General features: G+C 61.6%; 51 protein-coding genes (1 of these 51 running past the window's edge). 22 read left to right on the top strand and 29 right to left on the bottom strand.

The window, feature by feature from the left end:
• The 6 genes from QZY44_RS08490 to QZY44_RS08465 all read right to left on the bottom strand — a co-directional run.
• Nucleotides 1-286, bottom strand: partial view of a thiazole synthase gene (locus tag QZY44_RS08490; protein ID WP_295445000.1) — the beginning only. It extends 512 nt beyond the left edge of the window; only the first 286 of its 798 coding nucleotides appear in the window; the start codon lies at nt 284-286; its stop codon lies off the left edge, out of view.
• 153 nt (nt 287-439) lie between these two features.
• Nucleotides 440-1,036, bottom strand: a complete 597-nt coding sequence (locus QZY44_RS08485; protein WP_295444997.1) for a DUF3365 domain-containing protein — start codon at nt 1,034-1,036, stop codon at nt 440-442.
• Nucleotides 1,037-1,061: 25 nt separating this feature from the next.
• Complete coding sequence (folC, locus tag QZY44_RS08480; protein ID WP_295444994.1) at nt 1,062-2,381, bottom strand: bifunctional tetrahydrofolate synthase/dihydrofolate synthase; 1,320 nt, start codon at nt 2,379-2,381, stop codon at nt 1,062-1,064.
• Nucleotides 2,382-2,600: 219 nt separating this feature from the next.
• Nucleotides 2,601-3,035, bottom strand: coding sequence for a NifB/NifX family molybdenum-iron cluster-binding protein (locus tag QZY44_RS08475; protein WP_295444991.1), 435 nt, complete (start codon nt 3,033-3,035; stop codon nt 2,601-2,603).
• Between the two features lie 28 nt (nt 3,036-3,063).
• Nucleotides 3,064-3,342 carry a NifB/NifX family molybdenum-iron cluster-binding protein gene (locus tag QZY44_RS08470; protein WP_295444989.1) on the bottom strand — a complete coding sequence of 93 codons (279 nt, stop codon included), beginning with the start codon at nt 3,340-3,342 and terminating at the stop codon, nt 3,064-3,066.
• Nucleotides 3,343-3,497: 155 nt separating this feature from the next.
• Nucleotides 3,498-3,851 carry a DUF134 domain-containing protein gene (locus QZY44_RS08465; protein ID WP_295444986.1) on the bottom strand — a complete coding sequence of 118 codons (354 nt, stop codon included), beginning with the start codon at nt 3,849-3,851 and terminating at the stop codon, nt 3,498-3,500.
• A gap of 342 nt (nt 3,852-4,193) precedes the next feature.
• Between QZY44_RS08465 and QZY44_RS08460 the strand changes: the two genes are divergently transcribed.
• The 5 genes from QZY44_RS08460 (at nt 4,194) to QZY44_RS08440 (ending at nt 11,583) form a co-directional block, all read left to right on the top strand.
• Nucleotides 4,194-5,894 carry a SulP family inorganic anion transporter gene (locus QZY44_RS08460; protein ID WP_295444982.1) on the top strand — a complete coding sequence of 567 codons (1,701 nt, stop codon included), beginning with the start codon at nt 4,194-4,196 and terminating at the stop codon, nt 5,892-5,894.
• Nucleotides 5,895-6,692: 798 nt separating this feature from the next.
• A complete protein-coding gene (gene sat, locus QZY44_RS08455; RefSeq protein ID WP_295444979.1) occupies nt 6,693-7,868 on the top strand; it encodes a sulfate adenylyltransferase in 1,176 nt (391 codons plus the stop codon).
• A 41-nt stretch (nt 7,869-7,909) separates the two neighbouring features.
• Entirely contained in the window at nt 7,910-8,386 is a 477-nt protein-coding gene (aprB, locus tag QZY44_RS08450; protein WP_295444976.1) for an adenylyl-sulfate reductase subunit beta, read from the top strand.
• Nucleotides 8,387-8,485: 99 nt separating this feature from the next.
• On the top strand, nt 8,486-10,519 hold the full coding sequence (gene aprA / locus QZY44_RS08445) for an adenylyl-sulfate reductase subunit alpha (RefSeq protein ID WP_295444973.1): 2,034 nt from the start codon (nt 8,486-8,488) through the stop codon (nt 10,517-10,519).
• Between the two features lie 161 nt (nt 10,520-10,680).
• Nucleotides 10,681-11,583, top strand: a complete 903-nt coding sequence (locus QZY44_RS08440; protein WP_295444970.1) for a YkgJ family cysteine cluster protein — start codon at nt 10,681-10,683, stop codon at nt 11,581-11,583.
• A 612-nt stretch (nt 11,584-12,195) separates the two neighbouring features.
• On the opposite strand, the gene QZY44_RS08435 is transcribed toward QZY44_RS08440, so the two are convergent.
• The 7 genes from QZY44_RS08435 to QZY44_RS08405 all read right to left on the bottom strand — a co-directional run bounded on the left by QZY44_RS08435 (nt 12,196) and on the right by QZY44_RS08405 (nt 21,140).
• Nucleotides 12,196-13,656: an FAD-dependent oxidoreductase gene (locus tag QZY44_RS08435; protein ID WP_295444965.1), complete on the bottom strand. Its 1,461-nt coding sequence runs from the start codon at nt 13,654-13,656 to the stop codon at nt 12,196-12,198.
• 67 nt (nt 13,657-13,723) lie between these two features.
• Nucleotides 13,724-14,626, bottom strand: coding sequence for a CoB--CoM heterodisulfide reductase iron-sulfur subunit B family protein (locus QZY44_RS08430; RefSeq protein WP_295444962.1), 903 nt, complete (start codon nt 14,624-14,626; stop codon nt 13,724-13,726).
• A 10-nt stretch (nt 14,627-14,636) separates the two neighbouring features.
• Complete coding sequence (locus tag QZY44_RS08425; protein ID WP_295444959.1) at nt 14,637-15,281, bottom strand: 4Fe-4S dicluster domain-containing protein; 645 nt, start codon at nt 15,279-15,281, stop codon at nt 14,637-14,639.
• The gene (locus QZY44_RS08420) at nt 15,281-17,536 is read right to left on the bottom strand and encodes an FAD-dependent oxidoreductase (RefSeq protein ID WP_295444956.1); all 2,256 of its coding nucleotides are present in this window, start codon (nt 17,534-17,536) and stop codon (nt 15,281-15,283) included. Before QZY44_RS08420 ends, QZY44_RS08425 begins: the two co-directional genes overlap by 1 nt.
• A gap of 1 nt (nt 17,537) precedes the next feature.
• The gene (locus QZY44_RS08415; RefSeq protein WP_295444953.1) at nt 17,538-18,818 is read right to left on the bottom strand and encodes an FAD-dependent oxidoreductase; all 1,281 of its coding nucleotides are present in this window, start codon (nt 18,816-18,818) and stop codon (nt 17,538-17,540) included.
• A 264-nt stretch (nt 18,819-19,082) separates the two neighbouring features.
• The gene (locus QZY44_RS08410) at nt 19,083-20,420 is read right to left on the bottom strand and encodes an ATP-binding protein (RefSeq protein ID WP_295444951.1); all 1,338 of its coding nucleotides are present in this window, start codon (nt 20,418-20,420) and stop codon (nt 19,083-19,085) included.
• Between the two features lie 3 nt (nt 20,421-20,423).
• On the bottom strand, nt 20,424-21,140 hold the full coding sequence (locus tag QZY44_RS08405; protein WP_295444949.1) for a response regulator transcription factor: 717 nt from the start codon (nt 21,138-21,140) through the stop codon (nt 20,424-20,426).
• Between the two features lie 483 nt (nt 21,141-21,623).
• On the opposite strand from QZY44_RS08405, the gene QZY44_RS08400 reads away from it, so the two are divergent.
• On the top strand, nt 21,624-22,274 hold the full coding sequence (locus tag QZY44_RS08400; protein WP_295444947.1) for an EF-hand domain-containing protein: 651 nt from the start codon (nt 21,624-21,626) through the stop codon (nt 22,272-22,274).
• A 191-nt stretch (nt 22,275-22,465) separates the two neighbouring features.
• On the opposite strand, the gene QZY44_RS08395 is transcribed toward QZY44_RS08400, so the two are convergent.
• The gene (locus QZY44_RS08395) at nt 22,466-23,938 is read right to left on the bottom strand and encodes an outer membrane protein transport protein (protein WP_295444944.1); all 1,473 of its coding nucleotides are present in this window, start codon (nt 23,936-23,938) and stop codon (nt 22,466-22,468) included.
• Nucleotides 23,939-24,145: 207 nt separating this feature from the next.
• Between QZY44_RS08395 and QZY44_RS08390 the strand changes: the two genes are divergently transcribed.
• The 3 genes from QZY44_RS08390 (at nt 24,146) to QZY44_RS08380 (ending at nt 26,275) form a co-directional block, all read left to right on the top strand.
• Entirely contained in the window at nt 24,146-24,703 is a 558-nt protein-coding gene (locus QZY44_RS08390) for a sigma-70 family RNA polymerase sigma factor (RefSeq protein ID WP_295444942.1), read from the top strand.
• Nucleotides 24,704-24,968: 265 nt separating this feature from the next.
• On the top strand, nt 24,969-26,021 hold the full coding sequence (locus QZY44_RS08385) for a permease (protein WP_295444940.1): 1,053 nt from the start codon (nt 24,969-24,971) through the stop codon (nt 26,019-26,021).
• A gap of 11 nt (nt 26,022-26,032) precedes the next feature.
• Nucleotides 26,033-26,275 carry a thioredoxin family protein gene (locus tag QZY44_RS08380; RefSeq protein WP_295444937.1) on the top strand — a complete coding sequence of 81 codons (243 nt, stop codon included), beginning with the start codon at nt 26,033-26,035 and terminating at the stop codon, nt 26,273-26,275.
• Nucleotides 26,276-26,288: 13 nt separating this feature from the next.
• Here the strand turns inward: QZY44_RS08380 and QZY44_RS08375 are convergent, their stop codons facing one another.
• Together QZY44_RS08375 and QZY44_RS08370 are read right to left on the bottom strand one after the other, a co-directional pair.
• The gene (locus QZY44_RS08375) at nt 26,289-26,486 is read right to left on the bottom strand and encodes a hypothetical protein (RefSeq protein ID WP_295444934.1); all 198 of its coding nucleotides are present in this window, start codon (nt 26,484-26,486) and stop codon (nt 26,289-26,291) included.
• A 186-nt stretch (nt 26,487-26,672) separates the two neighbouring features.
• Entirely contained in the window at nt 26,673-26,897 is a 225-nt protein-coding gene (locus QZY44_RS08370; protein ID WP_295444931.1) for a hypothetical protein, read from the bottom strand.
• Nucleotides 26,898-27,975: 1,078 nt separating this feature from the next.
• Between QZY44_RS08370 and dsrA the strand changes: the two genes are divergently transcribed.
• The 12 genes from dsrA to nrfD all read left to right on the top strand — a co-directional run bounded on the left by dsrA (nt 27,976) and on the right by nrfD (nt 38,890).
• Entirely contained in the window at nt 27,976-29,241 is a 1,266-nt protein-coding gene (gene dsrA / locus QZY44_RS08365; RefSeq protein WP_295444928.1) for a dissimilatory-type sulfite reductase subunit alpha, read from the top strand.
• Between the two features lie 76 nt (nt 29,242-29,317).
• Entirely contained in the window at nt 29,318-30,388 is a 1,071-nt protein-coding gene (dsrB, locus tag QZY44_RS08360; RefSeq protein ID WP_295444923.1) for a dissimilatory-type sulfite reductase subunit beta, read from the top strand.
• Between the two features lie 14 nt (nt 30,389-30,402).
• Nucleotides 30,403-30,795 (top strand): sulfurtransferase complex subunit TusD, encoded by a 393-nt coding sequence (gene tusD / locus QZY44_RS08355; protein WP_295444919.1) that lies wholly within the window; start codon nt 30,403-30,405, stop codon nt 30,793-30,795.
• A gap of 12 nt (nt 30,796-30,807) precedes the next feature.
• Complete coding sequence (tusC, locus tag QZY44_RS08350; RefSeq protein ID WP_295444917.1) at nt 30,808-31,218, top strand: sulfurtransferase complex subunit TusC; 411 nt, start codon at nt 30,808-30,810, stop codon at nt 31,216-31,218.
• A 10-nt stretch (nt 31,219-31,228) separates the two neighbouring features.
• A complete protein-coding gene (gene tusB, locus QZY44_RS08345; protein WP_295444914.1) occupies nt 31,229-31,537 on the top strand; it encodes a sulfurtransferase complex subunit TusB in 309 nt (102 codons plus the stop codon).
• 35 nt (nt 31,538-31,572) lie between these two features.
• The gene (locus QZY44_RS08340; RefSeq protein ID WP_295444912.1) at nt 31,573-31,911 is read left to right on the top strand and encodes a TusE/DsrC/DsvC family sulfur relay protein; all 339 of its coding nucleotides are present in this window, start codon (nt 31,573-31,575) and stop codon (nt 31,909-31,911) included.
• Between the two features lie 58 nt (nt 31,912-31,969).
• Complete coding sequence (locus QZY44_RS08335) at nt 31,970-32,701, top strand: respiratory nitrate reductase subunit gamma (protein ID WP_295444909.1); 732 nt, start codon at nt 31,970-31,972, stop codon at nt 32,699-32,701.
• 19 nt (nt 32,702-32,720) lie between these two features.
• Nucleotides 32,721-34,277, top strand: a complete 1,557-nt coding sequence (gene dsrK, locus QZY44_RS08330; RefSeq protein ID WP_295444906.1) for a sulfate reduction electron transfer complex DsrMKJOP subunit DsrK — start codon at nt 32,721-32,723, stop codon at nt 34,275-34,277.
• Nucleotides 34,278-34,381: 104 nt separating this feature from the next.
• A complete protein-coding gene (locus tag QZY44_RS08325; protein ID WP_295444904.1) occupies nt 34,382-36,346 on the top strand; it encodes an NAD(P)-binding protein in 1,965 nt (654 codons plus the stop codon).
• Nucleotides 36,347-36,380: 34 nt separating this feature from the next.
• The gene (locus QZY44_RS08320) at nt 36,381-36,833 is read left to right on the top strand and encodes a sulfur reduction protein DsrJ (RefSeq protein ID WP_295444901.1); all 453 of its coding nucleotides are present in this window, start codon (nt 36,381-36,383) and stop codon (nt 36,831-36,833) included.
• A complete protein-coding gene (dsrO, locus tag QZY44_RS08315; protein WP_295444898.1) occupies nt 36,833-37,624 on the top strand; it encodes a sulfate reduction electron transfer complex DsrMKJOP subunit DsrO in 792 nt (263 codons plus the stop codon). Before QZY44_RS08320 ends, dsrO begins: the two co-directional genes overlap by 1 nt.
• 21 nt (nt 37,625-37,645) lie before the next feature.
• Nucleotides 37,646-38,890 (top strand): NrfD/PsrC family molybdoenzyme membrane anchor subunit, encoded by a 1,245-nt coding sequence (gene nrfD, locus QZY44_RS08310; RefSeq protein WP_295444895.1) that lies wholly within the window; start codon nt 37,646-37,648, stop codon nt 38,888-38,890.
• Between the two features lie 97 nt (nt 38,891-38,987).
• On the opposite strand, the gene QZY44_RS08305 is transcribed toward nrfD, so the two are convergent.
• The 13 genes from QZY44_RS08305 to QZY44_RS08245 all read right to left on the bottom strand — a co-directional run bounded on the left by QZY44_RS08305 (nt 38,988) and on the right by QZY44_RS08245 (nt 57,285).
• Entirely contained in the window at nt 38,988-39,479 is a 492-nt protein-coding gene (locus QZY44_RS08305) for a hypothetical protein (RefSeq protein ID WP_295444893.1), read from the bottom strand.
• 186 nt (nt 39,480-39,665) lie between these two features.
• Entirely contained in the window at nt 39,666-40,004 is a 339-nt protein-coding gene (locus QZY44_RS08300) for a TusE/DsrC/DsvC family sulfur relay protein (protein ID WP_295444891.1), read from the bottom strand.
• A 310-nt stretch (nt 40,005-40,314) separates the two neighbouring features.
• On the bottom strand, nt 40,315-41,604 hold the full coding sequence (locus tag QZY44_RS08295) for a hypothetical protein (protein WP_295444888.1): 1,290 nt from the start codon (nt 41,602-41,604) through the stop codon (nt 40,315-40,317).
• A gap of 127 nt (nt 41,605-41,731) precedes the next feature.
• Complete coding sequence (locus tag QZY44_RS08290; protein ID WP_295444885.1) at nt 41,732-43,027, bottom strand: HNH endonuclease; 1,296 nt, start codon at nt 43,025-43,027, stop codon at nt 41,732-41,734.
• 105 nt (nt 43,028-43,132) lie between these two features.
• The gene (locus QZY44_RS08285) at nt 43,133-45,940 is read right to left on the bottom strand and encodes a DUF499 domain-containing protein (protein ID WP_295444882.1); all 2,808 of its coding nucleotides are present in this window, start codon (nt 45,938-45,940) and stop codon (nt 43,133-43,135) included.
• 7 nt (nt 45,941-45,947) lie between these two features.
• Nucleotides 45,948-46,484, bottom strand: a complete 537-nt coding sequence (locus tag QZY44_RS08280) for a hypothetical protein (protein ID WP_295444879.1) — start codon at nt 46,482-46,484, stop codon at nt 45,948-45,950.
• Nucleotides 46,485-46,493: 9 nt separating this feature from the next.
• Nucleotides 46,494-47,612, bottom strand: a complete 1,119-nt coding sequence (locus QZY44_RS08275; RefSeq protein WP_295444876.1) for an ATP-binding protein — start codon at nt 47,610-47,612, stop codon at nt 46,494-46,496.
• Nucleotides 47,613-47,621: 9 nt separating this feature from the next.
• On the bottom strand, nt 47,622-50,597 hold the full coding sequence (locus QZY44_RS08270; RefSeq protein WP_295444873.1) for a DUF1156 domain-containing protein: 2,976 nt from the start codon (nt 50,595-50,597) through the stop codon (nt 47,622-47,624).
• A gap of 3 nt (nt 50,598-50,600) precedes the next feature.
• Nucleotides 50,601-50,969 carry a type II toxin-antitoxin system PemK/MazF family toxin gene (locus QZY44_RS08265; RefSeq protein ID WP_295444870.1) on the bottom strand — a complete coding sequence of 123 codons (369 nt, stop codon included), beginning with the start codon at nt 50,967-50,969 and terminating at the stop codon, nt 50,601-50,603.
• Nucleotides 50,959-51,189 (bottom strand): type II toxin-antitoxin system PrlF family antitoxin, encoded by a 231-nt coding sequence (locus QZY44_RS08260; protein WP_295444867.1) that lies wholly within the window; start codon nt 51,187-51,189, stop codon nt 50,959-50,961. The genes QZY44_RS08265 and QZY44_RS08260 overlap by 11 nt, the downstream gene beginning before the upstream one ends.
• A gap of 102 nt (nt 51,190-51,291) precedes the next feature.
• A complete protein-coding gene (locus QZY44_RS08255; RefSeq protein WP_295444864.1) occupies nt 51,292-54,825 on the bottom strand; it encodes a helicase-related protein in 3,534 nt (1,177 codons plus the stop codon).
• Nucleotides 54,826-56,078: 1,253 nt separating this feature from the next.
• Entirely contained in the window at nt 56,079-56,276 is a 198-nt protein-coding gene (locus QZY44_RS08250) for a hypothetical protein (protein WP_295444861.1), read from the bottom strand.
• Nucleotides 56,277-56,421: 145 nt separating this feature from the next.
• Nucleotides 56,422-57,285: a pirin family protein gene (locus tag QZY44_RS08245; protein ID WP_295444858.1), complete on the bottom strand. Its 864-nt coding sequence runs from the start codon at nt 57,283-57,285 to the stop codon at nt 56,422-56,424.
• Between the two features lie 131 nt (nt 57,286-57,416).
• Between QZY44_RS08245 and QZY44_RS08240 the strand changes: the two genes are divergently transcribed.
• The coding region (locus QZY44_RS08240) for an AEC family transporter (protein WP_365303691.1) at nt 57,417-57,671 on the top strand (255 nt) is incomplete at its 3' end.

The following is a 57,671-nucleotide window of genomic DNA, read 5'->3' as shown; positions in this document are numbered from 1 at the left end:
CCAGGCGACAGGTGCGCACCGCGGAATCAACGTCGTAGCAGCCGGCGGTGTTGGGCAGGATCGTATAGCGCTCGGGAGGCAGTACGTCCAGGATATTGGGTTCCCCGGGGGTCTGGCCGATGTTCGTGCGACGCACGGCGATGGTGATGATCTGCGCGCCGCTCGCCTCAATCGCACTGGCGGTTTCGGTCAGGTCCTTGTATTTGCCGGTACCGACGAGGAGGCGGGAGCTGTATTCCTTGCCGGCGATAGTTAAGCGATCGGATTGGGCGAGGGTTTGGGACATGAGGGGAGGTTTCCGCTGAACGAGAATGGGTTGCTTGAACGTGATTAAACCCGCGATTCCCGGTTTTTCCGGAGTCGTTGATGCGCGAGTGTCGGGGAAAAGGCGACAACAATGCTACTTCATGGTGTGATACTGGGGTGCAGGGTGCATTATTTATTGAATTGACTTGGTCAGGGAAAAAGCCCCGCGGACATCTCCGACCGAATAACCACGGGCACGATCCCGTGGATATGCCTGGTCCAAGGCCGTGGCGACCTGCGGTGTGATTTGCTTGCCGTGGCAGGCGAGACAGAGTTCGCCGGTCGGGATCGCCTTCATGAAGCGGAATTTCCTGGCACCATTCTGTTCCACCACCTCCGCGAAGGCCATGGTCTCGACGGGCTCACCGGCCGCCTTGCGCTCATCGAACTTACTCAATACCTGCTGTTCCCAGGCGTCCGGCCGCCCGATTTTGGCGTTGCGCCATTTGAGACTCACCCGCCGGACATCCCAGCCGGATTTAGCGGATATCTGGGCGGCGATTTCCGGTGCCCGGTCCTTGCAGATCCCAATGGCCTCAATGGGGCCGCCGGCCTTGATGCCTGCCTCTAGTTCGCTCCTCAGGGTGCTGGCAAATTCCTGAGTCAATGCCTTGGCCTGCGCCAGGTTCGGATTGGGGGTAGTGGACGAGACCGGCGATACCGCTGGTTCCGCGGCCAGAGGTCCGGCAGCGAGCAGTAAAGCGACTGTGACGATGGTGATCGGACGCATGGCAAGGCTCTCAGAGGTTAATTGACTAAAATGGCAATGACGAGATCAGCATTCTTGGAGAGGATAATTCGTCCTTGTGGGTGAGTGCCTCGCCCACCGTGGTGAATGAACCACAGACCAGTAGACAGTCGCCCGGCGCGGATGTCGCGAGGGCCTCGTCCAAGGCCGACCGGACCGTGGGGTATACCTCAAGCGTAGCTCCAGGGAGGGCGTCGGCCAGCCGCTCCACCAGCTGCGCCGTTGGCATGGCGCGGGCATCCCCGCTTGCGGTCAAGTACCAGGTGTCTACGAGCGAACTCAGGGGCGTGGTCACGGACTCCGGGTCCTTATCCGCCGGCACGCCGAATACCGCCCGCACCTTACCGGGACAGTTAAATCCACGCAGATTCGTTGCCAGGGCCAAGGCGGCTTCTTGATTATGCGCGACATCCAGTATCCAAGTGACATCACCCGCAAGAACCTGGAAATGACCCGGCAGGCGGGCGCGTCCGAGACCCGTGCGAATGGCAGCCATCGGTACCGGGAGCCGCGCCCGCAGGACGCGCAAGGCAGTGATCGCGGCAGCCGCATTATAGTGCTGGAAGGTACCGCGCATCGCCGGCGTCGGCAGGGACAGGCGCTCACCATCCGCCCCTGTCCAGACCCAGCCGCTGCCCTCGGTGGCCGTTTCGCAGCTGAGTTCCCGGCCCATTTGGAGTACGTTTGCACCCAAGGCTTGTGCCGCGGCACGCAGGGCCGCGGGGGCATCCGGCTGACCGATGATGGCCGGCCGGTCGGCGCGGAAGATCCCCGCTTTCTCAAGGGCGATGGCGTCCAGGGTGTCACCGAGCTGGGCCTGATGGTCGTGGCCGATTGAAGTCACCACCGAGCAATCCGCGTCGAGCAGATTTACCGCGTCGAGCCGTCCGCCCAAACCCACCTGAAGAATCACCAGGTCCGGCGCGACGCGCGAAAAAAGGTCCAATGCCGCCAGGGTCCCGAACTCGAAATAGGTGAGCGGCGTGGTCCCGCGCGCCTGATTGACCCGGACAAATGCCTCGCAGAGGTCCACATCCGACGCCGCTGCGCCGCCGATGCGCACCCGCTCGTTGTAGCGCAGCAGATGCGGGGAGCTGTAACAGCCCGCGGTATAGCCCGCGGCATTGACAATCGCCTCGAGGTAAGCCGCGCAGGAGCCCTTGCCATTGGTGCCACCAACCGTGATGATGAGACAATCGAACTGAGCAGGGCCGAGTCTTGACCAGACCTCCCGCACCCGCTCCAAACCGCATCCGATGCGATTCTCGGCCAGGGTGGTCTGCCAGGCGAGCCATTCTTCCAGGGTCCACTGGTCAGACGCGTTCATGGTCGCGGCGAGACTGACAGGAGGTCCTGCAAGTCCTTGTCGTTGGTCATTGTCATTAGTGGCAACGCAGCTGTTCTATAGCAATCTGGCGAATACTCAGGGGGAAGCAAATTTAGCCGACACATCGGTTAGAGTCAGTGACTTTGTCACGCAGCGTGCGCCAGAACGGGCGGCGAGCGGGATCGATCAGCCGCGGCCAGCCCGGCCCATTCCACGTCCTCAGCCGCGCCACCGAACATCTCCCTGCCCACGCCAGCCGCCGACCCACCGGCACAGGCCGCCGTCGGACTCGCGCCCTGGTTGCCTCGGGCCGAAGCCCGCTCCGCCTGTGGTTGGAGCAACCACCCCCTGAACTGACGCGGTCACTGCACCCACGTTACCGAAAACGCCTTCAATGACACAAATATCCGCATCCGCCAGGACGGTTGCCGCCGTTGGTCCGCAGCGCCCGGTCATCAGCACCTGCACCCCTTGAGCAAGGACCCACTGGGCGGCCTGGGTTTCAGCCGCGTCGACTGCTTCGCGAAAGGGGTTGGCGGTCGCCTTCACGGCAGTCGAATCGGTGTCGACAATCACGAAATAGGCGCAGCGCTCGAAGCTGGGGTCCACGCTGGAATCCAATCCAGTACCGGTCGCAGAGACGGCAATCTTCATGGTCAAGTGCTCCGTTGGGATACAGGAATCAGCGCTGATTGCAGCAAGCGGCGTTCCCGGTAACGCTACCGGCCAGGTAGGCATCCAGGGTTTCGGCCACACCAAGGCGCGCACCAGTCACGACCTTGATGCCGAAGTGTCGGAACCAGTCGATGGCCTTGGCCCCCATGCCACCGGCAACCACGACATTCGCCCCCAAGGAATCAATATAGCGTGGAATCTGCCCGGGCTCATGGTCCTCGGCATAGAAATTCGGATGGACCTCGGTCGCTGTCACCCGGTTATCCGCATCGACATGGGCTAGCACAAAGTGGGTTCAGCGACCGAAGTGCATGGACATCTTGCCATCGAGCCCATGCCCGTCGTTCGCCGTCAAGACAATCTTTTTCATCGTTAATGTTCGCATTTCTTGAGTAATGATTGTGCAACCTGTATAGCGACCCACAGTGTTTTGACTCCAGGTCAGTCATCGGGCTGCGGTTCCACGTCATGTTCATCGGCGGCCACGCCGAAGCTCGGTAATTGGTCGACGTCCGGGTTCAGAACAACGATCAACTGTTTGCCATTGAGCAAGGCATCAGTCACCTTCCGGCGCGCTTGCGCGAGCATGCGTGAGAAAGTGGTCCTCGAAATGCCCATGCGTTGGGCGCAGGCTTCCTGATACAGCCCCTCGAAATCAGCCAGCCGCAGGGCCTCCAGCTCGTCGCAGCGCAACGTAATGGTCTCCATGTCACGGCCCGGTTCCCCACAGGGCTTGAAACAGAGAAAGCGAGGGGCAAATCCGATGCAGCGTGCACGTCTTCTCCGGCCTGGCATAGTCGCTCCTGTGGGGTCGCAGTCACGCAACTTTGCGTAGTAAAACGCACATATGTCCATTATGCAATGACAAATGTCAGCGGGGCAGCGTAGGGCCAAGGTCCAGAACGAGACTTTTGGCCCAGTGCCCATGCACGACTTCGGGCTCGATACTGCCTGACATTGAGAAACGGCGAGCAGACGGAGTAGAATGAAGTAGGCTGAGTGCCTAGTCGTAACAGTTCCAATCGGCCACAGCGACAAGTTGCAAGACGCATCAAACGGTGTGTGGTATTCCGATACCCGCCGGGGTCCGATTCAGGTTGTCCCATTTTCCCAACCACCTCGTTTCACGTTGAGCAAATGTCCACCAAACACTCCCGAGGGCCATTGTCTTTATGGCCATTGGCCGCGCGTCAGTATCTTTCCGTCAACGCCGCCTATCTCAAGGATGATCTTATTGCCGGCATTACGGTTTCCTTAGTGGCTATCCCCCAGTCGCTGGCCTATGCGCAATTGGCCGGCGTGCCTGCCTATTATGGGCTCTACGCGGCGTTTATCCCGACCATCGTTGGCGCCCTGTTTGGCTCGTCGCGCCAGCTCGCGACGGGGCCGGTTGCCATGACCTCGCTGCTCACCGCCGCCAGCGTCGCCCCGCTGGCCGCCCATGGCAGTGAGCAATTCTATGATTACGTGATCCTGCTGGCCCTGCTGTCGGGACTTTTCCAAATCGCCTTCGGTGCGCTTCGCATGGGCGTGCTGCTCAATTTTCTGTCCCACCCGGTGTTGATGGGTTTCATCAATGCCGCTGCGCTCATCATCAGCCTGTCGCAACTACCAACCCTGCTGGGCATACCAGCCCAACAGTCGGAGCATTTCCTGCTCGACATCTGGAGTGTGGTGTCTACCGTCAATACCATGCATGCACTGTCATTCGGCTTTGGCCTCGCAACTATCGTCATGCTGTTGGGGTTCAAACGCTATGCCCCGCGGCTTCCTGGTGTACTGGTTGCAGTCGCGTTATTGACCTGGTTGAGCTACGCCATTGAGTTCGCTAAGATCGGCGGCCGAGTGGTCGGCGACATTCCGCATGGACTTCCCAGTCTGAGCATCCCGCCGCTCGACTGGCACGCAAGCATAGCCCTGTTGCCGGCCAGTTTCGTCATCGCCCTGATCAGCTTCATGGAGGCCATGTCGAGCGCCAAGGTGATCACCATCAAGACCCGCGAGCCGTGGAATGAAAACAGAGAACTGATCGCGCAAGGCCTGGCCAAGGTAGCGGCAGCCTTCAGCCATTCCATGCCGGTCAGCGGCTCGTTCTCGCGCTCGGCACTCAATCTGGCGGCACACGCCAAGACCGGGCTGTCATCGGTGATATCGGCCATCTGCGTGCTACTCACCCTGCTGTATTTTACCGCCCTACTCTATCACCTGCCCAAGTCGGTGCTGGCCGCTATCATCATGGTGGCGGTGATGAATTTGATCGATTTCCAGGCAATCGGCAAGGCGTGGCGAGCCAGTCGCGACGACGGCGTGGCTGCAGTCATTACCTTCGTCGCCACGCTGGCCTTTGCCCCCAATATCCAGAACGGTATCATTACTGGCATTCTGCTGTCTTTGTCGCTGCTACTCTACCGTATGATGCGGCCGCGCGTGGCCATCCTTGGCCTGCATCAGGATACCACTCTGCGCGATGCCCGGCGCCATAACCTCCCGCCCATGCATCCACGGCTCGGCGCCATCCGCTTTGATGGTGCGTTGCGCTTCGTCAATGTTTCCTATTTCGAGGATGCCCTGCTGCAACTGGAACGGGAAAATCCACAGATTACTCATATCTTGATCAAGTCCAGCGGGATCAATGATCTCGACGCCTCGGGCGTCGACATGCTCCGCAACCTCGTCACCCGCTTCCGCGACAACGGTATTACCCTGGTTTTCAGCGGTATCAAGCGGCAGGTCCAGGATGTCATCGATCGTACAGGGCTCAAAGAGCACATCGGGGTCGATCACCTCTTCGCTACTGACCGGGAGGCCATTGATCGGCTCCTGCGGATCCTCGCGTGACTAACGCCGCTCGCTGGCTGGGCGAAGACGAGCAGGTCGAGGGTTCTGAAACCTGTCCCCCTTGCACTGGGTCCGCCTGTTCGCGCGCTCATTCGTGACATTTCTGCTGGTCGGCCCGCCGTCGACGTCGCAGCACACGAAGCGACTTGGTCACCGCGACGGAGCCGACCCGAATCATGGTGGGCCAGTCCCCACCGCTGTCGTTCACCAGTGCTCACCTGCCCATGCCACGCCTTGTCGTGCCGGCCGCTCCACGCCACTCCCAGACCGACCACCTTAGCCTTAGCCATCAGCCCTCTTGCCCGGGACCCTTCGCGTGGCTAAGATAGGCGCATAAGTATGTTACCGGTTACTTATCCTGTGTCCGGTGGTTGAATTTCCTGTTATCCTGAAAAGGAAATCAAAAACAAAGAGATACCATGTCTTTCCGGCACGAGCATCCTAACTCTCTTTTGCGAGATTCGCTGCAACGCCACTGCAGCCCGTCTGGCGTGGGAGTCCTTGGCCAGCTGCCGCAGAAGATGACCGCTAGCGTTTCGGTGCCAACGCGGTCTTTGCGCGGGTGCTCTACCGGTATGGCCGCCAGCTCGCAACGCATCGTCCACCCATGCTCGGCGCAGATACAAGCGGTCGTCGCCGAGGCTCGCCATCACTCCCCAGCAGACGCAGCGAACACACCCACCTGGCAGTTGTCCACCTTGCGCAGCCGGGCTATCTCATTTTTGCATCCGTCCATCGTGACTGGGTAGTCAAATCAGCCTGACAAGATATAAATAATAGTAAGGAGGTACAACGGCCATGACATTGGTTGATCCACATGGTGGCGGCGATTTGCTGCCACTGCTGTTCGAGGGTGAGGAACTCGTGCTGGAGCGCAAGCACGCGGCCACACTGCCCACGCTGCGCGTGAGTTTGCGCGAAAAAGGCGACCTCATCATGCTGGGCATTGGCGGCTTCACGCCGCTGAACGGGTTCATGACGCACACCGATTGGCGGGGCGTCTGCGATGGCATGAGAATGGCCAGCGGGCTGTTCTGGCCCATCCCTATCACCCTCTCGGCCGCCACGACGGCGGCCGATGCCATTGCGATCGGTAGCGAGATCGCCCTCACGGACCCGGATGACGGCACCACTCTGGCAACGATGCGCGTCACCGAAAAGTACGCCATCGACAAATTGCATGAATGCGCCACCGTGTTCCAGACGACCGACCCGGCGCACCCTGGCGTCAAGCTGGTAATGGAACAAGGCGAGGTCAACCTCGCCGGCCCGGTCAAGGTGCTGTCGACCGGTGGCTTCCCCGAAAAATACGGCGAGTTGTTCAAAACTCCGAAGCAGACCCGCGAGCTGTTCACGCGTTTAGGCTGGTCGCGGATCGCGGCGTTCCAAACGCGCAATCCCATGCATCGTTCGCACGAGTATCTGGCCAAGGTCGCCATCGAGACCTGTGACGGTGTGCTCATCCACTCTCTGTTAGGCAACCTCAAGCCCGGCGACATTCCGGCCGAGGTGCGCGCCAAGGCCATTGGCACCCTGGTTGACAAGTACTTCGTCAAGAATACCGTCGTGCAGGCCGGCTACCCACTCGACATGCGTTACGCGGGCCCGCGGGAAGCCCTGTTGCATGCGCTGTTTCGTCAGAACTATGGTTGCTCGCACCAGATTGTGGGGCGCGACCATGCCGGCGTGGGCACCTATTACGGCCCGTTCGACGCCCACCACATCTTCGACCGTCTTCCCGCCGGTGCTTTGCAAACACACCCACTGAAGATTGATGTGGCCTTCTGGTGCTACAAGTGCGGAGGCATGGCCTCCGGGCGCACTTGCCCGCACACCGATGCGGACCGGCTGCAGGTGTCCGGCACCCAGTTACGCAAATCGTTATCCGAAGGGCTTGAAGTGCCACCCGAGTTCAGCCGCCCGGAAGTGCTCACCGTTCTGCGTGAATACTACACCGATCGTGATAGCAAGTGATCTCGTGAAAGTCCCAAAACGTAAAATGAGGAGAGACAGTAATGCCAACCTATGTGAGAACCGACAAGTGCGATGGCTGCAAGGGTCAGGACAAGACCGCCTGCATGTACATCTGCCCGCATGATCTGATGGCCCTGGACAAGGACGGATCGCACACCGGGCATGCCATGAAGGCGTGGAATCAAGAGCCCGAGCAATGCTGGGAATGCTATTCCTGCGTCAAGATCTGCCCGCAGAATGCGATCGAGGTGCGGCACTACGCCGATATCGTGCCGCTCGGCGGCTCGGTGCAGCCGCTACGCGGCTCCGACTCGATCATGTGGACCATCAAGTTCCGCAACGGCACCATGAAGCGTTTCAAATTCCCGATCCGCACCACCGCCGAAGGCTCGATCGATCCCTATGGCAATAAGCCAATGCCCAAGGTCGCCGAACTCAGTGCCCCGGGCGTATTCACCAAGGACCTGATGGGCGGCTACCGTGCCGGCCGGCCGGACGAACTGATCCGCCGCAAGTAGGCCGTTACCACCATCAGCGATTCTGAACAATTGCCGGACAGGCCGTGGCCCCCGCGGTGGGTCAGCGCTGTCTCCAACCAATGTTAAGAGGTGAATGCAATGTCACAAGGCACTTTTGAAAACCCGGCTGTCGTCGAGGAAGAGCTCGACATCCTGCTGATCGGCGGTGGCATGGCCTGCTGCGGTGCAGCCTACGAAATGATGCGTTGGGCGGAGGCGGTCAAAGCTGAGACCGGCACCGAACTGCGGATCAAACTGGTGGACAAGGCCGCGATGGATCGTTCAGGCGCCGTGGCGCAGGGTTTGTCGGCCATCAACACGTACATCGGCCCTGAGCAGGACCCGGCCGACTACGCCCGCATGGTCTCCAACGATCTGATGGGCATCACCCGGGACGACCTAGCCTACGACCTGGGCCGCAATGTCGATGACTCGGTGCACCTGTTCGAGGAGTGGGGACTGCCGATCTGGAAGACCGACGACGACGGCGTGCGCCATGACGGTGCCGAGTCGATCAATGAAGGCCTGCCGCTACTCAAGGATGGCGGTAAGCCTGTGCGGTCGGGTAAGTGGCAGATCATGATCAATGGCGAATCCTACAAATGGATCGTCGCGGAGGCCGCCAAGAAGGCGCTGGGCCTGTCACGTATCGAAGAGCGCGTCTTCATCGTCAAGTTGATCAACGACAAGAACGACCCCTCGCGCATTGCCGGTGCGGTCGGCTTCTCGGTGCGCACCAACACCATCCACGTTTATAAGGCCAAGGCGGTGCTCCTGGCGGCCGGTGGCTGCGTCAACCTGTTCCGCCCGCGCTCGGTGGGCGAGGGCACGGGCCGCGCCTGGTATCCGGTGTGGAACGCTGGCTCGACCTACGCCATGGCCGCCGAGGCCGGTGCCGAGATGACGATGATGGAAAACCGTTTCGTGCCCGCCCGCTTCAAGGACGGTTACGGCCCGGTCGGCGCCTGGTTCTTGTTGTTCAAAGCCAAGGCGACCAATGCCTATGGCGAAGACTACATGCTCAAGAACAAGGATCTACTCAACGACTACCCGCCCTATGGGCAGGCCGCCGTGCCCGCCTCCTGCCTACGCAACCACTTGATGCTCAAGGAGATGAAAGAAGGCCGCGGCCCGATCTACATGGATACGGTGAGCGCGCTGGCCAAGCTGCGCGAAACGCTTTCACCAAAGGAGGTCAAACACTTGGAAGCTGAGGCCTGGGAAGACTTCCTTGATATGTGTATCGGTCAGTGCGGTATCTGGGTCGGCGAGAACATCGAGCCCGAGAAGAAAAATTCCGAACTGATCCCAACCGAGCCCTACCTGCTCGGTTCGCACTCCGGCTGCTGCGGCATCTGGGTCTCGGGTCCGACCGATGTCGGCGCCCCCACGGCCGACGAAGGCGATTACGATGATGTACCGGCGCACCTGCCGCGCGGCTGGAACTGGGGCTATCGCTCGATGACCACGGTCAAGGGCCTGTTCACCGCCGGCGACGGCGTGGGTGCCTCCGGTCACAAGTTCTCCTCTGGTTCGCACACCGAGGGTCGTCTGGCCTCCAAGGCCATGGTCCAGTATGCACTGGACAACAAGGATTGGACGCCTGAGCTGGATACCCCGGTGGATCAACTGGCCGCCGAGATCTATCAGCCAGTGCGCAACTTCCTGGAGCAGAAGAACTACACCACCGCCATCGACGTCAACCCGCACTACATCACCCCCAAGATGTTGCAGTTCCGCCTGCAAAAGATCATGGACGAGTATGTGGCTGGCACCTCCACCTATTACAACACCAACGACAAGATGCTGGCGGTGGCAGAGGAGAAGTTGGGGATGCTCAAGGAAGATTCGGCTAAGATGCGCGCCAAGGACCTGCACGAGTTGCTGCGTGCTTGGGAGAACTACCACCGCATCATCACGGCGGAAGCCCACATGAAGCACATCCAGTTCCGTGAGGAGTCCCGCTACCCGGGCTTCTATTACCGCACCGACAAGAACTTTGTCGATGAGGAGAACTGGCATTGTTTCGTCAACTCGATCTACGACAAGAACACCAAGCAGTGGAGTTGCTTCAAGCGCAAGCACGTTGACCTGGTGGACAAGTCGAAGCTGTTCAAGGCGGCGGCACACTAAGCCCCCGGGCGCATCCCGTAAGGCAGCAAGGGCCGGGCGCCGCAAGGCGTGCCGGCCCTTTTCTTGGGATCAACGGCTCTTTGGTCGCGACGCCGCGGCTATAATCAAGCCACCAACGCCTTCAGCCCCTGATCCTGTGGATCGATTACGAGGTAACCGCGATGCAAGATGACCAGGCCCAGGCCCTGCCCTTCCCCGGCAGCCCGGTGGTACCGCAGACCTTTGATGACAGCAAGGTCATCACGTTCCAGTGTCGCCCGGGCATCGCCTGCTGGAATGCCTGCTGCAGTAACATCGATATCTCACTGACCCCCTATGACATCCTGCGCCTGAAGCGTTATTTCGGAACCAGCTCAGGCGAGTTCCTGCGGCAATACACCGTCCCCTATGAGATCGAGCACGACAGCATTGCCGGAGTCAAGCTGCGCCCCGTCGCCAATGGTACGGCCTGCCAGTTCATGACTCCCGCGGGTTGTAGCGTCTACGAAGACCGACCGACCGCCTGTCGCTATTACCCGATCGCACTGCTGTCGCTGCGGCGACAGGACGAATACACAGACACCTCATCCTATGCCCTAGTCGAGGAGCCGCACTGCCTGGGCCACCAGGAGCCGCGCGCCATCACCGTGGCCGACTACCGAAAGGAACAGGGGCTGGAAGGCTATGACGACCTGGCGCGCGGCTGGCGTCAGTTGATCCTGAAAAAGAAATCCTCCGGTCCGAGCATCGGTAAACCGTCCAAGCGCAGCCTGGAACTCTTTTTCATGGTCTGTTACGACATCGACCGCTTCAGCCAGTTTGCGGCGAGCGAAGGGTTTAGCGATATCTATGACCTGCCGGCCGAAGAGTTGAAGACCATTCTGTGCGACGACGTGGAATTGATGCAGTTCGGCTTCCGCTTTCTGCGGCAAGTGCTCTTTGGTGAAGAGACCATCTCGTTGCGCCGCGAAGCGGCGGAAGAGCGGCGGCTACGCCACCTGGAGAGGCAGCAGCGGCTTGCGACCGATGCGGCGGTGCGGCGCGCCATGGAGCAGGATGAGATGTATGAGGAGCCGAATGAGTAAGGTAAGTGCTCCCCCCCATGGGAGCGGTTTGTGTCCGGGCCTTGATCCATCCGGCCGGTCACAGGGGCCAGTCGGCCGCCCTTCAGGGCGACCGACCGGGTTCACCGGACCCGAGTGCGGCCGGCTATCTTCGCACACACTGGGATGACTGAAGCCTCAGTGGCGGTTCAGTGACGAGTGGCCACTTACGCGCTGCGGCCGGATGCGGCGTTGTGCCTGTCGTGTCCGGACATCGTCTCCTCCCGAGTACGTTTTGCTCACCGCCGCTTTACGTCTTGCGCTTTCGTCGTCGTCCAGATCGACCCTGATCAATGGGTGACATCCGGTGTCTCACGCGGCGCTCAGTGACTCGACTTCATCAATAGCCTCAATATTTTGTAATTGATGATCCAGAAGCGAATGAACTGCCAAGCCAACGAGGTACGCATGTACTTAACGAAGGGGGTTGGCACCGGTGGGTAATAAGACGGTTGATAGGGCTCTCTGTTCTTAACGGTCTTCTTGCTGGTCACGGATGTCTTGTCTCCACAGGGCACAGTAAAAAGTGAGCGATTGGCGGACCCTACCCGGGGTAGGGGGCTCATCATGCGGATCAACACTTAACGCCGATCATCAATCGGGCAGCACTGACCAGCCGGGTCGCAGCTTGGCCTGATACATGAAGACATAGTGCAGTATCCACTTCATCCAATGCCCGGCCAGACCGATCTCGCCGAAGGTCAGGCTCATGTCGCGGCCGTATTCCGGATAGGTCTCATAGTCGGGCACCACCGGAAACACGGTCATGGTCGCCGCCGTGCCCTTGAAAATGTCGGAGCCGGTGGAGGCGACGCAGGCGGCGCCCATCTCGCCCATGGAGGCGGTGTAGATCGGCTCTTTGATCTTGCCCTTGACCAGATCGCGGATATTCGCGGCAACCGCCTTACCCATGGCGGCCGACGGCATCCCGGTACGCGGCGGCGTCGGGCTGATCTGAGTGCCGTTCGGGCTCAGCATCACCTTGCTGATCGGGTGCGGCGGGGCAAAGGCAATTCCCACCGCGAATACGTTTTTGTATTTGGGTGTCTGATAAGTCCGCGGCCAGTCGTGCTTGCTCCAGTCTTCATAGGGTTTCGGCTTGTAGTCGGCATCCACCTTCATGAAGCCGCTGGGAGCAAACACCTCGCTGGTAATATCGGCGCCGGTCTTGTCAAAGGCCTTAAGCCCCACACCGGCAAAGGGCGGGATCAGCATCGAAAAGTCGAAGTCCAGTTGATGATAGGTCCCGTCCAGGGTTTCGTAATGGAGCTTGCCAGGCTCGATCTTATTGACCGCAGCGCGGGTAATCCAGTTGATGCCGCGTTCCACCATCAGTGACTCGGCAAAGACCTTGCCGTTGGTAATATAGCCGCCACGGGTGATATGCACACCACCCATGCCGAAGTCACCCAGCTCATATTCATTGCTGATCCAGGTGATGTCAGCCTGGTCACGGACGCCCGCCTGACGTAGCGCATGATCGATGTTGTAGAGATACTCAAAGGCAGCCCCTTGGCAGGTACACATACCATGACCGGTGCCGACCACGAATCGCCGACGCTCGCCCTTCTTCATGGCCAGGATGCAGTCCTGCAACTGGGCATTAGCCTCCACTGCGTGTTCGGGAGTGCAGACCGATACGGTGTGGCCGCGGTCGGGGCCGAGCCCCGGGGTGCCGCCGAAGTTGAGCTTGGGACCGGTGGCATTGACCAGATAGTCATAGTCCACGTCCTCGGTCTCGCCGATGCGGTTGGGCTCGGTATACTCGATGCGCACAAAGGGGCGCTCGCGGTTCGCGTCCCCTTCTGGATGGGTCGAGACCGCCCGTGCTTGCAGAAACTCTACGCCGGCCTTCTTATAGATCGGTGCCAGTGCGAACGTCACTTGCTCGACGGTCATCTCACCGCAGCCGACCCAGACATTGGACGGGATCCAATTCCATTTGGGTTTTGGCGAGACTACCGTGATTCGATGCTCCTTGCTAAGCCAAAGACTCAGGTAACGGGCCGTGGTGTGTCCGGACAGGCCGGCACCAAGTATAACAATACGTGCCATTATTTTAGTCCCCCTCGTAGTTATTGTGGCCGGATCACGCTATCAAGTCGGGGGGCGGCTGTCAAACCTATTTCTTAGTCGCAATCTCCTGCAATCTGGTCGGCGCGATGATATGCCCATCCAGGCCGGCCGCTTTGACTGAGCCGCCATAGGCGACGGCCATGAGCTGCGAGTAATAGACGATCGGCAGGTGGAAGTTGGTACCCTGCTTGCGGTTGATCTCGGACTGGTAGACCTCGACATTGGCCTGGCATAGCGGACAGGGCGTGACGAGCATGTCGGCGCCGTGGTCGTATGCCGATTCGACGACGTCACGGATCTGCTTCTGGCTCTTATCAGGCTCGGAGAAGGCCAATGCGCCACCGCAGCAGGTGACCTTTTGGTCATAAGCCGTCAGCGCTTCGCCGCCCATGGCCTCGACCAGTTTGTCGAGATACATGGGGTTCTCGAACGATTCGCCGGCAATACCGAATGGACGATTGGTCTGGCAGCCGACATAGCCGGCAAACTTGATGCCGGCGAGTGACGTGACCACCGGCTTCTTGAGCTCCTTGTAGCCGAAGTCCTCGATCAGCACCTCCACCATGTGACGCACCGGCGCGCTGCCCTGGTAGTGGAGTCCAGCCTCTTTCAGCGCCTCGTTGGCGTGCGCCAGCAGTTGCGGATTGCCATCGAGTTTGACCTTGGATTCGCGCGAATTGAGCCAGCAGGCGGCGCAGGTGGCGACGATGTCCCGGTCCGGCAAGTGCTTGGCTGCCAGGGTGAAGTTGCGCGCGTTCATCACCACGCGCTCCAGTTCGCCGCCGCCGGCATAGGCGATGGAGGCGCCGCAGCAGTTCCAGTCGGGGATGTCGGTCAGCTTGATGTCCAGCGTCTTGCACATCGCCGCGACCGAGGTCATATAGTTGGCGGCGGAGGCCTTGCGTTGCGAGGAGCAGCCGGGATAGAACGCGTATTCTTTCTGGGCCATGGTCATTTCCTCAGTGGGTGACGGGCGCGCGTTGCGCCTCGATTGCGCGGGCCCTCTTCAGCATTGCGGCAATCCCCTTCTGGTCCTTGGGACTGTGGCCGCGCAATAGCTCGAACGGGTTGAGCCGCCCGGCCTTCATCAGGCCAAGGGCGACTGGGAGCATGTTCATGACCTGCTTGATACCCGCCACCAGGCCATCCTTGAAATACAAGCCGACGGTCAGTTTCATCTCATTGACCCGGCCGGTCTTGGTGCAGTTTTTCCAGAACTGGATTGAAAAATCCCGCGTCGGCTGCACCTCGGGCGCCAACCCGAGCTCCTGCGCATAGCTGGCAATGCCATGCATTATCTGAGTGATCGGCAGCTTGCGGGGACAGCGCACCACGCAGTTATAGCAGGAGGTACACATCCACATCGCGTCCGAAGTGAGCACTTCAGCGCGCTTGCCGGCGCGGATCATCATGAAGAGCTCCTGCGGCGGGTGTTCCCAATGGGCACCGAGCGGGCAGGAGCCCGCGCAGACGCCGCACTGCATGCACATCTTGACCCATTCGCCGTCCTCGACATGCGCCTCGACTTCCTTCAAGAAGTTGTTGCGGTAGCGTGCCGCCACCGCGGGAATGGTCTGGTGGCCGGTGGTGCGTAGTGCGTGCATCAGTTGAACCCCTTTAGCGGCGACATGCCGATGCGTTTGATTGTCTCCGCATAGTCGTTGATCAGAGCCGCTACGCGCCGGCTGTCGGTGATGGCGACCTCAAAGCTGGCCACGCGCTCGGTCTCCAGGCTCAACTGCGTGAGCGTGTCGTCGATCTTACTCAGGCGATAGTGCGCCAGTTCCGATCCCTTCACAAAGTGGCACTGGTAATCGTCGCCCCGCTTGCAGCCCATCAGCATCACGCCGTCCCAGCCGCTGTTGAGCGCGTCGGTGATCCAGATGGTATTGACCGAGCCCAGACAGCGTACCGGAATGGCGCGCACGAAGGCGGAATAGCAGATGCGCGAGACGCCCGCCATGTCCAGGGCCGGATAGGCATCGTTCTCGCAGGCCAGCAACAGGATGCGCGGCCGTTCGGAGAACTCGTCAGGCATGTCGAGCGACTTGATCTGACTGCCCACGGTATCGACCGAATAGTTCTCAAACGCGATCACGCGTACGGGGCAGGCGCCCATGCAGGTGCCGCAGCGACGGCAGCGCGATTCGTTGAACACCGGGAAGCGCCGCTCGTCCTCGTCGATGGCGCCGAAGGGGCATTCCACCGTGCAGCGCTTGCACTGGGTACACCCTTCCAGACGCACGATCGGGTAGGACAGGTCGCCCGAACGCGGATGCGCGGCGCGGCCCAGCGCCGCGTTCTCTACCGCCTGGATGGCCTTGAGCGCGGCGCCGGTGGCGTCGTCGGTGGCCTGCAGCATGTCCATCGGCCGGCGTACCGGGCCGGCCGCGTAGATACCGGTGCGGCGCGTCTCGTATGGGAAGCAGATGAAGTGCGAGTCGGTCAGCCCGGCCTTGAGCTGTGGCAGGTCAGGACCCTGGCGATAGGTCAGGTTGAGGATGGATGGCGGCAGGGCCGCGGCCGGCTCGACCGGGGTCGCGGATGCCTCATCCGTGGGCGTTTGCTCCGCTGCCGCCGGCTCCGCCAACAGGTCGATGTTGACACCGGAGTTCGGTACCTGGCCGGTGGCCAGCACCACCAGATCGGCGCCGAGCGTCACCTCCTCGTTCAGGATCAGGTCGCGGAAGTTGACGCTGCAACCGGTACCTGCGGCCTTGACGGTACTCACCTGACCTTTGGTGAAGATCACGCCCTTGCTCTGTGCGCTGCGGTAAAAGTCCTCGCCCATGCCGGGCATACGCAGATCCGTGTACAGTACCACGGTATCGACGTCCGGGTTGGCGTCCTTGAAATACATGGCCTGCTTGACGCTGGTGGCACAGCAGTGACCCGAGCAGTAGGGCAGATGGGTACCGCTCGCGTCACGCTGGCCGGCACACTGGACAAACACTACGCTGCTTACCGCCTGGCCATCGGCACGCTGGATGACACCGCCGTTGGCGGCCTTGGCCAGTTGCTCAAGCCCGGCCTGATCGACCACGCTGGGCAGGCCGCCACCCAGTTCGGGCAGCTTGGCCAGGTCATAGGTGGAAAAGCCACTGGCCTGAACAATAGCGCCGACCATCTCCTGTGTGACCGCGCCGCTCTCGGTAGCGATCTTGACCGCAAAGCGGCCGGGTGCGCCGGCGGTCTCGGCCAGGGTGGAGGCCAAATGCACGCGAACCTTGGGATGTGCCTCGACACGCGCGATAAGCTCGGCCAGGCCCGTGTCCTGCGGCTCGGCATAGGGTTCGCGGAAGGGCACGCGCTTGTACAGCTTGGCCGCCCAGCCGCCGAGTTGCGGTTCCTTTTCGACCAGCAGCACCTCGTAGCCGGTCTCCGCCGCCTCAATGGCCGCGGTCAGGCCAGACATGCCGCCACCGACGACCAGGATGCGCTTGTTCGATGCGCAGTTTGGGTTGCCGGTCGGCACCGCCATCTTCTTGAGCTCGGCGCACCCCATACGGATATAGTCGTCGGCCATCTCCTGGCGGACTTCGTCATGGTCCGTACCCGGCGCGACGACCCAGAGGACGCCTTCGCGCAGATTGGCGCGCGCCATGGCGGTCTCCGGGAAATCGAAGGCTTCGGTCTTGGCGCGGCGCGAGCACCCCGCGATCAGCACATGGGTGACGCCCTCGTTGGCGATGTCGTCACGAATGGCCTGGACGCCGTCGGCGCTGCACAGGACGTCGTGGCGTTTGATGACCTGCATCTTACCTTCGCGCTTCACCACCTTCTCCATGGTCCCGAGATCGAGCACCTCTCCGAGACCGCAGCCGGCGCACAGATACGCAGCAAATTTCTTGTCTGCCACCTTATGCCTCCTCGCTGGCTGTTTGGTAAATGACCTTGATCGCGCGCAGTGCCGCGCCGGTCGCGCTTTGCACCGAGCGGTTCACGTCGAGCGGGCTGGATGCTGAACCCGCGCCGCACATGCCGCCATCGGGCGAGCCCTCAATGAAGCCGGACGAGTCGGTGATCACATCCTGCGGTAGTGCGATGGCATTGGACTCTGGTTCCATGCCGATCGCCAGCACCACCAGGTCGTGCGCGGTGGCGTAGCGGTGATAGCCCTCGGTGTCGACCCCGTGCAAGATCGGGTCGCCGTTGTCGGCCTGCGCGATCCGCGCAACCTTGGACTTGACGAACTTGACGGTTGCATCCCGCTGGACCATCTGGTAAAAATCTTCAAGGCGGTCAATGGAGCGGATGTCGATGTAATAGACGGTGGACTGCGCCGTGTCACCGAGCGCCTCGCGTACATACTGGGTCTGTTTCAGCGTGGCCATGCAGCAGATGCGCGAACAGTGGCGCAGGTGGTTCTCGTCACGTGACCCGGCACACTGGATGAAGGCGATGTTCTTCGCCTCCTTGCCATCGGATGGCCGCAGCAGCTTGCCGCCGGTCGGCCCGGATGGGTCGGCCAGCCGCTCGAACTCGACGCTGGTGATCACATTGGGGAAGCGTCCATATCCGTAAGGCTGGATCTTCGCGGCATCGTAGGGCCTCCAGCCAGTCGCCCAGAGGACGGCGCCGACCGCAAGCTGGACCGTCTCTTCCTGCATTTCCAGATCGATGGCACCGACTTTGCATGCCGCCTTGGCCTGATCGGCGTCGGCGGTACCAATGATCGACGGGTCGAGCAGATAGCGCTGCGGATACGCCATCACGTGCGGCAGGTGCGCGGCCTTGATCTTGTCGAGCCCGTAGTTATAAGGATTGGGGATTTCAGCACTGACCGCGGCCGAACAATCGCCGCAGGCGGTGCAAGTTTCGTTGACATAACGTGGCCGAATCTTCAGCGTCGCCTGGTAATCGCCGCGCCGGCCGGTGATGCCCGCCACCTCGGTCATGGTCAGCACCCGCACGCGGCGATTGGCCTTGAGTCGCCGCAGATTGATCTCTAGCCCGCAGGTCGGATGGCACATCTTGGGGAAATAACGATACAACAGCGCAGTGCGTCCACCCAGGGTGGGACTGCGCTCGACCAGGACCACGTCCCGCCCGCATTCCGCTGCCTCGAGTGCCGCCGTCATGCCGCTGATGCCACCGCCGACCACAAGAATCGTCTGGCTAGTCGCGATAGGTGCCGTCATGGAATCTCCACTGCACAGGTTACGAAACGGTCAGGTACTTTGGGCGCTCTTGTCGCCTGTTCCCTGGTCATTGACATGGCAAACGAAGCGGGATCAAGAAATATCACTCGTTTGAGCGAGTCATTTCAACAGTCGAATCTCGAAAACGGACAGGAAATTCAATCATTCGAGAAAAGATAAGCGCTTGCTTAAATACTTATGTCCCCTATCTTAGCCCCGTGCAGGGCGTCGAGCAAGGCGGTTGGTGGGTACCTTTGCCACCTGTCATTGTTCACCCCCGACGGGCCGGTGGACCCGAGCGGTCGGTACGCGCACCCAGGCCGCCAACCCGCCGCCTTGGCGATTTTCCAGGCAGACCTCCCAGCCGTTGGCCTGGGCCAGCTGTCTGACGATGGCCAGCCCCAGCCCGGTGCCACCGGTGGCCGGGCTGCGCGAGGCATCCACCCGGTGGAAGGGGCGGAACACCGCCTCGATCTGGTCCTGCGGGATGCCTGGACCCTGATCGATGACGCCGATCAGACAGGCGCCGTCGTGCCACTGCGCACGCAGTTCGATCGGTCCGTCGCCGGCGTAACGCTGGGCATTGGCCAGGAGGTTGCCGAGCACCCGTCGCAGCGCCGCGGGCGGGGCGCTGATCCGCAGGTCCTGACACTGCACCGCGACCTCGGCGCCCGCCTCCCAGGCACGGCCGGCCAGGGTCTCCAGCAAAGCGGCCAAGTCGACCGGCGCTGCGGCCTCGCCGTCCAGGCCGCGGGCCAACTCCAGGACATCCCCCACCAGGTGGTTCATCTCATCGACATCGGTTTCCAGGCGCTCGATCCAGGCCGGGTCGGGGCGGCGCTCCATCATCTCCAGGGCGAGTCGCATCCGCGCCAGCGGGGTGCGCAGGTCGTGCGACAGACCGGCCAGCAGGGTGGTGCGCGCCTCCAGCAGGTCGTGGACCTGACGGGCCAATTGGTTGAAACGCCTGGCCAGGGCTGCCAGCTCCCGTGGTCCGGTTTCGGGTAGGAGTTCCGGGGTCGCACCCCGGCCGAGGACGGACGCGGCGGCCGCGAGCCCTTTGAGTGGCGCGACCGTACTGCGTCCGAGCCACCAAGCCGCAACCCCCGCCAGGATGAGCGCGGCGGACAGGGTCACCAGGGCGGCGGCCAACGGCTGGGGACCGACGCGGCTGCGCGGGAATCCCAGCCACAGGGTCCGTCCGCCCACCGGCAATCCGGCCCACAACCAGGGCTCGGTCCCCGCCTCGACACTCGCAAAATTCAACGGTTCTCCAGTGCGTTGCGCCAGTTGTGTCTCCAGCTCCCGCACATAGATGCCGTGCCAGGCGGTCTGGGTGGCCCCCGCCGGTGGCGCGACGGCCAGCGTCAGCCCGTGGGAGGCCATCAGCTCGCGCTCGAAGGCCGGGCGGGTGTCCGGCGGCAGTTCGCCCCAGGTCTGCGCGGCGAGCACCATGAGTCCGGCCAGATCGCTAGTCGCCCGCTTGGCCAGGGGCTGCATGAGCAGGAAGACCACCGCCAACGTCGTCAGCACAGTGAACAGCACGAAGATCAGAGTGAGCCGCAGCGCGTTTTGCTGGCGCAGGCTTAAATTCCTGGACATACTTTAAGATTCGGTGCCGCGCGGATTGAACAGATAGCCGGCGCCCCGCACGGTGCGGACATAGACCGGGTTCGCGGGATCGGGCTCGATCTTGCGGCGCAGGCGTGCCACCCGGATGTCGACGGTGCGGTCGTAGGGGTCGCGCTCATAGCCCTTGAGCAGATCCAGCAGCAGGTCCCGGGGCAGCACCCGATTGGGCCGTTCGATGAAGACCTTCAGCAGGTCATATTCGGCACCGGACAGGCCCAGGTCCTGATCGGCGCACAGCAGTCGGCGGGCCGCCCGGTCGAGCCGATAGGGGCCGAAGCACTCCCCCTCCAACTCCGGCGCCGGCCCCGCACCCTGCGAACGCCGCAACAGTGCACGCAGGCGGGCCAGCAGTTCCCGCGGGCTGAAGGGCTTGGCCAGGTAGTCGTCGGCGCCCAGCTCCAACCCGACCACCCGGTCGATCTCCTCGCCGCGGGCCGACAGCATCAGGATCGGCACGGCGCAATGTGTCCGCAGTTCGCGGGTGAGGGCTAACCCGTCTTCGTTGGGCAGCATCAGGTCCATGACGATGGCGTCCGGCATGGCCTGTTGCATGGCGCGGCGCATCGCCTCCCCGTCGCCGGCCAGGTCCACGGCAAAGCCCGTGTCGGTGAGATAGGCGCACAGCAGGTCCCGCAGTGCGGGATCGTCGTCTACCACCAGAATGCGGGCAGTGGGGGGGCATGTCGTCATCTTAGCCGAGAACACGGCGCAAAGACCGGGCGGATACACACCGTTACACACTGATACAGACCGCTACGCCGCTGACAAGGCGTTGCTACAGGGTGCGCCTAGAATGAGTATTGTCATCACCGAGGCCCCCGATCATGACTCGTTTGCCCTTCCTTGCCCTGCTCTGTCCTCTCGCCGCTGTGGTCTGGGGTCAGGACGCAGCGGGAGAGGGAAGCGGGCCGCCGGACCCCACCGTACCAAGTGAGGCAGTGACCAGGACCTGGGTTTCGCCTGCCGACGAGGCTAGCGCGAGGCTACCGAAACCGGGTGAGCAACCCGGCCGCCCAAGAGGCGCCGTCGGACCTGGTGCTCACTGCGGGGATTTGCCCTACGGCGCCGGCTACGAGGCCCGACATGGGCAGGGTGGGATAGCGCATGGACGCGGCATGGGACGGCTGGGACACTGAAGGCTAACACTCCATCGACTCTTGAAAGGTAGACATCATGAAAACGCGTGTGCTGATTACCCTGACTATGGTATGCCTGGGGTTACCCGGTTCCCTGCTGGCCCAGACTCCGGTATCGCCCGGCCCCATGACGTTCGCAGATATGGATAAGAACGGTGACGGGGTCGTTACCGAGCAGGAGTTCGCGACCGCTCGCGCGGAGCGCATGGCAGCGCGCGCGGCCCAGGGCGCACCCATGCGAGGGGCTGCCACCGCACCGACCTTCGCCGACTTTGACCAGAATGGTGATGGCCGACTCACCCCCGAGGAGTTCCAGGCCGGACGCCAGGCGCGCATGCAGGGGCGTCCCGGGATGGGGCCGGGTCCCGGGGGGGCTGGCCCAAGTATGGCGCCCGGAACGGGTCCCGGCGCCGGTATGGGGGGCGGTCGCGGCATGGGTATGGGCCGCAACATGCCGGCCTTCGCCGAGTTCGACCTCAACGGGGACGGCACTCTGACTGAAACGGAATTTACTCAAGCGCGGGCCAAGCGGATGGCGGAGCGGGCGGCCCAGGGGTATCCGATGCGCAATGCCGGCAACGCACCGGCGTTCAGTACCATCGACACTGATGGTGATGGTCGGGTGACTCCAGCCGAGTTCGCCGCCAGCCAGGCAGCGCATCGCCAACAAATGATGCAACAGCCCTGATACCTCAGTGGGTGCTGGCACGCTGTGGCGCAGGGACCCGCAACGCCAGCAACTGATTGCACTGCAAGCCCGGCAAGCCCGGCAAAGCCGGCTGAAGTGCTTGTTTTTTATTGTGGAAAAAAATGTCCGCTGAGGGACGCCGGGCGCACCGTGCGGAGCGGTCCAGGCTCCGCCACGGCGTTGGTGTCAGGTCAGTTGATCAGCCAGCCGAAACTCAGGCCAAGTTCGTACTGGGACATGGAGATCGACGCCGACTGGGTGCCGGTGAAGGCGCCGGGTCCGCTGACGCGCTTTTCAGGGGCATACATACCCCAGAAGGACACCTCGTATTGCTTGCGCAGGCGGTAGGTCGCACCCAGGGTCCAGTGGTCTTGGATGACCGCGGGGGTCAGGGTGTTGAAGGCAATCTCCTGTCTCCTGATGATCTGGTTGCCGTGGCTGTAGCCCGCGCGCAGCGTCAGGGCGTCGGTCACCAGATACTGCACACCAAGCTTCAATACGGTCATGTCCCGCCAGCCGAAGCCGGCACCGTTGCGACCGCCCAGGCAATAGCTGGGGTTGTAGCTGGAGCCGGAGGCGGTGGGCCCGAAGGCGGCATTGACGTCGCACCGCTGGGCCAGTTGGTTGGTGTTGCCGATGGCGGGCACATCGCTGTACCAGATCTGCTGCACGTCCAGCGCCAGGGTGAGCCGGTTGTTGGGCTTGAAGGCCAGGCCGATGGTCCCGGCCGCCGGGACATCCAGGTCGCCCCCCTCGGCTAAGAGGTCAGAATATTTCTTGAACTTACTCATGTAAGTCTTGGAGCGCAAGGACAGCCCCAGGGTCCACTGGGGGGTGATGTCCCACAGCGCACCGAGCTGGAGCCCGTAACCCCAGGCCGAATCCGTACCCCGGTCGGTGAGGTTCACGGGCGATGAGGCGCTGCGGCCGCCGTTGGCGATCATGCTCTGGGTGAAGGTCTGGGTAAAGCCCTGGAAACCACCCACGCCGCGTATCTCAATGGTCTGATAGCCAACGAGAAAACTTGCGCCGAGCGAGAGATTGTCCATGACCCGCCGGGCGTAGCCGAGGGCAATACCCAATTGGGACAAGTTGACGCCAGTGTTGCCGCCACCCAGCAGGCTGGTCCCCGGAACCTGAGCGCCGCACGGGTTTCCCGGGCCATGCGGCGGATTGGCGCAGCCGTTGTTACCCCCATAGGTGCCGAGATTTAGCATGGTGTTCCCGCTGCGGTAGTCGGTGTTCATGCCACCGTTGCCGAACAGGGCCAGGCCGACGGTGCTCTTGGCGTCCAGGGGATGGGCGTAGCCGAAGCTGGGGATCAGAAAATTCTGATTCTCGCTCTTGACCGTGCCGGTGCCGTTACCGCTGCCGATCGGCGCGTAGGCGCCGGTGGCCGCATCGGGCGTGATACCCCGGTACTCGCGCGAGGGACTGAACAAGGCGGCAGCCAGGTCGAGGCGCTGCCCGAGCTTGGCGAGCGTGGCCGGGTTACCGACGATGCTGAGGCTATCCTGCGCCAAGGTGGCCTCGCCCGCGCCGGCCATGCCCTTGGCCGCCGGCGAATAGGCGTGCGACATGTAGCCGTTGGTGGCCTGAGCGGTAGTCAACGTCAGCGCGGAAGCGAGTCCGAGCGAGACGGCTGAGATTCTGGAAGCAGACATGGGGTCCCCCGGGATTATGATGCAGCGGCGCCCGCAGGGGCCGTTGCTAATTTTTCTTGCCGAGGGAAATCTATCATAATTATTGCTAATCCTGGAAAGATCGCAATAGTCTTGTGATCATTAGGCCTTTTCGCTCGGTTTCCGGCCGCCGGCCAGTTGGGACCGGCAAACCTCGATCTAAATTCGTTGCAAGAACGGGAAGAGTTAATGACCGGAGGTCTTGTGATCTGCCTGATGACCGCCTGGGGCCAGCACGAGCGCGAGTTGCGCGTCTGGTTCACCCGCCGAGTGGGCGATGCCCACGAGGCCGAGGATCTGCTGCAAGACCTGTTCATCAAGGCCCTGGGCCGCCATCAGCTGTTCTGCGAGCTGGTCAACGCCCGCGCCTGGCTGTTCGCGGTGGCACGCAACATCCTGACCGACCATCTGCGCCGGCAAAAGGATCATGTGGAGCTACCCGATGATCTGCCAGCCCCCTGTGAGGAGCCGGTGCCCGTGGATACCCTGGCCGCTTGCCTGCCGCGAGCGCTGGCGGAGCTGTCGGCGCAGGACCGCGAGGCGCTCACCCTCTGCGATCTGGAGGGGATGAACCAGGAAGCCTATGCCCAACTCAAGGGCTTGACCCTGCCTGGCGCCAAGTCGCGGGTGCAACGCGCGCGCAAGCGCCTGCACGAGCACCTGTCCACCGCCTGCCAGGTGCGCCTGGACGCGACCGGCCGGGTGTGCTGCTTCGTCCCGCGGACGCCGCCTGTTACCCCGCTTTGATCGGCTGCGCCGCCCGGCTTTCCGGCGCCCTGCATCTTTTTGCCGTCGCGTTCGTCTCCTTCCATGTAGCGGGCAATCTGCCTGCTTGCATGACCCCCGCTGAGGGATTTTATCCATGATCAGAATCAAAGCATTGGCTGGGCGCGGCGGGCCGAGGGCTTGACCGTGACGACGCTAGCCCTCGCCGCCCTGCTGACCTTTGTCCTGACCACCGTCTTCAGCATGACCAAGCGCTGATCGCTGCTGTCCGACCGAGACCCCCACCATGACCCCAAAAACCGCCCCCACCCCCGAGACCAGCGCCCTGCGCCCCTGGCTCTGGGGCCTACCCCTGGCCGCCGCGCTGTGGGTGGCGGTCTACTGGCATCTCACCGACCTCGCCGACCTGCTGGTGTCGGCCGCGGGACTGTCGCGCGCGACTCACTGGGGCGAGGCGGCCCACTTCTTTCTCTATGACACCCCCAAGGTGCTGCTCCTGCTGACCGGCATCGTCTTCTTGATGGGTGTGATCCAGACCTTCTTTGCCCCGGAGCGCACCCGGGCCCTGCTGGCCGGGCGGCGGCTGGGGATCGGCAACGCCATGGCCGCCAGCTTAGGTGTAGTCACGCCCTTCTGCTCCTGCTCGGCGGTGCCGCTTTTCATCGGCTTTCTCTCGGCCGGGGTGCCGCTGGGGATTACGTTTTCGTTCCTGATCGCCGCGCCGATGATCAACGAGATCGCCCTCGCCCTCCTGCTGGGCCTCTTCGGCTGGAAGGTGGCGGCACTCTATCTGGGGATGGGGCTGCTGATCGCCATCGTGGCCGGGCTCATCATCGGCGAGCTCAAGATGGAGTGTTATCTGGAGGACTGGGTGCGTGCCATCCATCAGGGTGCGGCGGTGGCCCCCAGCGGCACGGGGTACATCTGGGTCGAGCGCTTCGAGGCCGGTTGGCGTCACGTGCGCGAGATCGTCGGCAAGGTCTGGCCCTATGTCCTCGCCGGCATCGGGCTCGGCGCGGCCATCCACGGCTTTGTGCCGGAAGACTTCATGGCCAGCTTCATGGGGCGCGATGTCTGGTGGGCGGTACCGGCTGCGGTGGTGCTCGGCGTGCCCATGTACACCAATGCCGCGGGAATACTGCCGATCGTCGAGGCCCTGATCGGCAAGGGGGCGGCACTCGGCACCACGCTCGCTTTCATGATGAGCGTCATCGCGCTCTCAGCGCCGGAGATGCTGATCCTGCGCAAGGTGCTCAAGTGGCCGCTGATCGCCACCTTCGTCGGGGTTGTGGCGGCGGGTATTCTGCTGGTCGGTTATGTCTTCAATCTCATTCTATGAGGATCTGGATTATGAAAGATATCAAAGTTCTTGGTTCCGGCTGCCGTAACTGCCAGACCACGGCGCAATTGATTGAGGACGTCGCCAAGGCTAAGGGTGTCGCCATCGCCTTGGAGAAGGTCGAGGCACTCGCCGAGATCGTGCGTTATGGGGTCATGTCCACCCCCGGGGTGGTAATCGACGGTCAGGTTGTCCACGCCGGTGGCATACCGGACCGCAAGCAGGTGGAAGGCTGGTTCGCGCCTACGGTCTGAGTGTGGATCCGGATCAGCCCTTGACCCACTTGCCGAAATTGTCGGTGTTCTTCTCCGCTCCATCGGCATAACCGGCCTCATAGGCATCGGTCAGTCGCTGTTCCTCACGCCTGGGGTTTTGCAGGAAGCCGCACTGCCAGCCCTGCGTGTACTCGTCATCGACAGCCATCTGCTCCATCTTCGTGACGTTATCATAGTAGAACTGATTCATCTCCGCTCCGCGCGTCTAGTTGGGAAAGTTGCCGGGGCCTGAGGCTTGCTCGCGCCGCTGCCGACCTGCTGCTCCGACCTGCCACTCGACAGGGGTTCGGGGCCTGAGCAGTTTGGTCAATGCTCGTGATTCGAGCAGAGGCAGCGCGCGTACAAGATTACCATCTGGCGTCTTTGGCCACCTGGGTTAGAGACTCGACGAGCCGATGATCTGGTGGGCCAAGCCCCTTACGCGGCTGGCCAGATCACTGTATTCCTGACGATACGTCAACAGCGGTCCTGCGCTCGCGGCCCAGTAGTCTCTGCCGCTGAAGCCGTTTTGATGCTCGCGTCCAATGAACTGCTGTTGCATCTGGATCATTTTGTCGATCAGCGCCTGTTTCTCTGCCTTCAACGCTTGTAGGTCGCTCATGAGCGTCTCCCCGAATAGGGTTTGGTTGCTATCTCGACGAGTAAGTTAGAACTTGCTTATGCTTTAACATACCATCCGGTTCTAGTCCGGGTCAACTCCGGGCCGGACTCAACCGCAGCTCAAGGTTGAGCAGCCAACAAAGAGGGGATCATGCTAATCTTGTGTGGCTTGTCCTGCGCGTCAGGGAGCTACAAAAAATTTTGTAGAATATAGCCCTTACATGATTTTGGTGGGTCGCTAGCTAGCTGCGCAAGCCTCAGAGTCAGGCTGACAATCTTTCCTACAATGCTGCTGGACGATGCCAGGTGTCACAACGTGCTGCGAGGACTGCGCTGGCCCAGGGGGCGGGATGCGTCCACATTGCGAGGCGTTGCAAAATAAGTAAACCGTTATATTAGCGCCTGTTGACATAGATCCCTCCTTTTCGTAACATCACACCAATATCATAAAAATCCCAAATATGCCTTACAGAGATGGGTATAAACCCGCAGTGGCAACAGTTTGGTCAGAATCCAGAATGGGGCTTGCTGCGCCTTTAAATCACTTATAAACAGCGAGTTGCGGCTGGTTGATGGCCGACAGATACCACTGCGTCCGGCACCAGGCCATGGGCACAACAGACATCATTCGGTCAGTCACGTCTTCCCTCGTGATATTAGGATGGGGCTCCTACCGGCGCCAGGATTTTGGATGTCGAGCGGCTACCTTGATTGCTGCGGCTTGCTCCGTTCCGGGGGGCTACGCCTCGACGTGTGCCTGAAGGGCCCCGCTGGCGGCTCGCCACCCACCTGCACGAATGGCTTGACGACGTGTCGGATGCCCTCTGCCTGTTGCCTGCGCGGCTTCGGGCCGTTAGCCCCCCGGCAAAATACCCTCACGCCCACGTATTCAGGGGACTAGCGGCCCTCGATCCGTTCGCCATGGGCGGCAGCCAGTGACTGCCGATCATCGCGTCTTGGTGTGAGTCGATGGGGCGCAACAGCCCGCTGCTGCTCATGGGCACGGACCGCGTTTGTGCAGGTCCCACGTAAACGCAGGATGCCCCTGTTTTGAATGACCCGAGAGGAGCGACAGCGCAATGGCGATCGAGAAACACGACACCCCGATGCTCGACGAACTGGAGACCGGTCCATGGCCGAGCTTTGTCTCCGGAATCAAACGTCTGCGTGATCAACATCCGGACGAGCGGATCAACCGGATGTCCAATAGCCTGCTCGGACAATTGGAGCACTCCTATGAAACGCGCAAGGGCTATTGGAAAGGCGGCACCGTCTCTGTGCTCGGTTACGGCGGCGGTATTATCCCGCGCTTCTCGGAGGTCGCCAAGGTCTTCCCGGAGTCCAAGGAATTCCACACGCTGCGCGTGCAGCCGCCGGCGGGTAACCATTACACGACCGCGATGCTGCGCCAGTTGGCCGATAGTTGGGAGAAATACGGTTCCGGCCTGATCACCTTCCACGGTCAGACCGGCAACATCATGTTCATCGGCGCCGACACCAAGAACACCCAGCCGTTTTTCGACGAGATCAATGCCTACGGCTGGGACCTGGGCGGTGCCGGCCCCTGCGTGCGGACCGCCATGTCCTGTGTCGGCGCGGCCCGCTGCGAGATGTCCTGCACCAATGAGCTCAAGGCCCATCGGATGCTGGTCAACCGGTTCGTCGATGATGTGCACCGCCCGGCACTGCCCTACAAATTCAAGTTCAAGGTCTCCGGCTGCGCCAACGACTGCCAGAATGCCATCGAGCGCTCGGACTTCGCGATCCTCGGCACCTGGCGCGACGACCTGAAGATCGACCAGGGTGAGGTGCAGAACTACGTCAAAGACAAGGGCCGCCAGCACTATATCGACAATGTCGTCACGCGCTGCCCGACCCAGGCCGTGCGCCTGAATGACGACGACACCATCACAGTGGATAACCGCGCCTGCGTGCGCTGCATGCACTGCCTGAACGTGATGCCCAAGGCCCTGCATCCCGGCGATGACAAGGGCGTGATCATCCTGATCGGCGGCAAGCGCACACTCAAGATCGGCGACCTGATGGGCACCGTCGTGGTCCCCTTCAAGAAATTGGATACCGAGGAGGACTACGCCTCACTGGTAGAACTCGCCGAGACCATCATCGAGTTCTGGGCCGATAACGGGCTGGAGCACGAGCGCTGCGGCGAGATGATCGAGCGAATCGGGCTTGCCAATTTTCTCGATGGGATCGGCATCCCGCCTGACCCGAATATGCTGAGCCACCCCCGCCAGTCCTCCTATATTCGCACGGACGAGTGGGACGAAGCCGCGGCGGCCTGGTATGCGCGCCTCGCCGAGGCCGGCCCCGGCGCTGACCTCTGACCGCCTGTTGGGCCGCCCCGCCCAGGCGGCCACCGGGCTCTGACGAATAACTCGCTGATTGACTGGAGGACAGGCGATGGCCGACACGCGCGAGCCGATCGAATCCGGCTGCCCGGACCCCTGGCAGTATATGCATCCCGTGATGCGCAAGAACTTCGGCCAGTGGAAATATCACGAGCACCCGCGCCCTGGGGTGCTCCGTCACGTGGCCTGGAGCGGTGATGAGATTTGGACGGTCAAGGCCGGCACCCAGCGTATACTGGACGTCTTTACCTTGCGCACGCTCTGCGACATCGGTGACGCCTTTGGCGAGGGTCATGTCCATTTCACGCTGCGCTCCAACATCGAGTTTCTGGTCGCGGACCAAGCCAAGGTGGTCCCCCTGATTGCGGCCCTGGAAGCGGCCGGCTTCGTGGTCGGCGGCACGCAGAATTCGGTGGCGATGATCTCCCACACCCAGGGCTGGCTGCATTGCGACATCCCCGCGACCGACGCCTCCGGGGTGGTGAAATCGATGATGGATGAACTCATCGATGAGTTCCGCAATGCCACGATGCCCAATCGGGTGCATATCACCACCTCCTGCTGTCAGATCAATTGCGGCGGGCAGGGTGACATCGCGATCAATGTCCAACACACCAAGCCCCCGCGCATCAACCACGACCTGGTGGCCAACATCTGCGAACGCCCCACGGTGGTGGCCCGCTGCCCGGTCGCGGCGATTCGCCCGGCCATGGTCAACGGTAAGCCGTCGCTCGAGGTGGATGAGCGTAAATGCATCTGCTGCGGGGCCTGCTATCCGCCGTGCCCGCCGATGCAGATCAATGATCCCGAGCACTCCAAGCTCGCCATCTGGGTGGGCGGCAATCACTCCAATGCCCGCGGCAAGCCGACCTTTCAGAAGCTGGTGGCGGCCGGTATCCCCAACAATCCGCCGCGCTGGCCGGAGGCCACCGCCATCGTGAAGCGGATATTGAAGGCGTACAAGGCCGGCGCGCGGGATTGGGAACGCATCAATGAGTGGATCGAGCGCATCGGTTGGCCCCGCTTCTTCGAGGAAGTGGACCTGCCGTTCACCAAGTATCACATCGATACCTGGCGCGGCGCCCGTGCGAGCTTCAACAGCTCGTCCTATATCCGCTTCTGAGCCCCGAGGTCGCCATGAAGTTTGCACTTCAGATCAATGAGGGACCCTACCAGCATCAGGCGGCGGATACCGCCTACTTCTTCGCTAAGGCGGCGTTGGAGCAGGGGCACGCGATCTTCCGTGTCTTTTTCTATCACGACGGGGTCAACAACGCCACGCGACTCACCACCCCGCCCCAGGATGACCGGCACATCGTCAACCGGTGGGCGGCCCTGGCCGAGCAGTATGACCTGGACCTGGTGGTCTGCGTGGCCGCGGCCCAGCGTCGCGGGGTCGTGGACGAGGGTGAGGCGACCCGTAATAAGAAGGACGCGACGAATATCCACCCCGGATTTCGGATCTCCGGTCTGGGACAGTTGGTCGAGGCGGCGATCCAGGCCGATCGTCTCGTCGTCTTCGGCGACTGAGGGGCGCAGGTCATGTCGGAAACAATTAAGAAATTCCTGTACCTGAACCGAAAGGCACCCTACGGTACCGTCTATGCGTGGGAGTCGCTGGAGGTGGTCCTGATCGGTGCCGCCTTCGATCAGGAGGTGAGTCTGCTGTTCATGGACGACGGCGTCTATCAGCTCATCAAGGGACAGGATCCGAGCGGGATCGGGATGAAGAACTTTTCCCCGACCTACCGCACCCTGGGTGACTACGAGGTCAAGTCCATCTTCGTCGACGGCGAGTCGCTGACCGCGCGCGGTCTCATGCCGGACGACCTGATGCGGATCGCCTGGGACGACCCCGACACGCAAGAGACCGTCGAGAACATCGTCACGGTGGTCGATGCGCCGCGCGTCACGGCTCTGATGGACGCGGCCGACGTGGTATTCAGCTTCTAACGGGGGTTCCATGAGCATCCTGCACACCGTCAACAAATCACCCTTCGAGCGCAATTCGCTCGCCTCCTGCCTGAAAGTCGCCGCGCCCGGCGCCGCCGTGCTGCTGATCGAGGACGGCGTCTACGCCGGGCTACGAGGCACCAGTGCGGTGCCTTTGGTTACGGCCGCATTGGCGCGGGTTAAAGTCTATGTGCTTGGCCCGGATCTGAAGGCGCGGGGGTTTGCCGCTGAGCGCCTGCTTCCCGGTATCGACGTCGTTGATTACGCGGGATTCGTGGAGCTGGCCGTGCAGAGCGCCAAGGTTCAGGCCTGGCTGTAGTTTTTGAACCTATAAAACGTTTCTGGAGAATCGCAATGGCTGACACAATCGATGTCGATGGCAAACACTTGGCCGTGGATGAAGAGGGCTATCTGGCCGACCTGAACGAATGGGTGCCCGGCGTCGCCACGGTGATGGCGAAGCAGGACAACCTGGAACTGACCGATGATCATTGGGACATCATCAACTTTCTGCGCGCCTACTACGAGGAGTACCAGATCGCCCCCGCGGTGCGCGTGCTCACCAAGGCGGTGGGTAAGAAGCTGGGTGCGGAGAAGGGCAACAGCAAGTATCTGTACAGTCTGTTTCCTTACGGCCCGGCCAAGCAGGCATGCCGCTTCGCCGGCCTGCCGAAGCCGACCGGCTGCGTCTGACCGCTGGTTTGGCAGCACGGCCATGTGCGCCCGGCGCCAGGTCCCACTGAGGTAGCGTATGCCGTTTCTGACTGAACTCTATGCCTACGTGTTCTATGGTGCCGCTCTGGTGTTTGTCTCCGGGCTGACCTACAAGGTTGTCCAGTATACCCTTACGCCGGCCCCGCTCAAGATCCCGACCACCCCGGCACCGACGGCCCGGGGCGGGGTAGTATTGCGGATGACGCGTGAAGTGGTCTTGTTCGAGAGCCTGTTTCGCGGTAACAAGTGGACCTGGATGTTCGGTTGGCTGTTTCACTTTGGACTTTTCCTGGTGACCTTGCGCCACCTTCGTTATTTCCTGAACCCGGTTCCGGCGTTCATCGAGTTCATTCAACCGTTCGGCGTCTATGCGGGATTCGCCATGATGATCGGCCTCGCGGGCCTGTGGGCACGGCGCTTCCTGGTGGATCGGGTGCGCTATATCTCCGCATGCGCCGACCACCTGATGCTCGCACTTCTGTTCCTGATCGGGGCGAGCGGATTGATGATCCATTTCTTGGTCCATACCGATATCGTGGCGGTCAAGACCTTCATCATCGGCCTCTACCGTTTCACTCTCAATCCCTTGCCGGCCGATCCCGTGCTGCTGTTCCATCTGGCGTTGGTCGCCGGTCTGATGGTCATCTTCCCGTATAGCAAGTTATTGCATGCCCCCGGGCTCTTTTTCAGCCCGACGCGCAACCAGGTGGACAACCCCCGGGAGCGTCGACATCTCGTTGCCTGGGCCTCACGTCTTGAGCGCCCCTGACTGCACACGAGGTTGAATCATGGCTAAGGCCACCTTTAAAGTCCCGACGCTGTGCCAGTACCCGCAGGTGCCTCCGGTCACGCCCGGGACGATGGCGCACAGTTCGCCTTTCCTGTCCAAACCTGAGTTTCAGGCGCCGCTGGGTTTCCCCGGTGAGTTGGTTGAGAATTGGCAAGAGCGGGCGATCGAGAAGATGGGCGAGCTCCTCACCCGCTATCGGTCACTGCGCGTCTATCTGGATTCCTGTGTCAAGTGCGGTGCCTGCACCGACAAGTGCCACTATTTCCTGGGCACCCAGGACCCGAAGAACATGCCGGTCGGGCGCCAGGACCTCATGCGCAAGGTCTATCGGCGGTATTTCACTTCGGCCGGGCGACTGTTCCCCAAACTGGTCGGTGCCGAGGATTTTACCAAAGAGGTCCTGGACGATTGGTACAGCTACTTTCATCAGTGCTCCCAGTGTCGCCGCTGTTCGGTGTTCTGCCCCTATGGCATCGATACCGCCGAGGTCTCCATGGCCGCCCGGGAGATCATGGACGCAATCGGCGTCGGGCAGAAATATTGCAATGAGATCATCGGTAAGGTCTATAAGATCGGCAATAATCTGGGGCTGCCCGGGCCGGCCCTGATCGATACCCTGGAGGGGCTCGAGGAGGACGTCTTCGACGACACCGGGGTGCACGTGCGTTACCCGATCGACCAGGTGGGTGCGGAGGTGCTGTTCGTCACCCCCTCGGCCGACTTCTTTGCTGAGCCCCATGTCGATGGCTTGATCGGGTATGGCAAGGTCATGCACGAGTCGGGCCTCACCTGGACCTTCAGTTCATTGGCCTCCGAGGCCGCCAACTTTGGCCTCTTCATCGGGTCCTACGAGAACATGCGCAAGGTGGCGCTGCGCATCCGTGAGGCCGCCATCCAGCTCAAGGTCAAGCGCATCGTCTTCGGCGAGTGCGGTCATGCCTGGCGCGTCGGCTATAGCTTTCTCAATAGCCTGGCCGGTCCCTGGGATTTTCTCGACCCGCGCTACCCGGTGCCCCAGCACATCTGCGAATTCACTTACGACCTCATCCAACAGGGCCGGCTGACGCTCGACAAGAGCCACAACGACGACAAGGTGCTCACCTTCCATGACTCCTGCAACGTCGCGCGCGCCTCACGCATGGGCGATACGCCGGGCGGCCAGTTCGAGATCCCGCGAGCCATTATCCGCGCCACCTGTAACCACTTCTATGACATGGACGAGGAGACCATCCGCGACCGGACCTTTTGTTGCGGCGGCGGCGGCGGGCTACTCACCGACGACCTGATCGAACTGCGGGTCAAAGGTGCCAAGCCACGGATGGAGGCGCTGAACAACGTCATCCAAGAGAAGTGCGTCACGCACATGGTCGCCATCTGTGCCATCTGCAAGAGCCAGTTCACCAAGATCCTGCCCTTTTATGGCATGGAGATGGACCAGGTCATCAGTCTCCACCAACTGGTGTCGAACGCCATCATTCTCACCCCGCGGGATGACGACGCTGATGATGACGACGGGGCGCAGGGCCGCGCTGACGACGAGGATGATGCGCAGTGAGCCCGGCCGCTGGTTTGACGCCGGATCCGGCGGCAGCGGTGCTTGGAATCGGGCTGTCCAGTGATAACAACCCCCAGTATTCGGCTGGTTAGGAGAGACATGCGATGGCGACCCCCGCTCACGAGATCAACACCAAGCCCTCCTGGCGCCGCTACGCGGACGGTCAGCAGGACTGGGAGTCCTGGACCGACAAGATTTTTGCCCAGGATCGCTCTCACAAGTGCCCCACCTATATCCATAAGACACCGCCGTGCCAGGCCAGTTGTCCGTCCGGTGAGGATATCCGGGGGTGGCTCGCGATTGTGCGCCAGCAGGAGAAGCCGCCGTCGGATCTGACCTGGCAGGAATACGCCTTTCGCCGCGCCACCGATGCGAACCCCTTCCCCGCCCTGATGGGCCGGGTCTGTCCGGCGCCCTGTCAGTCCGGGTGTAACCGCACCGAGCTGGAGTCGGCGGTCGGGATCAACGCGGTGGAGCAGTTCATTGGCGACACTGCCATTGCCAACGGTTATCGCTTTGCCGCGGCGCCCCCGCTGACCGGGCAGCGTGTCGCCATCATCGGCGGCGGGCCTGCTGGCTTGGCCGCCGCCTATCAGTTGCGGCGCAAGGGCCACGCCTGCACCATCTTGGAGTCCAATGAACGCCTGGGCGGCATGTTCCGCTACGGCATCCCCGGCTACCGGGTGCCGCGTGGCCACCTGGACGCGGAGATCCAGCGCATCCTGGACTTAGGTGATATTGAGGTCCGCTTCAAGACCCGGGTCGGGGTGGACGTGCAGGTCGCCGACCTGGAGCGTGACTTCGACGCCGTGCTGTGGGCGATCGGCTGCCAGAGTGGCCGTGGGCTGCCGGTGCCGGGCTGGGAGGGCACACCTAACTGTGTCTCGGGTGTGGCCTTCCTCAAGGCCTTCAACGAAGGCCGGATGAAGGTCACGGCGCAGCGGGTGGTCTGTGTCGGGGGCGGGGACACCTCCATCGACGTGGTCTCAGTGGCGCGCCGCCTCGGTCACATCACCAAGGCCGGCCACCGGGAACTGCCCGAAACCGTGGTGCACGACGGCTATGTCGCACACGATGCCGCCTTGAGCGCCGCGGCCGAGGGCGCCGAGGTCACCCTGACATCGCTCTTCGCCCGCGCGCAGATGACCGCCTCCGAGCACGAGGTCCATGACGCCACTTACGAGGGTGTCACCATCCTCGACGGCGTGATGCCGTTAGAGTTGATCGTGGGGGGCGACGGTCGGGCCACCGGCCTCAAGGTCGCCGACTGCCGGCTGACCAATGGGCGTCCCAGCCCGGTCGAGGGGACCGAGCGGGTCCTCGCGGCGGACCTCATCGTCTCGGCCATCGGCCAGGGTGGGGACCTGACTGGCCTCACGGCCTTCGACAACGGCCGCGGGTTCATCAACGCGGACAAGTTTGGCCAGGTGCCGGAGCGCGCCGGCCATTTTGTCGCCGGTGACATCATCCGCCCACACCTCCTGACCACCGCCATCGGTCAGGCCTGGGTCGCGGCGGACTCCATTGATGCCTACTTGCGCCAGGCCGAGAAACGCCGCCGTCCCAAGGTCGACGTCCATCATTTCAACCTGCTGGACAAACTGGCCGAGGTCAAGCGGACCCCCGAGCCCTTCAGTATCGAGGCCCGGGGTGACCTGCGCGGCACCGATGACGGCAACTGGGCCGTCCATAACTATGACGATCGTTCCAGCGCCGAGGTCATCGCGCAAGACGAACTGTTCCTCGGTCACTTCAACTATCACCCGCAGAACGTGCGTGAGGAACAGGTACCGGGGGCCGAAGTGGTGCTCGGTCACTTCAAGGAACGGGTCATCGGGCTCACGGATGTGCAGGCGCTCGACGAGGCCAAGCGCTGCATGTCCTGCGGCTTGTGCTTCGAGTGTGACAACTGCGTGATCTACTGCCCGCAGGGTGCCGTCTATCGGACGCCCAAGTCGGAGCGGACCACCGGTCGCTATGTCGCCACCGACTATGCCAAGTGTATCGGCTGCCACATCTGCGCGGACGTCTGCCCCACCGGCTACATCAAAATGGGGCTGGGTGAGTGAGTGGCCGCGGGCCAATGCATTTGGGATGTGTGGGATGGTGAGCGGTCTGATCCCAACCCGGGCCGGTCTTATCCTGCTCGGCCTGTGCTGTGCGTTGGTCGCTCAGTGCGTCCTGGCGGGTGATGGGCAGTGCTACGTGCGGCCCGGCTCACGGGCCGCCGCGCTCGACGACTGCGTCGCGCCCACGGCGTTCATGCGGCGCAACCATATGGAACTGATCAAACACCAACGTGACGCCACGGTTCACCAGGGCATCCGCGGCACCCGTGACAGCCTGGCCGGTTGTATCGACTGTCACGTGAGCCGCGCCGCCGATGGCCAGCCGGTGGCCGTCAACGAAAAACACCAGTTCTGCTCTGCCTGCCACGCCTTCGCCGCCGTCAAGGTCGACTGTTTCGACTGCCATGCCGCGGTGCCCCGGGGTGCGCCACTGAGCGAAGCGGCTGGTGGCATGCCCGAGAACGACCTACGCCGGACCAATCAATAATGAAGCAACAGCACCCAGAAGAGACGATCGACCAGGGGCGCCGAGCCTGGTTCGGCCTGGCGGCGGGGGTGACGGCGGCGGTGGCGGCACCCGGGGTCGTCCTGCACCTCGCCGATGCCGCCCCTGCCGTTGGGACTGAAGGCGTGCCAGTCACCGCCGCCGCGCGTTGGGGCCTGTTGATCGACACGAACAAGTGCTTGGAGGGTTGTCGCGACTGTGTCGATGCCTGCGCCCGGGAGAACGGGCTCGACCGTCAGACCAAGCCGGCCGCCCAGTCGTCGGCCGCGTGGGCCGACCAGCGGGCGGTCTGGCTCCGCAAGGCCAAGTTGGCGGACAACCTGACCGGGCGGGTGACCAACCTGCCGCTCATGTGTCAGCATTGCGAGCACCCCCCTTGTGTGGACGTCTGCCCGACCGGGGCCTCGTTCAAGCGGGCGGACGGGATCGTGGTGGTGGACCGACATGTCTGCATCGGCTGCCGCTACTGCATGATGGCCTGCCCCTACCAGGCGCGCAGCTTCATTCACGAGGCCGTGCACGATCAACTGACCGGGGTCCCACGCGGCAAGGGCTGCGTGGAGAGTTGCAATCTATGTGTCAGCCGGCGTGACCATGGGCTCGCGTCCACCGCCTGCGTCGATGCTTGCACGGCCGCCGGCCACGGCGCCATCGTCTTTGGGGACATGAAGGACCCGGCGAGCCCCATCAGCCTGGCGCTGAAGGCGATGTCCAGCCGCCAACTCCGCGAGGACCTGGCGCTCAACACCGGCGTACGTTACGCGGGCCTCTAGCCCAAACAGTGGACTACAGGCATGAAACGCATCGTTTATCGTGAGTGGCGCATCCCGCCAGGCCGCTACTGGGGCATTCTGGGGATACTGGCGGTAGTGATCGGGTTGGGGGGACTCTCCGCGCTCTATCTGGAGCACCAGGGTCACTGGGTCACGGGGATGAACAATTTCGTAGTGTGGGGGGTACCCCATGTCTTTGCCGTATTCCTGATCATCGCCGCCTCCGGGGCGGTCAACGTTGCGTCCATCGCGACCGTTTTCGGCAAAGGTGCCTATCAGCCCCTGGGGCGTCTGTCCGGACTGCTCGCGGTGGCCCTGTTGATCGGCGGGCTCCTGGTCCTGGTGCTCGACCTGGGGCGTCCGGACCGTCTACTGGTGGCCCTCACACACTACAATCTGCGCTCCATCTTTGCCTGGAATATCTATCTCTATACGGGATTCATTGCGCTCGTCATTGCCTATCTATGGAGTATGGCCGACCGGATGGGTGCGCCATTCAAGAAACTGATCGGGCTGTTCGCCTTCGGCTGGCGGATCGCACTGACCACCGCCACCGGTTCCATCTTCGGTTTCCTGGTTGCTCGGCAGGCCTTCGACACGGCCTTCCTGGCGCCCATGTTTATCATCATGTCGCTCGCCTATGGGCTCGCCATCTTTGTCCTGGTGTTGCTCTTCAGCTTCCATGAGGAGTGTCGACCCGTGGGCGATAAGCTGCTGATGCGGCTCAAGCGTCTACTTGGGCTCTTTGTCGCGGCGATGTTGTACTTCACCCTCGTCTACTTCCTGACCAAGGCCTATGGCGCCAAGACTCATGGCCTGGTGGATTGGGTCCTCTTCGACGGCGGTCGCTATTCCGCCCTGTTCTGGATCGGCTGGGTCCTGATCGGCGCACTGGTCCCGTTGGGAATCATTCATCACCCGGTGCTAGGGCAGGACCGCAACTGGATCGTGGCCGCCTGCATACTGGTGGTGTTGGGTGGTTTGGCAACCCTGTATGTGTTAGTCATTGGCAGCCAGGCCTACCCACTCCAGATGTTTCCTGGCCATATCATCCTGGAATCAGGATTCTTCGATGGCGTCAAGAGCGAAACCGCGACCTATCGTCCGACTATCCCGGAGTTCCTGCTCGGCCTCGGAGGCGTGGCAGTGGCCCTAATCATCACGGCGGTGGGCGTGCGGGTACTCCAGTTTTTACCCGAGTCACTGGCCGATGCCGCACTGCCTGCGGACGCCGTTTACCTGCCAACTGCGTCTGATCGGGAGTGAGGGAGGCAGGTGAAGTTTAGGGCTTTGCCAGGGGGGACGGGGTCTCACAATGTGCGGAACGCTTATGGAAAGCGTTTCATAATCGAGCCACTGATTGTCAGTCCCCAGTCCCGGATTGCCCCTGAGCGAAAAACGCATTAGCGATGGCGTACTGACGTTCGGCTTCGGTCTCTGCCGACACGTCAGCGGACTCCATCAGCGCACAATTGCTTGCCATGCGTGCCTGCACCGCGGCCCGCCAGGCGGGGTTCTGCCGTTCGGCCTTGATCCCTGCCCGTGTCGCCTCGGGCATCAGGGCCGCGGCGGCGGCGGCAGCGACAAAGTGGTCGGCCTGTGCCAACCAATCGGTGTCTCTCCCACACTGAGTATAGGTCTTGGTGGTATGGCCCTTGGCGGCCTTGAAGGCATCTTCGAGTTCCCCCGCGCCAGCGCCGTCGCGCAGTGCCGTCTCAATGGCCCGGTTGACACGCTCATGGCTTGAGAGATAAGCGACGCTCTGGGCGAAGCGTGCGCCGAGCCGCCGTTGTTGCTCCGCAGTGAGCACTTGGAGGGCATCGCGGAGTTCGTGATCGTTCTGAATCTTGGTCATCAGATGGGGCTCCTGGAGCCTGCTGGTCACAGATCGGGCACTGGGCGTCGGGGAACTCACCCTAGGTCCTCATCAAGAATATCAGCAAAGGCCAATGCATGCAGCAATGACCCGTTGGCACGATCCCGGTGTCATTGACCGGAACAATGATCGCGGCACGAGCCCTGCGAGCGGGGCCTGGCAACCTCAATACCCACCCTTTCGTAGAACCTCGGGCAATCCGGCAATCTTTGTGCCCTGTTTGGTCGGAGCCAATGGGAAGAGGGTGTAGAGATCCTTGCTGGTCGGCTTCGTGCCCCACTGCGTGCCTATGTCCTTCAGCACAGCACGTTCCATAGGCTGGTGCTGGTTGTTGTTGAGATACTGGTCGCGCAGGTAGTGGATCAGGTCCCAGTGCTTATCCGTGAGTGTGATTCCCTCGATCTCGGCGAGCCGACGCGCCACGTCTTCGTCCCAGTCCAGATAGTTGACCAGGTAGCCGTGGTCGGTGGTCTCGATGGTCCTGCCATTGATCTCGATGGTCATGTTAGTGCTCCTCTCGTCCGGAAGTTCGGGTTACCACGCCGTGCAGGATTGCACGCATAAATCAGAAACTGGGAATTTTATGATATTTTGGTCGATTCGTCACGGCCTGATGGCTACAGCAGCGGGTGTGGGGTCTGACAATCATCGGCCTAATTATGGAAAGCATTCCATAACCTATATTATCGCCTGGCAGGCGCAACGATACGGCAGTGCGTCGCGCCGCCACAACTCTAAATCAGCGGAAAGGTAATGACATAACCACAATAGCGAAGAAGTATGCAGTTCATCACAAGATGCATATATCTTATAGTTACATATAGTATTTGAATTGGGGAAGTGGATCAAGGTTACGCGGAACCTCTTTCATGATTTCCCCAACGAGTTCGGAGAAGCGAAGTGTAATTGGAAGCAACCCCCCGAAATTCGCTGAATTCCAATTCATTTTTGTCAGAATCATTAGTTCTTGCAAGATGCTCCTGCTTGAGCTGTCGCCGATATGATCTGTAAGTTTAAGCGGCAGCGGAACGTGTCCGTGCGGGAACGCTTGCAGCGAGCTGATATATCCTGTGGTATAGAGTAGGTGCATCTCGCCAAGCGATATATAGCTGCCACGAAGAATTGGATATCTGGCATCTCGAAGGAGGCGAACATCCTCTGTTGGGCGAACAGCAACTAGATCAAACTGATTGATATCTCTTAGCGCATTCATAAGCCCAACGCGCTCTTCCGGCCAATACTCGGTCGTCTTATGAATAACGACTCGACGCGGCGCTTGCTTGAGTTCGTCGCGGTAGCGCTTAAGAACCATCGACACAAGCTCTTCGGCGAGATCAGAAGGCATATGTGGCGAATTTCCGTGTTTGCTAACGTCCCATACGAAGTCCTGTCCTCGTAGAACTAACCCATTGCCTTCTTCGTCGAATGCCTGAGCAAGGCCCGTGAAATAGCAAGAGTTCTTTGACCCAGGCACGCGATGGAAGCTTATACCAACAAAGCACGTGCCAACGGTTAGTCCGGACGGCATCCAAGGCACACCCCCGGACTTGTAGTACAGGCCAGTGAAGAAATTCCAAGCGCATTTCGATTTGTGATCAACATCCTTGCTATAGGGTGTTGCTTCGCTTGTCCTTTGTAAGAGGATTTGTGTTGGCAAGCGGTGCTTCATTGCAACCGCTTTGATAGCTCTTCGAAGATCTCGATGGACGTCTCCTAACTGCTTATCGAAATAATCGACCTTCCCGTGAGTCTTGACCAAATCCCGGGGTAACGCGAGTACGACGTACTCTGGTGGCCGATCTCGTTGCGCGAGCAAGCGCAGCTTATCGCTCAATAAATCGACGGCCTGTTCAAATCTCTCCCTCTTGCTTCTGGGTTTCCGAAGGTCTTCCAACTCTCTGAATGTCAATTTCTCTATGGATTCGTCCTGATAGGATAATTCACTGAAGAATCCGCGATCTGCTTTGAATCCGGGGAAGCGGTAATTATTTCCGTCTCCAAGAACGCCTTCCGAAGCCATTTCCAGCCAGCTACGAGCTGAATCTATGCTCTCACCCGTGCCAATAAAACCTACGCGAACTGTCTCAGGGTGTCGCTTTCCCATATCTAGTGATCGCGGTCCAAAAAGTGTGATTCCTCTCTTTGGGCATAGGTGTAACCGATCGCAAGCGAATTCTAACGATGGCTCATCGAATAACTCGCATCGTACAGGTACAGGATCGATCTTCACTTTACAGATCTCCATCCGTCTCTAGTTCATCAGTCTTTTCATAACAATCATCGAAGTCGTTAATTTCTCTAAGGTCCGCCAATGTGAAAAGATCATCCTCGTAGCTGGCTGTCATTCGATTCGCGTGATCGCCGATTACCTCTGGCCAGGTAATGCTCGCATTCATGAGGGTATTGTCAATGATCAAAGCCTGTTCGCCAAAAAGACAGGAAATCCGAGGTTTGCCTTGCGAGAGAAAGTCACGCCAGAATTGTACTTCTTGAAGCAGATCGAAGTTGTACATACGCGATTTGCGCTGCGTGCTCTTGCGGCCGGTCGCTTTACCGTCCAATAGCACAAATCCATCAATTGTGAACCGCCGCTCGGGCCGAATTGCTAATCCCCACCCTGATTGCCCTAGTTTTTGGAAGCGCAGACCGAGAGCCATGTGCTCCCAGTATCTCTTTGCTTCGCCGGTATTTCGGAAATGCGGATTCCAGGCAACGTTACGTTCGGCTCTGACCCCGGCGACTGACTGATAGGAGATGCGCTTGTCTGAGCCTGAATCGTCGGGTTCAAAGTAATAACGATGATGAATCTTGTCGAGCTTCAGACCTAAGCGACCGGTTATCTTGTTTAACGTCCGATTTAAGAGTTCGACATACCAACGCGCTGTTTCAGGTTTGGCCAACCAATCCTCTAGGCGGTGCCGTTTCGCTGACGCGGGGTTTACGATGTTAACAAAAGGTGATTCGCAGTGCTGCATGTTGTTGAACGCATATAACTTCCCTCCTCTAATAATGAACGGAACATATACGCGTGAATCTTTGGGCCACGTTATCAGAGGCCGCACTGCATTTTCAGTAAGGGTGCATTCTCCGGAAAAAATAAGGTGCGGCAGCGATGTAACCGGCATTATTGTAGAAAAGACGGTTTCAGTAACTGTCTGTACTGGCATTGATAGTTCGTCGAACTGATGTTCCCGAGAAAGACGAGTGCGAACCCAGTCCTCGTGATCTATCTTAAATTGAACAAGGCGCTCAAGCGGGTAGGTATAAGGTTGCTGATCAACCAGTTCATGGTGTTCATGACACAATAAGATCAGATTGCCGTAGCCATCAATGCTTCCACCTGGGGGATCGGCATCCCGCCGCGGTCCACCTGAGCTTTGCGCAACGATATGCGCGATTTCACCGACCAGCACTTCGCGGTCGTCTTTGGTTGCATCCCTGACAAGTAGTCGGCGACAGGCGGGAAACGCACACGTCGCACCCGCACGTCCCCAAAGAATTTGCCGCGTTCGCGCATCAATAGCCATTTATACTACAGTCCTGTATATCGTGAGCACTCGAAGCGATATGCATTATCCACCCCAGCCGTGATGTATGCAGACTGTGCCGCGGATGTTCCTAGCTCTCTGCGGTTATTCTGACTCAAACTCCCCCGTGCTGAACTTGAGTACCGCGCAGTTCTCCCGCACGGCTCGCTGGGTGGCATCGTCGAAGCCGTTCGGGTCCTCCGCCTGGATTTCAATCGAGACGGTGATCTTCGCGTTCGGCTTGGTCAGGAAGGGCTGCAAGACCTCGTCGGCGATCTGGGCGAAGACGAGCTTGGCCTTGACCGGGTCCAGCTGGACCGTGCCGTAAAAGCGAGTCTTGGGGGGCGGCGGCTTGGGTCCCGGTGGGGGCGTAGGACCCGGACCGGGGCTGGGGCCTGGCCCGGGCGTCGGATCGGGGTCCGGGTCAGGCGATGGCCCAGGACCAAGCCCCGGCGGCAGCACGACCTGGCGCGCCTTGACCTCGCGGGCCGTCTCGCGCTGGATCAGGACCGCGCTGTTGTCGATCGGGGTCAGGGAGGATCGCCCAAAGATCAGGCCCAGGTAGTCGTCACCCTCCTTGTCGTTGGCATAGCCGAAGAAGTCCTCAGTCTCCGCGCCAATCCTGACCGCCTCCCCATACACCAGGCTCGATTGCAGACGCGGCAGGTAGAGGTAATGGCAACAGTCCTGCCAAACCTTGAGTGCCTTGACATCGGTTACCCCGTCCTTGAAGTACCAGGTATCGAGGATCGTCTTGAGGTGAATGGGGCTCCAGGCGTTGATCAGCCATCCATTATCGATGGCCAGCCGCTCGATCTCGGCAATCAGGACCGGCACCGTCGCGGACACCTGCACCGCGTCCCAGACGATCTTGGGATCGAGCCGACCGCGGCGTACTTCCTGAACCGGGGACATCAGCCAACGGTAGGTGTCGCGCACCGTGCGGTGCAGTGCCCGGTCGGAGTCGGCCTTCTGGTCCTTGGCCTGCTTTGCCTGGATCTGGTCGAGGTTCAGACGCGCATTCTCCACGTCCGCAACGATCGAGGACCAGGCGAGATAGGTACGGGCTTGATCCTTCAGCCGCTCCAGGGCATCAAAATCGGCGGCCAGAAAAAGCAACCGGTTCTGCTTCTGGCGCGGCTGCTCGCCGCGGCGGGTCAGGATCTCCGTTGCCGCCGTCTGGGCCAAGTTATCCGATCCTTTGCGGTAGGGCGCCGCGGGCGGCAGCACCACGAGGCGCATCCCGTACTCGTCCGGCACATCCTTCGATTCGGTAAAGACATGGAGCCCGTCAAAGCCATGTGCCTTGCCAAAGGCCCGTGCCACCCGGTCCCTCAGCATCGGCACCACATCGTCCTTTTCCGAAAAGCGCAGCCGGCGCGATTCCATCTCGCGGCGCAGGTTGGGCTTGGTGTCGAACCAATAGCGGTCCCGCTCCAGGTTCAGATAATTCAACTGGTCGCGTAGTCGGCGCAGGGCGTCATGGTAGTGGCCGATGGTCTGCCCGGGCTGGAGCACGCCGAGCAGGACATGGTCCAGGGGCAGGCCGGGGCCGCTGCGATCGGCCCCCGGGGCGCTGCCCAGGAAGATCGCTCGCGCGAGTCGCCGCGCCGCATGAATCTTGCCGAACAGGGGCTCTTTACTCTCGATGACGACCGGGCGGGAATGCTCGCCGTCGATGTCCTGATCGATCACCGGGTCCCAGCCCTGGGGCAGATAGTCCAGACACTTGTTGCGCACCTGGGCGTCATAGAGCGGCAAGGCGCCGGGCAGGATCATGGCGTCCGCGTTGCCGTCCTTCCACAACCGATGCACCACCTGGGCCAGCAGTTGCAGCACGCCGCGGGTGCGTTGGAAGTTGCCCAAGGTGGACCAGTCCTCATAGAGCCGGTCGAAGATCTCGGGGTGGATCGGGAAGGCCTGGCGCAGGCGTTCGACGTAGCGGGCCTCCTGGGTCTCGGGTGGCAGGGCATCGCGGTTGGACCGATACAGGTCGGCGAAGGCGCCGCAGGTGTCCTCCAGGCCAATGCTGTCGTCGATGCGCTCGAACAGGCGCCGCCGCACGATGCTGAAAGCCTCGTCCTTGCTCACCGGCTTCCAGATGGCGTGCACGCGGCCGAAATAGCCTTCCAACTCGCGCAGCACGACCTGGCCGCGTCCCTCGCCGGCATTGTGCGAATCCGGCAGGGAGGCCAGGAGGATGGCACCGGGTACCGACTTTATCCCTTCGGTCAACGCCTGCACGAAGGTCATGTTGGTCTCGAAGGTCCCGGCCGGGTAGTCGTGCCCCGCCTTAAACTGGCGGTAGAAGGCCACCAGTTCGTCCATCAGGATGACGCAGGGACTGCACGCCGTCAGCAGCGCGATGAGCGAGTCCTTGTCCGGCGAGGTGCCCGCCTCGTCCGCGGCGCGCAACAGCGCGTAGCCGTCCGCCCCGCCCAACTGCCAGGCGAGTTCACCCCAGAGCGTCCGGGTGAGGATGTCGTCGTGCGCCTTGGGGGTGGTCGGGGACAGGTTGATGCCGTCGATGACCGCCACCCGCGCCTTCGGCAGGCTCGCAACCCCGGCCGCATCCAGGATGGGCGGGACCCCCGCCAGCTCGCTCGCCGGGTGCTCGCAGCGCGCCAGGTGATAGACCGCCAGCAGCGTATGGGTCTTGCCCCCGCCGAAGGCCGTCTGGAGTTGGATCACCGGGTCGCCGGCCTGGCCGGACAGGCGCCGCATGACCTTATCCAGCAAGAGCGTCATACCTTCAGTGATGAAGGTGCGGGCGAAGAACTGGCGTGCGTCCTGGTACTCGGGCGGTGCCGTGCCGCGCTGGACGGCGGAGATGTCCGCGGCGAACTCCGATTGCTGGAAGGTGCCCTTCAGTACGTCCTGATGGGGGATAGCGATGTCGCGCCAGGGTTTCATCGTGTCACTACTCCGTGATTCCAGTCACAGACCAAGGGGTTTGATTATTGAGAATCTGCATGCCACCGGCAAGCGCGTGGGGGTCAACTGCGCGTAACGTTTGCTTGAGCTTTTGGCGGAATGTCGCCGGCTCGGCGACATAGGGTTTCAACGCACTGGGTTTGGTCGACTGTTCCAGGTGTAGGACGATCCGTACCCGATATTGGCGCAACGCCCGCCGGGCAAATTCCTGATCCTCGCCACCGGCAATCGATGCCATGGCATGGATGCAGGCCAGCGAGTCCCGAATCTTCTCGGCGATTTCCTGGAACAGCTCGCTGGACTTCGTGCGCGGCTCGGCGCGGTAGTCCCTCACCTCAATGAGCCAAAGGTCTTCCACGTCGGGATGGAAAGCGACCAGGTCAACCGACTTTGAACCCTTGCCGTCCAGTGGCTTGGCAAAGGACTGGAAGCGTTTTCTGAAGAACGACGTTCCATCAAGCTTGCGAACCATCCAAGCGTCCGGGAAATCAAACCGCAGCGCACCCTCCTGATAGCTTTGCATGGCTGCCGATCACTCCAGTTCCATGTAGCGGTCCGATTGCTCCAAGTCCGCGTCCAGGGCAGCAATGGGATCAACGTCCTCCGGACGGTCTCCGCTGCTGACCTGTACCCCCTGGTCGCCCGGGGCCAACGCGATGAACCTGGTGGGCAGGCCCTTGAAGCGCTGGTCGCCCATCAGGATCTCGATTTCGCGCAGCACGAACAGGCTGTGAGTGGCGAGGATCACCTGAACACCGTTGGCAGCCAGTCCGACGATCCCCTCGACCATCGGACGCATCAGCTCGGGGTTGAGATTGGCTTCGGGTTCGTCCCAAAACAAGGTGCTATGTGGCTGGATCACATTCCTGCGAACCAGATACAAGAGTAAACCGAGCTTACGATAACCCTCTGCCATCAGTGATACGTCAGACAGCTTTCCGTCAGTTTGCCGCAAGCGTAGCTTGCCCTTTTCGAGCATCAGTTCACCGCCGACGATTTGCGACAAATACTCGATCATTTGCGATAGCAGATCGGAAGGCGTCATGCTCTCCGGAACGGTCATTGCAACGGCGAGGTCACGGTAAGTCTCATCCAGCGGAATCTTATAGGTCTCAAATAGTGCAATCAACCCATCAAAGAGGGAAACGAATTCCTTGCTGGGAATAAAAAGGGGGAGCGGCTGTGCGGTGAGCAGCGGATCGCCTTGCGGGAGACGCGTTGCGCGAAGCGCGACCTCTTCTCTATCTTCCTGTTTAAACGCCAGTTGCCAGCATAAATCTCTTTGCGTATCGGGAGACCATGGCAGAGAGCGTTCAACTGCATCATCGATCGCTATTGCCTTCTCACGACTGGTGACTTCCGCAGTGATCGCAGTTTGGCCTGTCGTCCCTTGGCGGAGAAGATTCTCAAGCCGTTCCGGTCGGAACAGCCCCATCAGTCTGTCTTCAAAATAGCCTTCGGCTCGCCGCTCCAGCAATGGTAGCCGCTTGTTGGCGAAATCAGGCCAAGCACGGGTGAACAAATAGCCCAGCTTCAACAGATGTGTCTTGCCGGTTCCATTGGCGCCAACGACAACATTCAAGCCAGGCGAGAATGTGAAGCTGGCATCAGCAAAGGCCGTGAAATTGGTAATGTCCAGTTGCTTAAGCATGATTCCTCCTCACAGGTCTAGGTTGCCCTGGGAGTCGATATGACCGGTCTCGTGGGAGGCCGTGACGATGCCGTGCCAGGCGGCGATCAGCTCGTTGTAGGCGCGGGCATCGTCCGCCCACTTCTTGCGTTCGCAGAGGGTATAGAGGTGATAGGCGAGTTGGCGAATTTGGTCGCCGCGCTCGGGCATGCGGGCGAGCAGTGCACCGGCGGCGGATTCGCCCTGTTGGTTGAGGGCGCGGATGACCTGGTGGATCGCCTCCCAGACCGGGGTGCGGTTGTCCTGGGTGGGGTCCCAGTCGCGGGGGTACTCGTCCCAACGCAGCAGGCGAACATTACCGCCGCCGGACTCTACCACACCGCTGTGGGCCACCCCGTCCACCGAGGTGCCCTTGGCGCGGGCCAGGGTGTCCGCGTCGCCGAACTTGCCGGTAGCCCAACCCAACTGATCGAACCAGGCAGAGCAGAAGAGGGTGTCGGCATCAAAACCGGCGCCGTTGGGGTTCAGAAAGTCCTCGATTGCCTTGTTGATCATGACCAAGGCGTTGTGAACGGGCATGGGCGAGCCGTCCGCCTCCAGCACGGCGGCGTATTTGGAGTAGATCGCCATGCCTGGACCGATGGCAGCTTGGGCGAGGTCGACAGGGGCGATGGGAGAGGCGCCCAGTTTGCCGCCGATCATGGTCTCCAGGGCCTCCGGCATCTCATCGCGGAGTTCGCGTTGGAAGTCGCGGCGGGAGATGGACGGAGCATCGGGGTCGCGTTTGCGGCAGACGAGAACAATGCTAGACGCCAAAGCGTTTGTAACCATTCCAATAAGACGGCTTGAGCTTTCCGTGCGGATCGGCCAAGTGCCATTAACAGCCAAGCCGGCAGTTCTTACCGCGTCTAGAAATGTCTCCCAACCAGTGCTTGCAGTGCCCGTATCGTTTGATGTCTCTGATTGTTTGAACGCATAGTAGATGGTAATTGGAAAAGCTGGGTGGGTCTGTTCTGCCAAGCGAGACATAGCTTGGGTCATCCCGCTCAAGAAGAACGCCTCTGCCTTCTCTTTGCTGCCGTGGCGGTAGAGTGTCGCTACCAACTCCTCAGCCTTGGGTACCACAAGTGTGGCGAAGAGATCGGGGAAAATAGACTTGAGTGAGCGGCGCAACCACACATAGAAAAAATCTGAAAGATCGGCGTAACCGATATTGTCGTAATACGGTGGGTCCGTAGATACAATTTTATCAAAGCTAACGCTTTGGCAGGAAGCGTCTTCTTGGTCCGAGAACCCCGCGCCGGATTGCGGGCCGTTGCGGAGAGTCTTAAACGTTCCATCAATAATTCCGAGGAAGTCACCACCAGCTCCTGCGAACGGATTCAGATCTGCGTAATCCCAAACCATTGGGAAAGCTTGCCTGCCAAAAGCGGGGGCTGACTTATCTTCACCCGGGCGCCAACGCGCCTGCGTCACAAGGAAAACAGTTTCCTTACTGACAGCCATACTCAAATATACACCAATCGCCTCCGCGTACGCCTTTGCGCCGCTGCCGCCACAACGCAATTGCATCGCTTCATTTTGGGGATTTGGGGGCTCATCTGCAAAGGGACTAGGTGTTAGCGCTTTCAGGTAGTCGTGCTCAATCCTGTCGAGAGCTTCGGTCACAAGATCTGAGAATGTTATCAGTGCCACGAGTTGGCGAGGACTGAAAAGGTGCCCCCATGTTGACAAACCATAGGCGGAACAAACACCGCCGGTAATCATTGCTCGCGTCGGAGTCGCGCTTGACAGGAAAGTGTTTCTCGCCTCGTCGACCATGCTGAAATCGGCTGCGCTCTGAGCAATACGTTCGTGAGCGTCAGTCGGTGAAATGTATACGCGTCCGCGATCCCCTTCTGCTACGATTGCCATTAGGCGGTCACCGAGACGACCGGCTTTGCCCTCGTCGCGGATGTATACCCTTGATACAGGAACGCCACTTAATAGGCAGAGAAAATCTTGAGCCTTGCCTGCTCGTGTCCCGTTTTTTCTCGTAGCAGCATTCTTGGGTTCCCCTAATCTCACTGTGAAGCGGTAGCGATCATTCTCGATTACGGGCTCGACATATGCCTCTTTGCTCTTCTTTGTTGAGAGCAGAAAACTGGATACCAATGGCACATCCACATGGGCAAACGCGGGATTCGGACTCTTCACCGTCCGCGCCCAGATCCACGCAATCACCGTGAGCTTCTTTCCCACATAGGACTTGAGATCCGGCCGCGGATTACTCGGATCATTCGCCATCTCTGCGGTGACTTCAACCGGGGGATACAGATGCCCGATCCGCTTAAACGCCTCCTCCCGCATCCAGTGCCCATAGCGCCTGACATCCTCTGCAAGCCCAGTCGCGCCGGGCCAGTCTTCACGATCCAGCTTGTATTGCAGCGGACCTTCCGGGATCGGCCCTACCGGCGCCCGCCCGGCAAATCGGGGCGGGATTTCGATCATGGCCTTGTTGATCAGTACCGCCACCGGGTTCAGGTCTGAGGCATGGGCCTCCAGCCCCAGCCGCTGGGCCTCCAGCGGGATAGAGCCGCCGCCGGCGAAGGGGTCATGGAAGGCGGGGAGCTTCTCGGGGTCAAAGCCAGGCTTACCCTTGTTCAGCTCGCAGGTCTCACGCCAGGAGGCACGGATAGCCGCGCGGGCGCGCTCCAGTACCGTCTCGTTGTTGGTGTTCTCCCACTTCACCAGATCCCGGATGATGTCGAACAGCCGCTCCCGTTCCTCATCCGCTTGCGCCTTGGTCTTGCCCGTGTACCAGCCCCGCTCCCCGCCCGGGTCGTTGACCAGTTGGGCAAACAGTACCGCCCGCGCCGCGGCCAGGGGCCGGCGCGCCCACCACAGGTGCAGGGTGCTCGGGTGCCCGTGGCGGATGGATTTCTCTCGCGCCGAGGCGACGTTGATGTCGTCCAGTGGCAGGGCGACTTCGATGAGCTTCTTGGGGGCTTTGATGTTCTGGCTCATGGGTCAGTCCTTGAGGTCGAGCAGTTGAATGAGCGCCGCGCGCACGGCCCTGGCGTCGGTCGGGCCGAGTCGGCCGAGCCGTCCGCGGATGAGCGCGTGGTCGAGGGTGAAGAGTTTCATGCGCACCAGGGAGGGTGTCGGCAACCCTGCTGCGGTGAGATCCTGAATCGGCACGTCCAGCGGCCAGGCGCTGTGCTTGGCCGAGGTGATCATGGCCAGCACGCTGTGACCGGCGGGTGAACCGAAGGCGGCGGCGCACGACAGGATCAGGGCTGGCCGGACCTTGGTGGCGTCGCGATCGGTGAAGGGGAAGGGCACCCGTACGACCGCCCCGGGCCCATCGGTGTGCTCATCGGTGGGTTCAAAGGTCACGGTAGGCGGCCTCGTCTTCCGCCGAGGCCCATTCGCTCAAGGTGCCTTCCACCGCCTTGAGATAGTCCAGATCCAAGGGGCGGACGCGCCGCACCGTGACCTTGCCGTCGGCGGTGAGATCCCAGGCCAGCAAGTCCCCCGGACCGGCCTGGAGCGCCTTGCGGACCTCCTGGGGGATGGTGGTCTGGCCTTTGCTGGTGATCTTGGCGAGTGCGGTCATGGTTGAAACCTGGAAGGACGCATTACGTCCTTACATTCTAGCGCGAACGCGGGTCGGGCAGGCAGGCGATCCGGGCACGCATTGGGCAGGCCCTGGGACCGGTTACAGCAACGGAATGGGCGACACGGCGCCCGCGAGCAGGTCGGCGAGTCTGTAGTTGATGCTGGCCACCCCGAAATCCGGTTCCTGCCGAAAGGGATTGCGGATGTAGTGCGGCCCCTCGTACGCGTCCCCATCCACGATCACGATGGCGAGGATGAACTTGTCCGCCTGGTTGAGCCCGTAGAGGATCTCGTTGCGGCTGATGGTGACGGTGTCGGCGCCCTTGATCCGGCCCTTGACCTCAATGTGGCGGTCTACGGGTAGCTTGCCGTCCTGGAGGGGCGGGCGGGCCGTCAGGTCCCAGCCGCATTTCTCGGCGGAGACGTCAAAGACGGTGTGTCCCAGGGCGCGTTCGGCGTCGATCACGGCTTGCATGGCGATGCGTTCGATTCGGGCGCGGGCGGCGGCATCTACGGCTTGAACGGCCGCGCTGCCGGACTGCTGGCGCTGATCCAACAGGCCCTGGGGGATGACCAGTGCCCCGCCGATGACCACCGGGGTGGCGGAGACCACATGCCGCTGGTCGGCCAGCTCCCGTTTGCGTTGCTCCAGGCGTGCGGTCAGTTCCTCAACCCGGCGGCGGGCCATCTCAGGCTGAACCTGGGGTTGCTTGCCGGCGGCCACGTCGTCGGTGAGCTTGATGTAGCGGTCCGACCAGTAGCTGATTTCTTTGATCAGGCGTTCGTTGACGGCCCCGAGGATCTTGTCTACCTGGCGCTCGCGGCGCTCCCGCACCTCTTGGTAATGCTCCGGCACCAGGCGGGCGATGGCATGGGCCAGGGCGGTCTGTTCCAGGCCACCCTGGTCCGGATTGGTGATCCAGGGGGCGGTCAGGATGTCCTGCACGCCCGCACGGTCGGCGTCGGCCAGCGGCACCAGGTCGAGGTGGGGGGCCCAGCCGGCGAAGGCGGCGGTGCCGTCCGGGGCGATGGAGACGAACTGAAGGCGGCGCGAGACGGTGCGCGGCGGGTCGCCCGCGGCCTCGCGCACCGTGTGCTCGATCATGAAGAGGACCCGCGGCACGGTGCCCTCGTCGCTGGGGTCGAGCAGGACGGCGCCCTGCTTGAGCTTGCCGCGATGGGACTCGAGCACCAGGTCGGTAACGGCGTGCATCAGTGGATGGGCGGGATGGACCAGGCTGGCCATCGGCTTGCCGTCGACGCGGATGCGCTCCTTCTCGAAGCAGATGCGCTCGTAACCCTTGAGCACCGGGGTGCGGGTCTCGCCGATCACGCGGTCACGGGTGCGGATGACGGCGGGGACGTGACGGATCTCGAATCGGCCGGGCTCGCGCGGGCGCAGTTCGCCGCCCAGGGCCTGGAAGGCTTCGCTGAAGAAAGCGCGAATGAAGTAGGGCTGAAGCTTGCGGGCCTCGGCCTTGTCCATCTCCTCTTTGATGGCGTAGAGGTCTTCCATGCGCATGGTCTGCTCGACCAGTGCGTTGCGCCCGATGATGGCGCGCAGGTGGTCGGTGTCTAAGGCCCCTTCGATGACCTGGTTCAGCCGGGCCTTGGTTTCGGGGCTCTCGCCGTAGCGGATGGCCTCGATCAGCAGGTCGCGCAGCGACAGGTTGTCGAAGGCCTCGCCCAGGATGTCGAAGACGCGCCCACCGAGTGCGGCGCGCTCTACCTCCAGCTTGTCGAACAGTTTCTGGAAGACATCGCCCTCGCGGGTCTGGTTGGCGACCATGTTCCACAGGTGGCACACCTCGGTCTGGCCGATGCGGTGGATGCGCCCGAAGCGTTGCTCCAGGCGGTTGGGGTTCCACGGCAGGTCGTAGTTGACCATGAGGTTGGCGTTCTGGAGATTGACGCCTTCACCCGCGGCATCGGTGGCCACCAGGACCAGCACGGCGGGGTCGAAACGGAACGCCTCCTGGGTCTTGCGGCGGTCGTCGCGGTTGATGCCGCCGTGGATGGCGACGACGGCCTCGGGGCTACCCAGCAGCCCTTGGATGCGTTCCTGAAGGTAGTTGAGCGTGTCGCGGTGTTCGGTGAAAAGGATGAGCTTGCGGCGGGTCCCGGCCGCGGTACACATCAGGGAGTGGTCTTGCAGTAGACGGGAGAGCTCATCCCACTTGCGATCCTGGCCGGAGTGGACCACGCCCTTGGCCTGGGCTTCGAGCCAGGTGAGGGTGCCGATCTCAATCTTCAGTTCGTCGATGGTGCGCGCGGTGGTGGCCTGGTCGAGCACGTCCTCGGCCCAGGCCTCGTACTCGCCGCCGGTCAGTTCGTCGTCGGCATCCAGGATGTCCTCGGGCACGTCCTTGGCGTTATAGGTCCCCAGGGTCTCGGCGACGTGGTTGCCGTGTTGGTTGAGCTGCTCCTCACGCAGGCGCGATTCGAGCTTCTGGCGACGGCGTTTGAGTGATTGATAGATGGCCTCGGGGCTGGAGGCGAGCCGGCGCTGCAGCAGGGTGAGCGCGAAGCCGACGGTGTTCTTGCGCTTGCCGTCCAGATTGTCCGCGCGGTTCATCTCGTTGCGGACATAGTCGGTGACGGCCGTGTAAAGGGCGTCTTCCAGTCCCGAGAGGGTGTAGTTGACCGTGTAGGCGCAGCGCTCGGGGAACAGCGGGGTACCGTCGAACTTGAGCAGATCTTCCTTGACCATGCGCCGCATCATGTCGGACACGTCCACCTGGTGGGCACCCTCGCGGAACTTGCCATAGAAGCGGTCGGCGTCCAGCAGGGACAGCCAGACCTGGAAGTCCGCTTCCTTGCCGTTGTGCGGGGTGGCGGTCATCAGGAGGTAATGGCGGCAGATCCCACCGAGCAGTTCGCCCAGCAGGAACCGCTTGGTCTTGTTGACCTTGTTGCCGAAATAGTTGGCTGAGAGCTTGTGCGCTTCGTCCACCACGATCAGGTCCCACTCGCTGTGCTTGAGCTTGGTTTGAAGCTCCTCGCTGCGGGACAGTTGGTCCAGGCGGGCGATCAGCAGGTCGTTTTCCTCGAAGGCGTTGACGCGGGCGGCCTGGTCCATCTCGCGGGTGAAGATGGCGAACTCCACGCCGAACTTCTCACACAGCTCGTCCTGCCACTGCTCGGAGAGGCTGCCGGGGGCGACGATCAGCACGCGCCGGGCGTCGGCGCGCATCAGCAGCTCGCGGATGAAGAGTCCGGCCATGATGGTCTTGCCGGCGCCGGGGTCGTCCGCGAGCACATAGCGCAGGGGTTGGCGCGGGAGCATGGACTCGTAGACCGCTGTGATCTGGTGCGGCAGGGGCTCCACGTTGGACGTGTGCACCGCCATCATGGGGTCGAAAAGGTGGGCGAGGCGGATGCGCCAGGCTTCCAGGCCCAGTTTGAAGCCGGCGGCCGGGGCATCGAAGGCCCACGCACGGCCCGACTGGGCGAGGCTGAGGCGGGCTTCGTCGCTGCGGAACAGCATCTGCTCGCTGAGGCGCCCGTCTGCTGCCTTGTAATAGACGGTCAGCGCGTCCGTGCCGACCGGCTCGCAGGTGATGACACGCACGATGCCGTTGGGGTCCAGGCCCGCCAGTTGGGCGTCCTTCTTGATGTCTTCGAGCTTCAGCACGACGGCGTCCCTAACGCGTTATTAACCTGCAAATAGATGGCGATGGAGCGACTAGGTGCAGCGCAGTTCGCGGCGCCTGTTTTGCCCAAGTGCTGAACATACACGAAAATGGCGACTGCGTGCGACGACACACCCACCGGCGGCAGGGCCAGGCCGGTTTTCGACCTGCCTGCGCCGTCTGGGACGACGATCCTTGCTCGGAGAACGCGGGGATCGACCGCAGCCCGCGGCCCTGGCGGTGACGGTCCCGCCAGTGGTTCCCGAGCAAACCTGGTTCATGCCGTTTCTCCAAAATCGCTGTGGTCGCCGCGGTGGATAAGGTGTGACCAAGGGCCTATTCGAGGTGCCCGGACAGCCCGTTACCCGGGCCGGACAACGATTGACCGGGCGCACCCCCACTTTGGCCGGCCCGCGATCCCATGACCGACGCCGCAATACCACTGAACCAAGCGATCGGGGATGTCAGGCGATGTTGCGTTTGGTGTGAACATGGGTCGGGCCATCAAGGAAGCGGTAACCGCCAGGATGTCCTGGAGCCAGGGACCTGGCCGCGCGGTTCAACCTGGCCCCCATCCACCCTGCTGAACGCCCTCCGGAAAAACTCGCATACCTCGGGCTGCGCCAGGTGCCTCGATATCAGCCAGGGCCGGTGGCCCCGGGCTCGGACCGTACTTGCTGGAGCGATCCAATGTCTCCGGTTATAGTTGCTGGTTATCTTGATCCTGCGACAGAAACCTGCGACGCGCCAAGGCCAAACAATTTGGGTCACGCTTGTCATTTTCAGAAGTCGTCTGCACTAAATATCAGCAGTCGCCTGCACTACCTACTATGAAACAAGGAATCCCGGGGCCGGAACCTGGCAAGTCGCGCAACAAAGCCTCGACTGTACAACTGGATAGCCTTTTAGGGGCCGACTTGGCGATCAATGTGGTTTCTGGCCCCATGATAAACCCGAATCTTGGTGCAGGGGACTTCTGAGCAGAAAGGCGGATCGTGCAGACCACTCCTGAGCAAAAAGGAGGATGGTGCAGGCGGCTTCTGATCAGCGCGTGTCAGAAGTCCCCTGCACAACGGCCCTTGAGCCCAGCAAACTGGTGCAGACGACTTCTGAAAATGACAGGCAACATTGGGGAAGGCTAGTCTTTCGGGTCTCCCGGTGGGTGTCGCGTAACTTAGGAGTTGTGCGACGGCCCGGCATGACGGTCAGTAGGCCCTGGAAGCCGAGGACCTGGCTGCGAGGTTCTGAAGCGACATCACCGCCCACCCTGGATTTTGCTCAAGGCCCGGCAGAAGAGCTCGCCGACCGCGGGTGGCTCTCGGGTCTGGTTCGCCATGGCCGCGGCCTTCTCTAAGGTCTCGCAGGTCTTGAAGTAATCGGTGATTCCGGTCGTCCGGAAGCCGTGGTTACGGGCCTTGCTCGATCCCTGCTGGGGCACGCGTCGGCGAATCATCACGTTGACGTCGGTTCACCTGGCATTCTTATGGAGTGGGCGCTGTACGCAGGGCTGGTCAGCCGGTGGCTGGGAATCGATTTGCAGGGAGGAGAGAGGTCCGAACTGAGGTAACGCCTCGGTGGGCTCCTGGGTTGATGCTGCGTTAATGGGCGATCTGCCCGAATTTTCCACTGTTGAAATCGTGTATCGCCTGCATGATTTCCTCGCTGCTGTTCATGACGAAGGGACCGTGGCCGACGATGGGCTCGTTGAGCGGTGCACCGGAGAGCAGCAGGACGACAGTGTCCTCTTCGATCTCGACGGCCAGTTCAGTTTCCTCGCGATCCAGTACGGCCAGTTCCGCATCGCGGACGGTGTCCGAACCGATGTGCAGCGCGCCATGCAGCACGAACAGCGCGACGGTGTGGCCCTCGGGCAGTTCGAGCGACAGCGAGCGGCCTGCCTTCAGGCGCAAATCCCAGACGTTCATTGGCGTGAAGGTCCGCGCCGCGCCTGTTGCGCTCTCATACTCACCGGCGATGATCCGGGCCGTGCCGGCGCCGCGAGGCAACTCGACCGTCGGAATCTGCCCCGCGGTGATGCCCTGGTAGCCAGGGGCGGACATTTTGTCCCTGGCCGGCAGGTTGACCCAGAGCTGGACCATCTCGAAAGGTCCGCCGCGCTTGGCGTAGTCCTCGCTGTGGAACTCCTCGTGGATCAGCCCGGCAGCCGCCGTCATCCACTGCACGTCGCCGGCACTGATGGTGCCGCCACCGCCCGAGGAATCGCGATGGGAGACACCGCCTTCATAGACGATGGTGACGGTCTCGAAGCCGCGATGCGGATGCTGGCCGACGCCCAGTTTCTCCCGGGTCGGCGGGAAGTCGGCCGGACCGGCATAGTCCATCAGCAGGAAGGGTGAGAGTTCATCGGCCAAGTCATTGTAGGAAAAGATGCTCTGTACCGGGAAACCGTCGCCAACCCAGTGCCGGCCGTTGCTGCGCTTGATGAACGCCAGTCGTTTCATGATTGTCTCCTTTGCGTTCGCGTTTTAATGGAGGCAATTCAGGTAAGAGACAAATAGTGACGCGGCCCTGATCTTCACCGGGTCGACTCGACTTCACCAGTACGAGGACCTTGCTGCCGACGGCAAGCCCCATGTTCTTGATGGAGCGGTTGGCAGCCATTACCCCTAGCGGCTACAGTGGACAGTCACAGCACCACAGGCCCCTCCGCTTGGCCGCCATCGTCTCGATCACCGCTCCGATATTTCTCCTCATCGTCCTGGGATTCGGCGCCGTGCGCTCCGGCTGGGTCCCGCGTGAGGGGGCGCTGGCCATGGGCCGCTACGTGCTGAGCTTCGCCCTGCCCGCGCTGGTCTTCAACGCGCTGGCCAAGCGTCCGCTGGGGGAG

It is taken from the genome of uncultured Thiodictyon sp. (assembly GCA_903837595.1).
In the GTDB taxonomy this organism is placed as follows: Bacteria; Pseudomonadota; Gammaproteobacteria; order Chromatiales; family Chromatiaceae; genus Thiodictyon.
This window is presented reverse-complemented; position numbering and strand designations above follow the sequence as displayed.

Excerpts from the sequence above, each read along its gene's own strand:
- QZY44_RS08485 (WP_295444997.1), bottom strand. The coding sequence starts at position 1,036 with ATGCGTCCGATCACCATCGTCACAGTCGCTTTACTGCTCGCTGCCGGA.
- folC (WP_295444994.1), bottom strand. The coding sequence starts at position 2,381 with ATGAACGCGTCTGACCAGTGGACCCTGGAAGAATGGCTCGCCTGGCAG.
- QZY44_RS08475 (WP_295444991.1), bottom strand. The coding sequence starts at position 3,035 with ATGAAGATTGCCGTCTCTGCGACCGGTACTGGATTGGATTCCAGCGTG.
- QZY44_RS08465 (WP_295444986.1), bottom strand. The coding sequence starts at position 3,851 with ATGCCAGGCCGGAGAAGACGTGCACGCTGCATCGGATTTGCCCCTCGC.
- QZY44_RS08460 (WP_295444982.1), top strand. The coding sequence starts at position 4,194 with ATGTCCACCAAACACTCCCGAGGGCCATTGTCTTTATGGCCATTGGCC.
- sat (WP_295444979.1), top strand. The coding sequence starts at position 6,693 with ATGACATTGGTTGATCCACATGGTGGCGGCGATTTGCTGCCACTGCTG.
- aprB (WP_295444976.1), top strand. The coding sequence starts at position 7,910 with ATGCCAACCTATGTGAGAACCGACAAGTGCGATGGCTGCAAGGGTCAG.
- aprA (WP_295444973.1), top strand. The coding sequence starts at position 8,486 with ATGTCACAAGGCACTTTTGAAAACCCGGCTGTCGTCGAGGAAGAGCTC.
- QZY44_RS08440 (WP_295444970.1), top strand. The coding sequence starts at position 10,681 with ATGCAAGATGACCAGGCCCAGGCCCTGCCCTTCCCCGGCAGCCCGGTG.
- QZY44_RS08435 (WP_295444965.1), bottom strand. The coding sequence starts at position 13,656 with ATGGCACGTATTGTTATACTTGGTGCCGGCCTGTCCGGACACACCACG.
- QZY44_RS08430 (WP_295444962.1), bottom strand. The coding sequence starts at position 14,626 with ATGGCCCAGAAAGAATACGCGTTCTATCCCGGCTGCTCCTCGCAACGC.
- QZY44_RS08425 (WP_295444959.1), bottom strand. The coding sequence starts at position 15,281 with ATGCACGCACTACGCACCACCGGCCACCAGACCATTCCCGCGGTGGCG.
- QZY44_RS08415 (WP_295444953.1), bottom strand. The coding sequence starts at position 18,818 with ATGACGGCACCTATCGCGACTAGCCAGACGATTCTTGTGGTCGGCGGT.
- QZY44_RS08410 (WP_295444951.1), bottom strand. The coding sequence starts at position 20,420 with ATGTCCAGGAATTTAAGCCTGCGCCAGCAAAACGCGCTGCGGCTCACT.
- QZY44_RS08405 (WP_295444949.1), bottom strand. The coding sequence starts at position 21,140 with ATGACGACATGCCCCCCCACTGCCCGCATTCTGGTGGTAGACGACGAT.
- QZY44_RS08400 (WP_295444947.1), top strand. The coding sequence starts at position 21,624 with ATGAAAACGCGTGTGCTGATTACCCTGACTATGGTATGCCTGGGGTTA.
- QZY44_RS08395 (WP_295444944.1), bottom strand. The coding sequence starts at position 23,938 with ATGTCTGCTTCCAGAATCTCAGCCGTCTCGCTCGGACTCGCTTCCGCG.
- QZY44_RS08390 (WP_295444942.1), top strand. The coding sequence starts at position 24,146 with ATGACCGGAGGTCTTGTGATCTGCCTGATGACCGCCTGGGGCCAGCAC.
- QZY44_RS08385 (WP_295444940.1), top strand. The coding sequence starts at position 24,969 with ATGACCCCAAAAACCGCCCCCACCCCCGAGACCAGCGCCCTGCGCCCC.
- QZY44_RS08380 (WP_295444937.1), top strand. The coding sequence starts at position 26,033 with ATGAAAGATATCAAAGTTCTTGGTTCCGGCTGCCGTAACTGCCAGACC.
- QZY44_RS08375 (WP_295444934.1), bottom strand. The coding sequence starts at position 26,486 with ATGAATCAGTTCTACTATGATAACGTCACGAAGATGGAGCAGATGGCT.
- QZY44_RS08370 (WP_295444931.1), bottom strand. The coding sequence starts at position 26,897 with ATGAGCGACCTACAAGCGTTGAAGGCAGAGAAACAGGCGCTGATCGAC.
- dsrA (WP_295444928.1), top strand. The coding sequence starts at position 27,976 with ATGGCGATCGAGAAACACGACACCCCGATGCTCGACGAACTGGAGACC.
- dsrB (WP_295444923.1), top strand. The coding sequence starts at position 29,318 with ATGGCCGACACGCGCGAGCCGATCGAATCCGGCTGCCCGGACCCCTGG.
- tusD (WP_295444919.1), top strand. The coding sequence starts at position 30,403 with ATGAAGTTTGCACTTCAGATCAATGAGGGACCCTACCAGCATCAGGCG.
- tusC (WP_295444917.1), top strand. The coding sequence starts at position 30,808 with ATGTCGGAAACAATTAAGAAATTCCTGTACCTGAACCGAAAGGCACCC.
- tusB (WP_295444914.1), top strand. The coding sequence starts at position 31,229 with ATGAGCATCCTGCACACCGTCAACAAATCACCCTTCGAGCGCAATTCG.
- QZY44_RS08340 (WP_295444912.1), top strand. The coding sequence starts at position 31,573 with ATGGCTGACACAATCGATGTCGATGGCAAACACTTGGCCGTGGATGAA.
- QZY44_RS08335 (WP_295444909.1), top strand. The coding sequence starts at position 31,970 with ATGCCGTTTCTGACTGAACTCTATGCCTACGTGTTCTATGGTGCCGCT.
- dsrK (WP_295444906.1), top strand. The coding sequence starts at position 32,721 with ATGGCTAAGGCCACCTTTAAAGTCCCGACGCTGTGCCAGTACCCGCAG.
- QZY44_RS08325 (WP_295444904.1), top strand. The coding sequence starts at position 34,382 with ATGGCGACCCCCGCTCACGAGATCAACACCAAGCCCTCCTGGCGCCGC.
- QZY44_RS08320 (WP_295444901.1), top strand. The coding sequence starts at position 36,381 with ATGGTGAGCGGTCTGATCCCAACCCGGGCCGGTCTTATCCTGCTCGGC.
- dsrO (WP_295444898.1), top strand. The coding sequence starts at position 36,833 with ATGAAGCAACAGCACCCAGAAGAGACGATCGACCAGGGGCGCCGAGCC.
- nrfD (WP_295444895.1), top strand. The coding sequence starts at position 37,646 with ATGAAACGCATCGTTTATCGTGAGTGGCGCATCCCGCCAGGCCGCTAC.
- QZY44_RS08305 (WP_295444893.1), bottom strand. The coding sequence starts at position 39,479 with ATGACCAAGATTCAGAACGATCACGAACTCCGCGATGCCCTCCAAGTG.
- QZY44_RS08300 (WP_295444891.1), bottom strand. The coding sequence starts at position 40,004 with ATGACCATCGAGATCAATGGCAGGACCATCGAGACCACCGACCACGGC.
- QZY44_RS08295 (WP_295444888.1), bottom strand. The coding sequence starts at position 41,604 with ATGGGAAAGCGACACCCTGAGACAGTTCGCGTAGGTTTTATTGGCACG.
- QZY44_RS08290 (WP_295444885.1), bottom strand. The coding sequence starts at position 43,027 with ATGGCTATTGATGCGCGAACGCGGCAAATTCTTTGGGGACGTGCGGGT.
- QZY44_RS08285 (WP_295444882.1), bottom strand. The coding sequence starts at position 45,940 with ATGAAACCCTGGCGCGACATCGCTATCCCCCATCAGGACGTACTGAAG.
- QZY44_RS08280 (WP_295444879.1), bottom strand. The coding sequence starts at position 46,484 with ATGCAAAGCTATCAGGAGGGTGCGCTGCGGTTTGATTTCCCGGACGCT.
- QZY44_RS08275 (WP_295444876.1), bottom strand. The coding sequence starts at position 47,612 with ATGCTTAAGCAACTGGACATTACCAATTTCACGGCCTTTGCTGATGCC.
- QZY44_RS08270 (WP_295444873.1), bottom strand. The coding sequence starts at position 50,597 with ATGAGCCAGAACATCAAAGCCCCCAAGAAGCTCATCGAAGTCGCCCTG.
- QZY44_RS08260 (WP_295444867.1), bottom strand. The coding sequence starts at position 51,189 with ATGACCGCACTCGCCAAGATCACCAGCAAAGGCCAGACCACCATCCCC.
- QZY44_RS08250 (WP_295444861.1), bottom strand. The coding sequence starts at position 56,276 with ATGATTCGCCGACGCGTGCCCCAGCAGGGATCGAGCAAGGCCCGTAAC.
- QZY44_RS08245 (WP_295444858.1), bottom strand. The coding sequence starts at position 57,285 with ATGAAACGACTGGCGTTCATCAAGCGCAGCAACGGCCGGCACTGGGTT.